A 46,635-nucleotide genomic window follows, 5' to 3' on the forward strand; every position below is an offset into this window, starting at 1 on the left:
GTCGGTCGCCGTGACGGTGAAGCTGTGCGAACCCGCACCCAGCGGCGTGGTCGGCGTGAAGCTCCAATTGCCCAAAGCGTCCGCCATCGCCGTGCCCAGCAGGGTGCTGCCGTCATAGACCGAAATAATGGCATTCGCCTCGACCCCGAGTCCCGACAGGGTAGGCGTCGCATCGTCCGTGATCCCGCCATGGGCGACAGGGCCGAGGATCGACCCGGCATCGTCGGCCACCGCCGCTATCGACGGCACCGCAGGCGGCGTGGTGTCGAGGCCGGTATTGACGGTCACTGCACCGGCAAGCGAGCTATTGCCCGCGGCATCGGTCGCAATCGCGTTGACGACCGTTCCATTCGCCAGCGGGGAAGCCAGGGTGATGCTCCAATCGCCCGAGGCGTCCGCGGTCGTGGTCTCATCGAACACGCCATCGCCATCGGTGTCGAGGTCGATGATCGCGCCGGCTTCCGCGATACCCGATAGCGTGGTTCCGTCGGAGGGGGCCAGAATCGGCGCGGCCGGAGCGCTGGTGTCGACGGTCAGCACATAGGCGGCAGACGCCGCGCTGACATTGCCTGCCGCGTCGGTCGCCGTGACGGTGAAGCTGTGCGTCCCCTCGCCCAGCGGCGCGGTGGGCGCGAAGCTCCAGTTGCCCGAACCGTCCGCGCTCGTCGTACCCAGCAAGGTGCTGCCGTCGTAGACGGAGACAATGGCATTCGCCTCCACGCCCGTTCCCGAGAGGGTCGGAACCGTGTCATCCGTGCTGCCGCCATTGGCGATGGGGCCCAGGATCGCGCCGACATCATCGGCTACGCCGCCAATTCCGGGAATGGCTGGAGGAGTCGTATCCAGACCTGTATCGACGGTCACCGTATCGGGGGTGGAACTGTTGCCTGCCGCATCGGTAGCGATGGCGGTCACCACCGTTCCATTTGCGAGCGGCGATGCCAGGGTAATGCTCCAATCGCCCGATGCGCCCACCGTCGTCGTCTCGTCGGATATGCCGTCACCGTCGGTATCCAGAGCGATGGTCGCTCCAGCCTCCGCAGTGCCCGATATTGTCGTGCCGTCGGTCGGGGCAAGCACAGGCGTTGCCGGAGCACTGGTATCGACGGTCAGGACATAGGCAGCCGATGCCGCGCTGACATTGCCCGCCGCGTCGGTTGCTGTGACGGTCAGGCTATGCGTTCCCTCACCCAGCGGCGCGGTGGGGGTGAAGTTCCAGTTGCCCGAACCGTCCACCGCGGCCGTACCCAGCAGCGTGCCGCCGTCGTAAACGGAGACGATGGCATTCGCTTCGACGCCGGTTCCGGACAGCGTTGGCGTCATGTCATCCGTGCTGCCGCCATTGGCGACAGCGCCAAGGATCGCGCCGACATCGTCGGCTACGGCGCCGATGGTCGGAATGGCGGGGGGCGTAGTGTCGAGTCCGGTATCGACAGTCACCGTATCGGGCGTGGAGCTGTTGCCAGCCGCATCCGTGGCGATGGCGCTGATCACCGTACCGTTCGCCAGCGGCGAAGCCAAGGTGATGCTCCAGTCACCCGATGCATCCGCGACCGTCGTCGCATCGGACAGGCCGTCGCCATCCGTGTCGAGATCGATGGTCGCCCCGGCCTCCGCCGAGCCCGAAACCGTCGTCCCGTCGGTAGGCGCGAGCAGCGGCGCAGCCGGGGCGCTGGTGTCGACGGTCAGGACATAGGCGGCGGACGCCGCGCTGACATTGCCCGTCCCATCCGTCGCCGTGACGGTGAAGCTGTGCGTCCCTTCCAACAGTGGCGTGGTGGGCGTGAAGTTCCAGTTGCCGGAGGTGTCTGCAACGACTGTCCCAAGCAAGGCGCCGCCGTCATAGACAGAGACGATGGCGCTCGCCTCTACCCCGCTTCCCGACAGCGTCGGCGTCGTATCATCCGTGCTGCCCCCATTGGCGACAGGGCCGGTCGTCGTGCCGGCATCGTCGACTACAGTGCCCACCACGGGGATCGCAGGCGCAGTGGCGTCGACCACGACCGTCGCAGGGGACGATGTGTTGCCGGACGGATCGGTCGCAACGACCTCCACCGTCGTGCCGTCGGCAATGGGTGTCGCCGGCACATGGCTCCAATTGCCTTGGTCATCGACAGGAACCGTCGTGTCGATAGTGCCGTCGCCATCGCTATCGATGCCGACAGTCGCGCCGGGCTCCGCCGTTCCGGTCAATTCGGTCCCGTTGCTCGGATCGACGAGCGGAGCGGCGGGGGGCACGGCGTCAATGTCGATGCTGGCAGGCGCGGAGCTGTTTCCCACCGCATCGGTCGCAACGGCCGTCACCGTCGTCCCATCTGGAATCGGCGTCGAAGGCGTATAGTTCCAGTTACCGGACGCATCGGCCGTGGTCGTCGCATCGACGTCGCCGTCGCCATCCAGATCCAGCCCGATCGTGGCCCCTGCCTCAGCCGTACCGCCGAGCGCCGTGCCGTTGCTGGGATTGATCACCGGCGCCGGCGGAGCGGCCGCGTCCACCGTCACGCTGGTCGATGGCGACGCATTGCCCGCCGCATCCACTGCCGTAACCCGCACCGTCACACCATCGCCGATGGGCGTGGCCGGCGTATAGCTCCACCGGCCGGCATTGTCAGCGGTGGCCGTCGCATCGACCGAGCCGTCGCCATTGACGTCGATGCGCACCGTCGAACCCGCTTCCGCAGAGCCCGACAGGCTACGGCCATTTGTCGGCGCCACGGTCGGCGCTGCGGGGGGCGTGCTATCCACAGCCGTCCCGCCATCCGACCCACCCCCGCCGCCGCCAGCGGCAGCCGCGACGCCGATGCCGGCTGCCACCGCCCCCAATCCCGCCAGCAGGCCGCCGCTCAGGCCCCCCGCAGCGCCTGCGGGGGCGAAGGAATAGCTCAGGGCTTCGGTGGTCGTGTCGGTGGGCAGATAGCAGGCTTCGCTGCCCAGATCGGTCAGCCACTGCTGCCCATTGCCTGGTTCGAGGAAAATAAGGTCGGCAATGTCTCCCGGCGGACAATTGAAATAACCCTCCAGCCGGACCGCCGTACCGTCGGCAAAATGCAGGATCAGATCATCCCCTTCACGCTGCATCGCCGTCACCTCGCTGCGCGCAGCCGTCACCTTGATCGCTGAGCCGCCCTGGGCCTGGATCACGGCATTTTGTTGCTGAACGACGTGGGTTTGGGTCGCACCCGTCTGACGAACGGTGATGTCGATGCGCTTGTCCATGGACTACCTCCCTTGCAGAGAAGGTCGAATTCCAAAGATAATAGAAAGTTCCACTACAGTTGAGTAAAAACTTTTATGTTACTTAATATTACTTATTGTTATTTTTTATTTACAAAATTGACCATATGTTTATTTTTCGGCATTATATTCAATATATTGCCTTACACATATTCATTTTTTATTTATATAAATCCGATATTGAAATATTATAACAATTTTTCCAATTTATTTACTATAGTTTTCGCGAGATGGTCAGGTAATCAAGATTTTCTCTTACATTTACGGCAAGTTCGGAATGTAGCCGTCGGCAATGTTGCGTTTGACACCTGCACACACGCCATCGCGAGTACCGAACAAAAATATGGCGGAGCCAGGATCGCACATCTCGCAACAGCTCTGCCAAGGCGGAATGAGTGGCGGTTTTTCCCGTAGGCGAAAGACAAAACTTGCTGTAAAACAATGCAAAATCACAAATCGGACAGACATGCCGGTTTTCCCTTCATGATGCCCAAAAGGAGTTTGGAGGGAGTTTCGCGTGAACAAGCGCTTCGACCATCGCGCGTTCACTCTAGCCAAGGATGAGGCATGCAGCACTCCATCCAGAGAAACGCTCATGACCGTGGCCAGCTTCACCCAGGATGCGACTTTGGCAGAAGTGCTCGGCGAGGAATTGGAAGCGCATTCGATCGCGCTGTCGCATCACATGACCCGCGACCGCATCTTGCCGCAGATGGCGGCGGCGTCCGTGGACGTGGCGATCGTCGACGATCATGACGGCTGGAGCCGGACGCTCTCGCTCATACAATCTCTCCGCGCCGCGACGCCGGTGGGCATCATCCTTCTTTCCGAGCGGACGGCCAGGGACGATCGTCTTCTCGCCCTGTCACTGGGAGCCGATCACGTCCTGGCCAAACCGCTCGACATGGCCGAACTGCTGGCCATCCTCCGCAACATGTCGCGTTTTGCGGCAGCCGGACGGCATTCGCCCCGTGTGGATGAGGAAAATGACAGTTGGACGCTCGACCATGTGCACTGGCGCCTCATCGCGCCCAGTGACGAAGGCATAAACCTGTCGACGTCCGAATTCGCCGTGCTCAGCCGGCTGATGCACAATCCCGGCATCGAACAGCCCCGCGAACAGCTCGCGCAACATCTTCATGCCCGCAGAAGCGCCGGAAACATGCGGGCGCTGGACGTCCTGATCTCCAAGCTGCGCGCCAAGGTCGAGCGCGAAACCGGACGGTCCCTGCCGCTGCGTTCCGCCCGCGGCATCGGATATGTCTTCGTCGGCGCCGTGACGGCATCCAGGGCAGCCCAGCTTCAGGCCCCTGCCGACAAAACAGCGAACGGCTATGTCCTCCGGACCGACGACAGGTGATCGCAATCTTGCGATCCATCGCTCTGCGCCGGCGTGATCGATGCACGACAGGGGCGGCCGTCAGAGCCGCCCCTGTTGCGGCAATGCCTTAGAGCCAATCGACATTCAGCCCTGACGGCCTGCAAATGACGCTTTTCCGTGCTTCCGGTGCTCACCTACTTGGAGTAGGCTGCGCTTCGGGTCACGAAAAACGACCATTTTCGGCTCGTCATCTTCTGAATGTCCATTGGCTCTAGGGCGCCTTGGCTGCTTCGGCCGCGGCGAGCACCCTCAGGACATTGCCGGACCAGATCTTCTGGACGTCCGCCTCGCTATAGCCCGCCTTGAGCAGGGCGGCGGTGATCCGGGGCAGGTCGACCACATCCTCCAGCCCGACGACGCCGCCGCCGCCATCCCAGTCCAGCCCGATGCCGACATGGTCCGGCCCCACCACCTTCAACGCATGGAGCATGTGCGCCATGAAATCGTCGAAGGTCGCCCGGTCCGTCTCCGGATAGAGCCGGTCGATCTCCTGCCGCTTCGCCAGCAGTTCGGCGCGCTTTTCGGGCGACAGCTTGGCATCCTCGCGCAACTGGCCGAACAGCGCCTTCAGCGCTTCCTGCCGCTGCGGGTTGGGCTTGGATGCGCGCAGATAGGCGCCATAGGCGTTCATCTGGATCACCCCGCCCTTTGCGGCCAGCGCCTTCAGATGTTCATCGTCGATGTTGCGCGGATGGTCGTAAATCGCCTTGCACCCGGAATGGGTCAGCAGCACCGGCGAGGTGGAAAGCGCCAGCAGATCGTCCAGCACCTGATCGCTGCTGTGCGACGCATCCGGGACGATGCCGAGGCGGTTCATCTCCTTCAGCAGTTCCTTGCCCAGCGGGCTGAGGCCCCCATAGCGCGGCTTCTTCGACGGATCGGTCGAACTGTCCGCGAACTGGTTATGCGCGAAATGAGCGAAGCCCGACACGCGAACGCCCATGTCGTAGAAGGTCTTGAGCAGCGACACGTCCTCGCCCAGCGGGTAGGCGTTTTCGATGGACATGAAGACGACCCGCTTGCCGGACGCCGCAATAGGCGCGGCATCCTTGGCCTCCAGCGCCAGCGTGAAATTCGCCGGGTCCGCCGCGACCATCTCGCGGATCGAGACCCCGCGCAGCAGCGCAAAGTCGCGCGATTTGCGGAACCCTTCCTCCGTCAACGGTCCCTGCGGCGTGTAGATCGCCCAGAAACCGCCGTCGAGGCCGCCCTTCTTCATGCGCGGCAGGTCGACCTGGGTATAGTCGCTATGAACCCCATGCTCCTCCTCGATCGACCAGCCCGGCAGGTCGAGCGAGGCAGGCGTATCGAGATGACTGTCGAGCGTCAGCATTTTCTGGTGAAGCTGATAGACCTTCTTCGGCACCTCCTGCGCCTGCACCGCAATGGGGAGCAGCGCCACCAGCGCCGCCCCCGCCATCATCCTTTTCCGCATCAAATCTCGCCCGAAATGGTGAACTGGAAAGTGCGTGGGGACAATGGCCGGAAGAAACCGTCGCCCGTCACGGAAGAGGAGATAAAGGACAATCTGTCTTTATCGAAGATATTATCGACGTTGAGCCGTGCCTTGATGCTCTTGAGCGGGCCGAAGCTCCAGCCGTCGCCGATGTCGACATAGGCGTTGAATACGGTGAAGCCCGGTATGCTAGATCCGGCCGCATTGGTAAATGTCGACCAGCGACGAGAGGTATATTTGCCGGATATGTTGGCGACCAACCAGCTTGCCGGCTCAACCGTCACGCCGCCGCTGACGATCCATTTTGCGCTGTCGGGGATATATTTATCAGCGATCAGGATCGGCGTGGCAGCCGGAATGTCATCCTTGAACTTGGCATTGTTGTAGGTGACGTTGAGATTCCCATAGGCAAGACCATCAAGGAAAGCGGGCTTGTAGGTGCCACTGAACTCCAGGCCATATGCACGAACGCGGCCAACATTCTGGAAGAAGGTTTCTGTGGCCGCACCGCCGCTGCCCGGCAGGATCGTGGTGATCGATTGGATGCGGTTCTTGAACTTCGTGTAGAAGCCCGCAAGCGAGGCGTAAAGCTGGCCCTGATTAGTGCGGATGCCGAATTCCATGTTGGTCGAACGTTCCGGAGCGGGCTGCGGGACCAGGGCCCCAAGCGGGCGGATGACGGAATAAATATCGTCCATTCCCTTGGGCAGGGCCATGTTTTCCGCGTAGGATGCGAAGAGCTGCGTGCGCCCATCCAGCTTATAGAGCACACCGGCCATCGGCAGGAACATATCCTTGTAATGGGCATTGTTGTAGCTGACGCCATAGCCTGGGACGAAACGCCCACTGACGGTGCGATAATAATCGTCGAAATCGCGATAGCCACGGTAGCTATAGTCAAGCATCAGCCCCTTGAAGCCCAAGTCGAGCACCAGCGCCTCATCTGCCAGCTTGAGCGTATCCTTCAGGAAGACCTGTAGCGTATCGCGCTGCGACCGATAGTCACGGCGCAGATAGACCAGTTCGTTCAGCAGAGGCGCACCGTCGGGAGCACCGTTGACCGTATTATAACGGGCTTGGGTGCGATGATATTTATCGGTCTCTGCCCAGACGCCAGCCTCGATCGTGTTGACCCCCATTTCCCAATGCAGCTTGGACGTGATGCCGTAGCGGTCGCCGCCTACGCCTGAACGGCCGAACTCGACGCCCCGCGGAGCTACCACAGGCAGGCCGACGGCGGCCTGGCCATTATAGCGGCTAAGCGAATTGGCATAGGTATCGGGCGACACGCCATAGCCGCCCTTGTCTTCCCAATAGAGCGTCGATTCCGCCCAGACGCCTTCTGCAATACCGGCATGGAAAGTAGCGCCATAAAGCTTGTCCTTACGCACATTGATGGCAAGGTTGTAAACTTGGGCATAGTTGGAGTTGGAGTAATAGACACCCGGCACTGTCGGCGCAAAGCCGGGGGTCGTATTGGGCACATTTTCGATATAGGCGAAGTCACGACCGCAGGCGCCGACCACGCTCTTCACAGTGCAATTATATTGGCCCCGCGAAATGGTAGGCGAGTCATAGTCGAAGAAGTCGTTCGACACGAATTTGAACCGCGCCCAGCTATCGCCGCCGAGGTCGGCATGGACCTGCGCCTCCCAATGTTCGCGGTCGACCGATCCGGGGCCGCGCCACAGGTCGCTGTCCAGCTTCGTGCGGCTGACATAGGCCTTGAACGGCCCCACCCGCCCAGTGCTCGCGCGGATGAAGGTGCGCTTCATGTCGAAGTCGCCGAAGCTTTGGGAAACGAACAGGCCCATCTCGTCCTGCGGCGCGATGCTGTTATATTGGACGACAGGGCCCAATGTCGAATAGCTGGGCAAGCCGACGTCGCCTGCGCCGATGGCGGCTTCCACAACGCCCAGATTCTCATTGTCGACATAGCGGAAAACCGGGCTGCCGCCGAAGGCGTCGCTGCGTCCCGTGGGAATGCCGTCCACCACGAAACCGATCTGATCGAGGTTGAAGGCACGGGTCTGGACGCTGTTGCCGAACTCGTAGAGGCCGAGAGCGCCGTCGGTCTGCACGTTGAAGCCGGGCAGTTGCTCAAGCATCTTCAAGCCCGAAATACCGGAGGGCGCCGACAGCAAGGCCTCACGCGTGACCGCCACCACATTGCTCACCTTATCCTCACCGATCGCTTCCGATGACTGGGAAATGCGGCGGCCGGTGACGGTGATTGTGCCGGCATCGTCTTCCGCATCGGGCTCCTGCGCCCAGGCATGGGATGAGACAAGACCGACACAACAGGAAAGCAGCAATGCGGCACGACGGACGGACAAGAACTTTTGCATAAATGGCTCCCTTTCGGCCCTTTTCGGGCAGTTATGGGCCGATCAGGCATGCACCGCGCACGGGGCGCAGTGCGACATCTCTCCACATGACGGACAGGCCGGACGCATCGCTGCGCCCAGCCGATTTCTCAGTTTTCTTGTGAAACGAAATGATGGTGGAAATCCGCCAGGGACAAATGAGTAATTCTCATTCCGCAACGAATTTTCATGCGCCGCTGTCCGCCGCATCCTGCCTTGCGCTGGGAAATGCGTCCTGCCCCTTCTAAAGCCTCACCCTGTTCAGGCGCAGCGCATTGCCGATGACGCTGACCGACGACAGAGCCATAGCCGCAGCCGCGATCACGGGGGACAGCAGGATGCCGAACAGAGGATAGAGCAGACCTGCGGCAATCGGCACGCCAGCGGCGTTGTAGATGAAGGCGAAGAACAGGTTCTGGCGGATGTTCGACATGGTCGCCTGACTGAGCGCCCGTGCGCGGACTATGCCGGTAAGGTCGCCCTGAAGCAGCGTCACTCCGGCGCTTTCGATCGCCACATCGGTGCCCGAACCCATGGCGATCCCGACATCGGCGGCCGCCAGTGCCGGAGCATCGTTCACGCCGTCCCCCGCCATCGCGACGACATGGCCCTCGCTCCTGAGCCGGGCGACCACGGCGCTTTTCTGGTCCGGCAGAACCTCTGCCTCCACCTGATCGATCCCCAGCCGCCGGGCGACCGCCTGCGCCGTGGTGCGATTATCGCCGGTCAGCATCACGACGGCGACGCCCTTCCCCCGCAGCGCAGCCAGCGCCTCCGCCGTCGTCCGCTTCACCGCGTCGGCAATCGCGAAGATGCCCGCGACAGTCCCGTCGACGCCGATGAAAATGGCGGTCGCGCCGTCATGGCGCAGGGCATCGGCCTGCCCGGCCAATGCTTCCGCCGAAACGCCATATTCTTCGAGGAAGCGGGCATTGCCGAGCAATATCCGCTTGCCCTCGACCATGCCGACCGCCCCCTTGCCCGTGGGGGAATCGAACTGTTCCACCTGCGGCGGCGCCAATCCCCGCGCCTCCGCGGCAATGACGATCGCCTGCGCCAGGGGGTGCTCGGACGCCCGCTCCACCCCGGCGGCGAACCGAAGCAGCGCATCCTCTTCAAAGCCTGGAGCCGCGACGATGCCGGTGAGCGACGGCTTGCCCTCCGTAAGTGTGCCGGTCTTGTCGACGACCAGCATGTCGACCTTTTCCATCCGTTCCAACGCTTCGGCATTCTTGATCAGCACGCCCAGCCCCGCGCCGCGACCGATGCCCACCATGATCGACATGGGCGTGGCCAGTCCAAGGGCGCAGGGGCAGGCGATGATCAGCACGGCCACCGCGACGATCAGGCCATGGGCGAAGCGCGGCTCCGGCCCCCAGATCGCCCAGGCGACAAAGGCGACCGCAGCGATCAACAGCACGGCAGGAACGAACCATCCTGCCACCTGGTCCGCCAGGCGCTGGATCGGCGCGCGGGATCGCTGTGCATCCGCGACCATCCGCACGATGCGGGCGAGCATGGTGTCCCGACCGACCTTCTCCGCCCGGACGACAAGCTGGCCGCTGCGGTTGAGCGTGCCGCCGATCACATGATCACCGGCAGTCTTGGTGACGGGCATGGATTCGCCGGTCACCATGGATTCATCGATGGCGGAACTGCCTTCCTCGACCAGAGCGTCGACCGGCACCTTCTCACCAGGGCGGATGCGCAGCCGGTCGCCGGGCATGACCCGATCCACCGCCATCTCCTCTTCGCTGCCGTCCGCGCGCAGACGCCTGGCCGTCTTCGGCGCCAGGTCGAGCAGCGCCCTGATCGCACCGGAAGTACGCTCCCGCGCCCGCAATTCCAGGCATTGGCCAAGCAGCACCAGCACGGTGATCACCGCTGCCGCTTCGAAATAGACCGGAACGGTCCCCTTCTCCCGGAAGGCCTCGGGAAACAGGCCCGGCGCCAGCGCCCCCACCATGCTATAGGCCCATGCCACGCCAGTGCCCATCGCGATCAGCGTGAACATGTTGAGCTTGCGCGTCCGCAGCGACCGCCATCCCTTTTCGAAAAAGGGCTGGCCGCCCCACAGCACCACCGGCGTGGCAAGCAGGAGCTGCAACCAGATGGAAAGGCGGTCGGACACCAGGTGATGGAGCGGCGGAAAGAGGTGCCCGCCCATTTCAAGCACGAACACCGGAATGGCCAGCAGCAGGCTGATGCGGAAACGGCGGGTCATGTCGGTCAGTTCGGCGCCGTCGCCCGCCTGGGCAACGGGAACCTCAGGCTCCAGCGCCATGCCGCAGAACGGGCAGGCGCCGGGATGGTCCCGCCGCACTTCCGGATGCATGGGACAGGTCCAGACGATGGCCGGCGCGTCCGTTTGCGGCACGATGTTCTTCCGATCCGGTTCGACAGCAGACATCAGATCCCGTTCCCTCGACCTTGCGCGACGATGCCGCGGCCCACGACTGTAGACGCCATGGCTGGATCGGCAGAAATCTCGACGGGCGGCGTCTGCGCGTCCATCAGGATAACTACGGACTCCTTCGGTCATGATATGATCTATGGGTGACGAAGAAGGCGCAAGGGAGGCTTTCCATGCAACAGATGGTCGCGATCCAGATCGATGCCCCAGGCCGACCGCTGCGTAAAGTCACCCGCGCCGTGCCCGAACCGGGTATTGGGGAACTGCTGGTCGAAGTCACCGCCTGCGGCGTGTGCCGGACCGACCTGCATGTGCTGGACGGTGAGATCCCGGCCCATTATCCGATCATAGCGGGACATGAGATCGTCGGCCGTGTCGCCGTCGTCGGGCCGCAGGTGGACGGCTTCGCCCCTGGCCAGCGGGTGGGCATTCCCTGGCTGGGGCATACATGCGGCCAATGCGCCTATTGCCGGACGGACCGGGAAAATCTCTGCGACGCGCCCCTGTTCACCGGGGCGACCCGGGATGGCGGCTATGCCACCCATGCGATCGCGGATGCCCGCTACTGCTTCGTCCTGCCAGACCGCTTTTCCGATGTGGAGGCCGCCCCACTGCTCTGCGCCGGCCTGATCGGCTGGCGCGCGTTGCGGCTTGCGGGCGATGCGCCGACCATCGGGCTCTATGGCTTCGGCGCGGCGGCGCATATCCTGGCACAGGTCGCGCAGGCGCAAGGACGCACCGTCCACGCCTTCACCCGGGATGACGATGAGGAAGGACAGGCTTTCGCGCGGTCGCTTGGCTGCGCCTGGGCGGGCGGCTCGTCGCAGCTTCCGCCGGCGCCCCTTGACGCCGCCCTGATCTTCGCACCCGTGGGCGATCTGGTGCCCCTCGCACTGCGGGCCGTTCGCAAGGGCGGCAGGGTCGTGTGCGCGGGCATCCATATGAGCGACATCCCCACCTTCCCCTATGCGGATCTGTGGGAAGAGAGGATGCTGCTCTCCGTCGCCAATCTGACGCGGGAGGACGGCATCTCCTTCTTCGAAATGGCAGGCCGGACCGACCTGCGCATCGTGACGGAAAGCTTTCCGCTGGACGATGCGGGCGAAGCGCTCCGCCGCCTGCGGACCGGCAGGGTGAAAGGCGCGGCGGTGATCGTTCCACCCCGGATCGCCTGACGCATGCCCGACATCGGCCAGCCCTATCTGGCGATGATCGCCTCCATCGCCATCGGATTGCTGGTGGGGCTTGAGCGCGGCTGGACCCAGCGGGAACTCGGCAAGGGCCGCCGGGTAGCGGGATTTCGGACCTTCGGCCTTATCGGCCTGCTGGGCGGGATGGGAGGATTGGCGCCCGACATCGTCGCGGCCACGCTGGGCATGGGAGTCGCGGCCATATTGACCGTCGGCTATTCGCGCAGCGCCGATCAGGAGCATCTGTCTGCCACCACAACGCTCGCCGGGCTGCTGACCTTCGGCGCAAGTTTCTGCGCCACGCGGATCGCGCCTGCGCTGGGTTTGGCCATCGGCGCGGCGACCTTCGCGATATTGAGCGCAAGGCAATCGATGCACGCCATGCTGCGGGGCATGGACGAGAGCGAGATAGAAAGCGTCTCGCGCTTCCTGCTGGTCGCGCTCATCATCCTGCCGCTGCTGCCCGATGCCGCCTATGGCCCCTATGACGCCTGGAACCCCCGGAACATCTGGATGGTCGTCGTGTTCGTGATGGGCCTGTCCTTCGCGGGCTATGCGGTGTCGCGCCGCTTCGGCCAAGACCGGGGCATATTGCTGGTGGCGCTGACGGGGGCCATCGTCTCCTCCACGGCGGTGACCGCCGACTATGCTCGCCGGCTGCGCGATGAGCCGGGCGCGCGGTCCCTGTTGTCGGCCGGCATAGCGGTAGCGTCCATCGTCATGTTCGTGCGTGTCCAACTGGTGGCACTCGTCCTCATTCCGCGCGCGCTGCCCACGCTAGCCCTGACCATGGCGCCCGCAACGCTTGTCGCCGTGGCTTTCGCGCTGGTGGCCTGGCGTCGGCATGGCGGAGCGGGAAACGGCATGGGGCTTTCCAACCCGCTCGGCTTCGGGCCGGCGCTCATGCTGGCGGCGCTGGTGGCGGGATTGTCGCTCGCCGCCCGGTGGGCGCTCGTGCGTTTCGGACAGCAGGGCATGGCGGTCGTGCTGACGCTGACCGGCATATCGGACGTCGACGCGGCGGTCATGACCATGGCCGGGCTGCCACCCGACCTGCTCGACGATCATGTCGCAGGGCTGATCCTGGGCAGTGCCGTCCTTGCCAACACCCTTGCCAAGGCAATGATGACCATGGTCATTGGCTGGGGCCATGGCGGCGTCAGGGCGGCCCTGCCACTCTTCGCCGCGCTGGTGGCGGCCGCCGTCAGCCTGACCGGGCGGGCAATCCTTTAAAAGATGCAACCTGTCCGCGGGAATGGAGGCGAGGCATGCTTCAGCACATGCCGCCAAAGGCCGGAGCCTAAAAACTCGCGGTCAGGTTGAAGGAGGTATAGCGCGTCCACTTCCCTGCCGTCGCATTGGGCGCGTCCCGCAGGAACCGCCCCTTGGCCAGCAGCAGCCCGTCGAATTCGAACCGCAGCCGCGACGGAACGATCCAGTAGCGGACCCGCCCTTCCACCTGATGGCCCGCGAAGCTGCCCGACCGACCGCTGGCGTCCCGCACCCCCGTGGAGGAAAAGGCATCCGTCCGCGACGCCAGCCACAAGGCGCGATAGGTCGCGAACCAGTCCCACCGCTTGTCGGGTGTCGCCTCCAGCCTGATGCCGGGCGTCACGATATTGGTCCGCGCCAGGGCATTGTACAGACCCGCCGGGGCAAGGTCCGCCCGGCGCATGCCGAACAGCGTGTCGAAGCGGCCCTGGCGCCCTCCCCGCCCGTCTCCGCTCGCCCGGTCGAATTCCAGCGACAGGCGGGGCTTCCAGGGTCCGCTGAAGCTGTAGCCGGCATCGACGTGCAGGAAGCTGGCGGCGACGGACTGGCGTGCCGCGCCGGGCGCGAGAGACGCGCTGACGCTGCCCGTCTGGTAAAAGGCCTCGACCTCATAGTCGAACCGTCCCGTTTCCGGTTCGCTGATGATGCGTCCACCGAATGTGTCGAGCGACCTGTCCCGCGTCGGCCGCCCCGGTTCGTCCCGTTCGCCCAGGTGGAAATAGGTGAGTTCCGCCATGGCCGGGCCGATCGCCTTGGCCTTGCTGACGATGCCGCCCCACAGCACCAGATCGAAGCCCTCATGATCGAACCTCACCCGCTTGTTGCGGACACCCTCCGCATCGTCCGGCCGCCGCTGCTGCGGCAGGGTATAGATGAAGACCGCCTTCACCCCGTGCGGCGCGGTCAGGTCGGCCCGCAGGCCGGTATAGCCATTGGTGGTGTTGCGATAATCGTCCGCAGCGACGAGCCGGCGGGAACCCAGGTTCAACATGAATCGCCCGGCCATCAGGCCAAGCTTGCTGCCCTTGCCCAGCGGTTCATCGATGTCCCCCGCGACATAGGCCTGAACGAGCTCCATCGCATTGATTTCATTGGTGGAGATCGGCGTGCCCGCGTCGGCGCCATAGGCCCTGCTGTCGAACAGCTCCGCCCCGGCCCTGAACGCGCCCGAACGGTATTCGGCCATGAGCTGTGTGCGGATGTTGAACAGGCTGTCCTTGCGGTCGAACCCTGCGCGGACCTGCCCCTCAATCTCCTCGACCCGCAGGCGCACGCTGCCGTTTAAGGCAAGACCGTCATCCTGCGCATGAGCAGGCCGCGCTCCGACGAAGGCGATTGCCGCCGCGCTTGCCATCGCCAAGGGAGAAGTCCGGATCATTGATATTCCTGTTTCTTCGAATCATCTTCATTGATACATATGCATCATGACCATGACCGACGCCACCCCATGGCTCGCATTGCTGCATCAACTTCCCGCCAAGCCGCCTTATCTGCGGGTGAAGATCTGGCGCCGCCTGCAAGCCATCGGCGCGGTGCCGCTCAAAAATGCAGTCCATGTGCTTCCTTGTTCGGGGGAAAGCGCCGCCGCCTTCAACAGCCTTATGGCGGAGATCGTCGACAATGGCGGCGAAGCGACGCTGATCGAAGCGCGATTGCTGGCCGGCCTGTCCGACGGCGACGTCCGCGCCCTGTTCGATGCAGCGCGGCGCACGGATTATGAGGAGATCGCCCAGGCTGCCCGCCGCCTGCTGGAAACAGGGCCCGCCAGCGGAACGGACATCGCCCGGCTGCAGAAGCGGCTGGAGGATGTCGGGCGGCTCGACTTCTTCGGCGCGCCGGGGCGGCAGCAGGCCGAAGCTGCGCTCGCGGAACTGGATCGGCAACGCTACCAGCATCCGGACGTCAGCCGCACCGATCCGGCCGCCGCAACCGAAGCGACCGATCTTACCAACCGGACCTGGGTGACGCGCAGCGGCGTCCATGTCGATCGCATCGCCTGCGCATGGCTGATCCGCCGCTTCATCGACCCGGAGGCTCGCTTCAAATTCGTCGACAGCCGCCGTTACGATCCGGCGGAGGGTGAATTGCGCTTCGACATGGCCGATGCCGAATTCACCCATGAAGGCGACCGGTGCAGCTTCGAAACCTTGCTGCTGCGCGCCGGCCTTCTGGACGACCCGGCCCTGGTCGCAATCGGTGAGATCATCCATGACCTCGACATCGCGGACGGCAGGTTCGCACGCCCGGAAACCCCGGGCCTGGGCGCCATATTGTCCGGCATCTGCGCCTCGACCGACGACGACCTCCAGCGCATCGCCATGGCGAGCGATGCGCTCAACCAGTTCCATGCCTTTTTCAGCAACAGAAGGACGGATCGATGACGGCAAGCGCATCCTCCACCCCCGCGGTCCCGTCTTACGACGGGCATCACGGCATTTCCTTGGGCGAAGCGACGCGCCTGTGGGCGCGGATCGCGGCGCTCAGCTTTGGCGGACCGGCGGGACAGATCGCCGTGATGCACCGGCTATTGGTCGAGGAAAAGCGCTGGATCGGGGAAGAGCGGTTCCTCCATGCGCTCAACTATTGCATGTTGCTGCCAGGGCCGGAGGCGCAGCAGCTAGCCATCTATATCGGCTGGCTCCTGCACAAGACGAAGGGCGGGATGATCGCGGGCATATTGTTCGTGCTGCCGGGTTTTCTCGCCATATTGGGCCTTAGTTACATCTATGTGTTGCTGGGCCATGTGCCGATCATCGAAGGGCTGTTCTTCGGCCTGAAGGCGGCGGTGCTGGCCATCGTGATGCAGGCGGTGGTCCGGGTCGGATCGCGGGCATTGAAGAACGATGCGATGCGCGGGATCGCCGCCGCGGCGTTCGTGGCGATCTTCTTCCTGGGCGCGCCGTTCCCGCTGATCGTACTGGCGGCGGGCCTCATCGGCTTCATCGGAGGACGCAGCGGTCTGGCGGTGTTTCAGGGTGGGGGCGGTCATGGCCCGGCGGGCGGCCATGTCATCCATGATCGCGACACGGCGCTGGGCGAGCAGTTGCCCGACCACGCCCGCCCCCATCTCGGCTGGTCGCTGCGTATCTCGGCGCTGTTTCTGCTGCTGTGGCTGGGGCCGGTGCTGGCCCTGTTCCTGACGCTGGGGCCGGATAATATATTCACCCATATCGCCAGTTTCTTCAGCCAGATGGCGGTCGTCACCTTCGGCGGCGCCTATGCCGTACTCGCCTATGTCGCGCAGGAGGCGGTGGGCACCTTCGGCTGGCTCCAACCCGGCGAAATGCTGGACGGGCTGGGCATGGCGGAAACGACGCCGGGGCCGCTGATCATGGTGACGCAGTTCGTGGGTTTCCTGGCAGCGTTTCGGGACTCCGGCATGCTGCACCCGCTGGTTGCCGCAACGCTGGGCGCGATCCTCACCACCTGGGTGACGTTCGTTCCCTGCTTCCTGTGGATCTTCGCCGGCGCGCCCTTCATCGAACGTCTGCGCGGCAACCCGGCGCTGTCGGCGGCGCTGACGGCGATCACGGCGGCCGTGGTGGGCGTAATCCTGAACCTCGCCATCTGGTTCGCCATTCATACGCTCTTCCGGCAGGTCCAGCGGATTGGCGGGATCGACCTGCCCATGCTGTCCAGCGTCAATATTCCCGCCGTGCTGCTGTCAGTGGGCGCGGTGATTGCGGTGTTCCGGTTCAAGATCGGCGTGCTGCCCGTCCTGGGCGCCTGCGCGGGCATCGGGGCCGCCTATATCCTTCTCGTCTGAGCACCGGCCATGCTGTTGCGGAGATAGCAGCATGGCCTGTTCCGCTGCGCGATTTCAACCATCCATTGAAGGAGTAAGAAATAATCTAATTCAAATTCAGCGCCTTATGAAAGTGGCATAGGCTTTGCTTCGGTCCCCCCGTCCGATCCGCGCAATGCGGACATGTTTCAACCAATGGGGGAATCTCCTTGTCCACAATCAGTCTTTCACCACGGTTCCGCCATGCCCTTGGCGCAAGTGCCCTGGCCTTGCTTGCAGCGGCATATGTGACCGGCGCCCATGCCGAAGAAACGCCCGCCGTCCCGGCCGAAGTGGCGGATGCGGACGCCGGAGCAGGCATCGTCGTCACCGCCCAGCGCCGCGAGGAACGGTTGCAGGACGTCCCGGTGGCCGTCACCGCCTTCGACAAGGATCTGTTCAGCGTCGGCGGCCTCGGCCGGTCGGCCAATGAGGTGCTGAACTATGTTCCCAACGCCTCCGCCGGCACGCAGCAGCATGGCCGCCCGCGCTGGTGGATTCGCGGCGTCGGCGCCGGCCAGCAGCAGCTCGATCTCGCCAATCCGGTCGGCTTCTATCTGGACGACGTCTATATCAGCAACAGCAGCGCCACCGGCCTGCCGCTGTTCGACCTGGAGCGGGTGGAAGTGCTGCGCGGCCCGCAGGGCACACTCTGGGGCAAGAACACCACCGGAGGCGCGGTCAACATCATCTCCAAGCGTCCCTCGCTGAACGGCCAGGACGACAATTATGTGAAGCTGGAATATGGCAGCTTCGACAACAAGATCGCGGAAGGCGGCATCGGCACGACTTTGGTCGACGACAAGCTGGCGGCGCGCGTGTCCTTTCGCTTCGACGATCGCGGCGGGCGGTTCGACAATCTCTATACCGGCAACAAGTCGAACGAGATCAAGGACAATGTGATCCGCGGCCAGTTGCTGGCCAAGCCGACCGACAATCTGCAGGCGCTGCTCAGCGTCCATTATCGCGACTACGACACCAACGGCACCTATTGGACGACGGCCAGCTACCTCCCCAGCGGCGAGGTCCGCAACCGCTATGCGCCGTCGACCGACATCAACGACATCAGCACCAACGCGCCCGAATATAGCCGCAACAAGCAGTTCGGCGGGTCGCTGCATGTCGACTGGGATCTGGGCAACGCGGCGCTGACGTGGATCGCGGGCTATGAGCGGTTCACCACGCGCGGCGCGGGCGACACCGACTATACGCCGCTGGAAATCTCGCGCAGCTATACCCAGGCGCGTTCCAGCCAGTGGACGCAGGAATTGCGGCTGGCGTCTTCCGGCGAGGACCGGCTGAGCTGGATCGTCGGCGCCTTCTATTTCAACGAGAAGATCCGGTCGAACGCCTTCTCCGCCACGCTGCCGCAGAACGCGGTGCCGGCTCAGGCGATCACGCCCACGGGCCCTGCCCTCGCCTTCAGCGACACGGCCTATCGGCACAAGGCCGAAAGCGCCGCGGTGTTCGGCAGCACGACCTTCCGCTTCACCGACGCGCTCAAGCTGACGTTGGGCGGGCGCTGGACGCGGGAGACGAAGACGCTGGACTTCGACCGCCGGGCATCCCCAGCCGCGACGACGCCGGGCGCGGTCTTCACCTGGAGCAACTATGCGCAGTGGTGGAACAGCTATACCGGCAGCATCGGCGGCGCGGGCACCTTCAGCAATGATCTCAAGCGCACATGGGACGCCTTCACCTATGATGTGACACCCTCCTGGAACATCAACCGCGACAATCTGGTCTACGCGAAATTCTCGCATGGGGTGAAATCGGGCGGCTTCAATTCCGCCGCGACCTTGGCTGTCGCGCTGACGGCCGTGCGGCCGGAAAAACTGGACGCCTATGAAATCGGCTATAAGTCGAGCTGGTTCGACGGACTGCTGACCTTCAACGCCACCGCCTTCCATTATGACTATAAGGATGTGCAGGTGAATGTCGTCGGTCCCAATCCGGGCGCTGTCGGCGGGCAGACTGTATCGTACCTCCAGAATGCGGATAAGGCCAAGGTCGACGGGGCGGAGTTCGAATTGGCGCTGGCGCCGGTAGACGGGTTGAAGTTCAACGCAGCGCTGGGCCTGCTGGATACGGAATATAAGAAGTTCCAGGTGCTGAATGGGGGCATCAATCTGGCGGGCGCGCAATTCGTCCGCTCGCCCAAGGTCACACTGAATGTCGGCGGTTCCTACACGTTCCCGCTGGCGGAGCTGGGCACGCTGGAACTGGCGGCGGATGCGCGATACCAGTCGCGGCAATATTATTATGTGACGCCGCAGGATACGGTGAACCGCTATTATCTGACGCAGAAGCCCTATACGCTGACCAATATCCGCGCCACCTACACGACGCCGAACGAGAAGCTCAGCGTCACAGGCTTCATCAATAATCTGTTCGACGTGCGCTATCTGAACCATTCGCTGCCGGCTGCCAATTCTACCGGCGATACGGTCGCCTGGGCCGATCCCCGGACGGCGGGCGTGGCGGCGCTGTTCCGCTTCTGACAGGAGGAGGGCCGGGCGATCTCCGGCCTTTGGTTGCAAGAGAAAGGGCGCCGGGAGGATTTCCCGGCGCCCTTTTCTTTGGCTCTTTGCGTTCCTCAAAGGAAACAAGTCACTCGTTAGAGCCCGGATCGGACGGTGGGACTGGGCTCCTGCCTTCGCAGGAGCGCGGTGGTTCTATCCCGTCCGCTATTCTGCGGCGGCCAGCAAGGCCGGAGCCTGACGGCCGAGCAGCGGCAGCACTTCCTCGCCCACGCGATAGGCTTCCTCCAGATGCGGCGTGCCCGCCAAGATGAAGGCGTCGGTTCCCCGCGCGATCAGCTCGTCCAGACGGGCCGCGCATTGCTCATAGCTGCCGACGATCCCCAGCGCAGGCCCGCCGCGCAGCAGGTTGAAGCCGCCCCAGAGATTGGGCGCGACGATCAGTTCGTCATAGCGCCGCGCATCGGTCGGGCGGAGCGCGGCCTGACGGGCGGCGCCCACGGAGTCCGTCGCCTGCCCGCGCCAGCGCTGGCGGGTTTCCTCGCTCACATTGTCGAAGCCCTTGGCGATGTCGGCCCAGGCTTCCTCCTCTGTCGCGCGGGCGACCAGATCGACGCGCACCGCGCATTTCTGCTCTCCGCCCAGTGCCGCCGTGCGTTCCTTGACGCGGGCGAACTTGTCGCCAAGCTGGTCGAACGGCTCCAGCCAGGAAAGATAATAGTCCGCATGGCGCGCCGCGGTCTGGAGCGCCACGTCGGACGATCCGGAGAACCAGATCTCCGGAAATTCCTCGCCCTGAAGGACCGGCGCGAGCCCGCCGTCGCGCAACTGGTAGAAACGCCCGTCATAGGAGAAGTCCGAAGACTTCCAGACGCCCTTGAAGATGTCGAGAAATTCGCTGGTGCGTCCATAACGGTCGTCATGGGCGAAGCTGTCCCCCCACCAGAGCTGGGCCGGGCCGCCGCCGCCGGTAATGATGTTGAACAGCAGCCGCCCGCCGGTCGCGCGTTGCAGGCTGGCAGCCATGCGCGCCGTATGGACCGGATTGCCGAAGCCGGGCTGGAAGGCGATCATGAAGCGGAAGCTCTTCGTCTCCCGCGCCAGCAGCGAGGAGATGACCCACGGGTCGTCGGTATTGGGGAAGGACGGGATCAGCCCGCCCTGAAAGCCGACGCTCTCCGCCGCCTGCGCAATGGCCGCCAGATGGTCGATATAGGTGAACGGGTCGACATCTCCCTCGCGGGTGAGGCCGGGGGCGATATTGCCGGGCTTGAGGGGCGACCAGTCACCGCGCTCATAGCCGCTGGTCTGGATGCTGTTGTGGCAACCATGGGTCGGCAAACGCCAGTAAAAGTCGATGGACATGGGGACGGTCTCCTCAGGCGGCCTGTTGCGCAACGCCGGTGAGGGCGCGCAGGCGAGGCAGAAGATGCTGGCCAATGCGATAGGCTTCCTCCAGCGAGGGAACTGCCTCCAGCACCAGTTGCGTGATCCCGGATGCTGCAAAGCCCGCAAGCCGCTCGGCCGCTTCGTCATAGCTGGCGATCAGCGTGCCCGGAGCGAGCGGCAGGCGTTGCGCGTCGCCCTCTGCACTTTCCCTGTCCTCGCGCACCAGGAGTGGCTGGATCAGCCCGGCCTCGACAGGGCGTCCCTTCGCCAGCGCGTTCAGCCGGGCAATATCATTGGCCAGCGCATCTGCGGTGGCGGGCTGGAACAGATGAACGTCGGCATGACGGGCGGAAAGCGCCAGCGCCGCCTCCCCCTCGCCTTGCAAGTAGATGCGCGGAAAGGGCACCCGGTTGAGCGGCGCGTCGAAACCGCCATTCTCGACCTCGAAATGCGCGCCCTTGTAGCTGAACGGGCGATGTTCGTGCACGCCGCGCGCCACGGTCAGAAATTCCTCCAGCCTTTGCGAAAGGTCGCCATCCTCGACGAAATCGGCTTCGGCCCGGCGGCTGGCCGGATCGGCATCGGGCGCGATCGCCCAGCCGAGCCGGCCATGCGTTGCACGCTGGAAGGTCGTCGCCTGCTTGGCGGCATAGACCGCCGATCCGACCGAAGCGGGAAATTCTGGCACAACATTCAGACGCGGCGCGGCGCGGGCGACGATGGCGGCGATGATGCGGCTTTCGTCGGCGGCGATGCGGTGACGCACGAACAGCCCGTCAAAGGCCGTCTGCGCGACGGCCTGCGCGACCTGAACATAATAGTCGAAGCGGTTCTGCGTACTCGTTCGGCGGTCCCGCGCCAGCGCAGGCAGGGGTTGCCATGCGCCCGGCTCGGAACGCTGCGGATCGGCGGCGGGATCGAGCCGCCAGTGGATGTTGAGCGTCATGCGACGTCCCTTTCTTTGACAAAGGCCGGCTGTTCGAGCGTTCCGGCAAAGACGGTTTCATCGAGCGGGCGGCGGCCATTGGGGGCTTCGGCGCCATGGAATTCGGCGTCCAGCCCTGCCAGATCGCCCTTGCGGCCGAGCGCGATGACGGCTTCGATGGCGAAATCCTGCGGGATGTTCAGCCCTTGCCGCGCCGCTTCCCGGTCGAAGCCGCCAATGCCATGGGTATGCCATCCCAGCAGCAGCGCCTGATGCGCGAAATTGGCCCAGGCCGCGCCCGCGTCGAAACTGTGCGAGCCATTGGCGACCCATTCGCCGCGTCGTTCCAGTTCCCGCGCCGACAGGATCAGCACCAGCGCCGACGCCTTCGCCGCCCAGAGCCGGTTGCGCGGCATCAGGAAGGCGAGATAGGCCTCCCACCATTGATCGCCCGGTCGCGCGACGAGGAAACGCCAGGGCTGTGCGTTCATTGCGGAGGGCGCCCAGCGAGCCGCTTCGAAGGCGCTGCGCAGCACGGCATCCGGCACCGCTTCTCCGGTGAAGCTGCGCGGCGACCAGCGATCGGTGAAGAGCGGATCGATGGGATGATCGGCGGCGCGGCTCATCAGCGCGCCTCCCGGCTGGGCAGATGGACGAGATTGTCCGCGCTTTCGGCGGCGTCCGCGCCTGAAGTGAGTTCGGCCAATATCTCGTCCTTCAACCGATGCAGCAGCGGGGCGCGGCGGTCGCGCGGATGGGGCAGGTCAACCTCCACGATGCGCCGGATGCGACCCGGATTGGGCGACATCACGATCACCCGGTCACCCAGATAGAGCGCCTCTTCCACATCATGCGTCACCATCACCATGGTCGAGCGCTGCGCCATCCAGATGCGCTGCAGTTCATTCTGCACATGGACGCGAGTCAGCGCGTCGAGCGCGCCCAGAGGCTCGTCGAGCAGCAGCAGCTTGGGTTCCGTCACCAGGGCGCGGGCGATCGCGGCGCGCTGCGCCATGCCGCCGGAAAGCTGGTGGGGATAGGCTTTTTCGAAACCCTTCAGGTTCACCAGCGCGATATGATCCGCCACGATCTGCGCCCGGCGCGATTTCGGCGTATCGGTGTTGAGCAGGGCCAGTTCGACATTCTGCTCCAGCGTCATCCAGGGGAACAACCGGTGATCCTGGAACACGATGCCCCGGTCCAGGCTGGTGGTGGCGATGCGGTCGCCGTCCAGCCGCAGCTCGCCGCTATAATCGGTGTCGAGGCCCGCGATCAGGCGCAGCAGCGTCGACTTGCCGCAGCCCGACGCGCCGACGATGCTGACGAACTCGCCGGGGCGGACATTCAGGTTGATGCCGTCCAGTATCTTGCGCGGCTTGCCGCCGATGTCGAAGCTCTTGTCGAGACCGCTGACGGTCAGCGCGCCCCGGCTTGCGGCCGCTTGGGCAAGGTCTTCGCGGGCATGGGGATGGGGGTTCATGCCGTTTCTCCGGATCATGATTGAGCGGGTTGCCAGCGCAGCAGGGACTGGCGCAGGCGGCGGAACAACTGGTTGATGAGGAAGCCGAGCGCGGCGGTGACGCCGATCACCACGAGCATGATGTCCAGCCGCTGCTGGACCTGGGCGGTCTGCATCGCGACGCCCAGCCCCGACCCCGCGCCCGTCAGCAATTCGGTGCCGATGGTGGAAATCCAGGCAAAGGCCAGCGCCTGGGTGATGCCGGTCAGCACCAGCGGCATGGCGGCAGGCAGCAGGATGAAGCGGATGCGCTGAAGCGTGGTGAAGCGGTAGATGCCGCCGACCTCCAGATAGCGGCGCTCGACCTGCGCGACCCCGGCATGGCTGTTGAGCATGGAGGGGAAGAAGGCCGACATGCTGACGACGATCAGCTCCGTCCCCTCACCCACCCCGAACCAGAGGCCGATCAGGGGCAGCCAACCGATCATCGGCACCTGCCGCAGCGCGTGAAGCAGCGGCCCCAGCAGCCGGTCGACCGGCTTCCATATGCCCATGGCGATGCCCGCCGCCACGCCCAGCGGCGCGCCGATGGCAAGGCCGGTGAAGGCGCGTTGCAGCGTGGCCAGCGTGTGGCGCAGCAGGTCGCCATTGCGCAGCAGTTCAGCCAGCGCGGAGGCGACGGCGGCGGGCGGCGCGAAGGTCACGGCATGGGCGCTCGCCTGCCACTGCCATAGGAGGATGAGGAGCAGCGGCGCGAACAGGCCGATAACGAGCCGGACGGGCCAGCGGGCGAGTTGATCCCTCATGCCGTCCTCCAGCGGGTGGCACGGCTTTCGACCCAGCGGGCGCCGCGATCGAGCAGGAAGCCGATGAGACCGCTGACGACCACGCCCGCCAGCACGACGTCGATCTGGAAGAGTTGCCGCCCCATCTCCATCATCTGACCGATGCCGCTGTCCGCCGCGAGCAGCTCTGCCGCCACCAGCACGACCCAGGCGCGGGTCAGGGAAATCCGCAGGCCGGTGAGCACGGCGGGCACGGTGGCGGGCAGCAGGATGCGGCGGATCAACTGGAGCAGGCTCAGGCGATAGACTTTCGCGACGTCGAACCAGTTGCGCGGCACGCCCCTGATGCCGTCGAAGGTCGCGAGCGCCATCGGGAAGAAGGCGGCGATGGCGACGACCGCGATCTTGAAGGGCTCATCGATCCCCAGGAACATGACCATCAGCGGCACGAAGGCGATGACGGGCACCTGCCAGAGCGTCAGGAAAAGCGGCGACAGGACGGCTTCGACCAGCCGCGACAGTGCCAGCGCCGCGCCGAAGACCATGCCCGCGCCCGCGCCGATGGCGAAGCCGACCAGCAGCCGATAGAGGCTGTCCCCGACATGTCGCTGCAACTCGCCGGATGCAGCCATGTCGGCCAGCGCCTGGGCGACGACGCTGGGCGGCACCAGCACTTGCGGCGGGAACAGGCCGCTGAGGCAGGCGACCTGCCAGAGCGCCAGCAGCGCGACCGGCGCGGCCCAGGCCGCGGCGACGGCCTTGCCTTGGCGAAAAGCCATCAGCCCTGCCCCCCGCCATCATGCGCCCAGAACTGCTCCAGCTTCAAATCCTTGAGCGCCTTGTCGACGAAACGTTCATCGATCAGCGCATCGGCATCCACTTTCTTGCGGATCAGGCCGCGTTCCAGCGCATAATCCGCGACCGAACGGTAATGCGCCAGCACCGCCGGATTGAAGACCGGCGAGAAACGCTCCCGCCAGGGGATGCCGCTATTGGCATAATCCTTCGCCACAATGTCTTCCGGCAGGGCGCCGCGCGCGGCCTTGCGGATGACTTCGGCCTTGTTCGCTTCGTCGGAGGACCATGCGGCGGCGCGGACGAAGGCGTCCACCACCAATTGGGTCAGCTCCGGATGCGCGTCGACAAAGTCCGCCCGGCCGAACAGTTCGGCGCGCATCTTCCAGTCGGCGGGCGCATCCCTGGTCGACCAGATCACATGGCCAATGCCCTTCTGCTCGACCAGCAGCCCGTCGGACAGCAGCACGGCGGCGTCGACGCTGCCGGATTCCAGCGCGGCGGGCGTAGCCGACGGGTTGATGTTGACGATCTTGAAGTCATCCAGCTTCAGGCCGCTGCTGTCGACCAGCTTGGAAAAGGGCAGTTCCCAGGGCCGTCCGCGATGGAGCGCGATCCGCTTGCCCTTGAGGTCGGCCAGGCTTTTCGCGGCCAGCCCCTTGCGCGCGACGATATAGACGTCCTGCCCCTGCCCCACCGGCGCCACGATCTTCAGCGGCACGCCGCCCGCGACGGCGATGGCGGCTGGGAAATCGCCATAGGAGGCGAAGTCGATCCGCTTGCCGGAAAAGCCTTCGTTGATGAGCGGCCCGCCCACGGCGGTAGAGACCGGGGTGAAGACCAGCTCGATCCCCTTCTTCGCCAGTTGCTCCTTCAGCCAGCCCTGCTGGATGACGACGCCGTTCAGGCCGTTGAACACCTGCTTGCCCTGATAGGGATAGGCGATGGACGCGATGGTCAGGGTCTTGACCACCTCGCCGTCTCCGCCGCCGGACCCGCCGCAGCCTGCAAGCAGGGCAGAGCCCAGCAGCGCCATGGCGGCGGTCAGCCATTGACGAAGGCGGGAAAGAAAAGACGCGCTATTCTGATTGGCCACTATGCAGGCTCCGTTGAAGGCTCTGCCCCCATCCGATGCACGTCATGTGCCAACCGGATAATCCGGCGGTCCCGTGCGGGCCGGCCAAGGCAGCAGCGATTGCGTGCTGGTGATTTTGCCGCAGCGGCGACCGCGCGATTGCGCGAAATGAAGCGGCGATGAGCCCCGGAACCGTTCCGCATCCGCATCGCGGCTTTTGGCACGAGCCTTGCGACGGATATATTCCTATGTCGGTGTCGGGAAGGCCGGCCTACAGGTGGAGAAACAGGAATGGCAAATAAGGTCGCGCCTCTGGACAGCGTCTGGGTGACGCGCTGCCCGGTACCGGCTGCGTCCGGCGTGGCCTGCGCCAAAGGCTGGATGGCCGAGGCGTTCGCACAGGACGGCATCAGCGTCAGACGGGTTCAGGAACTCGGCCTCAATCTGGTCGCGAGCGATCCGGAAAACCAGGCGCGCCATCTGTTTCGCGAGGGGGGCAATATACAGGCGCTGGCGGCGCGGGCGTTGGGTGCGCCGACGCGAGTGATCGGGCTGACCTGGATCGACGAGCGGCAGGCGATCATGGTCAGGCCCGATGTCGGCGTCATGGACCCTGCCGATCTTGAAGGGCTCCGATTCGCCCTGCCCGGCTATGGTCGTACCCATGGCGAGAGCATCGCCCGCGGCATGGCGCTGCACGGCATCAAGAGCGCTCTCGCTTTGGGCGGCCTTGCGCTGGAAGACGTGCAGTTGATCGAAATCCCCGCCCCGCCCGTCGAACAGGCCAGCGTGGAAGGGATGCGCCGCCTCTGGCTGGGCCTGGAGTGGCTGGCGGCGGGCCGGGTCGACGCCGTCTATGTGAAGGGCGCGGCCGGCGCCGAAGCCGCGCAGCGCCTGGGGCTCGAGATAGGCATCGATCTCGACGCCTATCCCAGCCGCCTCGCCCGGGTGAACAACGGGACGCCGCGCCCCATCGTCGTCCATCAACATATGATCGATCATCATCCGGCGCTGGTCGAACGCTTCCTGGAACAGAGCTTGCGTGCCGCCGATTGGGCGGCTGCCCATCCATCCGATCTCAACGCCATCCTTGCCCAGGAAACCTTGTCCGGCATGGAGGGCGTAGAGGCGGCCTATCGCAACAATTTCCATCGCGCCCTGCATCCCGACCTGTCGGATGAACGCGTGGAGATGTTGAAGATCCAGGCGCATTTCCTGTGGCTGCATGGATTTCTGGAAGCGCCCGTGGATGTCGATGGTTGGATCTGCGCGGAACCCTTGCGCAGCGTCATGAAGCGGCGCGCGGAACTGGCCACCCCTCTCCGGCCGTCTCACTGAAAGCTCAGCTAGGCTCCAAACTTTATTTTCTACTAATTCAGAAGACAATTACCTGCTATCCTGATGTCTGCCAGGGATGGAGACGCTATGAGGAACAGTTCGCACAGCCGCGCGGCAGACCGGGCCGAAGTGGGTCTGGTATCGGCCAAGAACGACGATGGCCGTCCGCTGCTGGCTTATGATTGCGCTCGGCATCATGCCGTGGGACCTCGCGCCCGGGCGCTGATCTTCAACGATCCACGATCCCGCGCCCTGCTGCCGCTGATCGAACGGGTCGCCCCAAGCGACGCCAATGTCCTCATCATGGGGGAGACTGGCACCGGCAAGGAGCTGGTCGCGCGCTATGTGCACAGCCTCAGCGACCGGGCGCATACGCCTTTCGTCGCGGTCAATTGCGGCGCCTTTTCCGAATCGCTGATCGAAGGCGAATTGTTCGGTTATGAAAAGGGCGCGTTCACAGGCGCCAATGTCGCGCGGGCGGGATGGTTCGAGGCGGCCAATGGCGGGACGTTGTTCCTGGACGAACTGGGCGACCTTTCCCTGCCCTTGCAGGTGAAGCTCTTGCGGGTATTGCAGGAACGGGAAGTCGTTCGGCTGGGCTCGCGCAAGGCCGTGCCGCTCAATGTCCGCGTCATCGCAGCGACCAATGTCGAATTGCAGCAGGCGGTCAGCGAGGGTCGTTTCCGTTCAGATCTTTTCTATCGCCTGCAGGTCGTATCCATCCCCCTTCTGCCACTGCGGGAGCGCAGAGCCGATATTCTTCCCCTGGCGCGCCATTTCCTTGAAATCTATGGCACAAAGGCAGGCGTGAACCGGCTGGAACTGAGCGCGGCGGCCGAGGAGGCGTTGTTCCGCCATGGTTGGCCCGGCAATATTCGCGAGTTGGAAAATGCGATCCATCGTGCCGCTCTGATCTGCGAGGGCGGGCGCATCCAGCCCGCCGACCTCGGTCTTGGCAACCTCAGCGAATTGACCGATCCGACCGCCGACCCCGCGGCGCTGGAAGAGGCGGCAAGGCCCTTCGTCGCTCGGCTGCTGAATGGCGGGCACGATCATCTGCTCGACCGGCTGGTGGCCTTCACGATAACGGAGGCCTTTCATCAATGCCATGGAAATCAGATCAAGACCGCCGAAGCATTGGGCATCACTCGCAATGTGGTGCGCACATATCTGAAGAATCTGAATTTAATCTAAGGCAAGCGCCAGGCAAATAGGGCCGGACGCCCCCCCCCGCTTAAGCGAGGAACCTGACGATCGAAGACAGGAAAAGGCCGGTGGATCGCTCCATCGGCCTTTTCCGTTTTTTCCGGATTTGGACTCCCAACATCGCGGGCGAGCCAAGGACCCGCCCGCAACGCGGTCTTAGAAGTCCATGCCGCCCATGCCGCCCATGCCGCCGCCGGGCATGCCCATCGGCGCCTTGTCGTCGGAGGGCAGTTCGGCAATGGTCGCCTCGGTCGTGATCAGCAGGCCGGCAACCGAAGCGGCGTCCTGCAGCGCGGCGCGGACGACCTTGGTCGGGTCGATCACGCCAGCGGCGACGAGGTTCTCATAGGTGTCGGTCGCGGCGTTGAAGCCCTTGGTCTCGTCATTTTCGCGCAGCAGGTTGCCGGCGACGACGGCGCCGTCGACGCCCGCATTGCTGGCGATCTGGCGCAGCGGCGCTTCGATGGCCTTGCGGATGATGTCGATGCCGCGGGTCTGGTCGTCATTGGCGCCCTTGAGGTCCTTGAGGGCCTTGGTCGCGTACAGCAGGGCCGTGCCGCCGCCGGGGACGATGCCTTCTTCAACGGCTGCGCGGGTCGCGTGCAGCGCGTCGTCGACGCGGTCCTTGCGCTCCTTCACCTCGACTTCCGTCGCGCCGCCGACCTTGATGACGGCCACGCCGCCAGCCAGCTTCGCCAGACGCTCCTGCAGCTTTTCGCGGTCATAGTCGGACGTGGTGGTCTCGATCTGAGCGCGGATCTGCTCGGTGCGGCCCTTGATCGCTTCGCCGTCGCCGGCGCCATCGACGATTGTGGTGTTGTCCTTGTCGATGGTGACGCGCTTGGCGGTGCCGAGCATGCCGAGGGTCACGTTCTCAAGCTTGATGCCGAGGTCTTCGGAGATGACTTCGCCCTTGGTCAGGACGGCGATGTCTTCCAGCATGGCCTTGCGGCGGTCGCCGAAGCCCGGCGCCTTGACCGCAGCGACCTTCAGGCCGCCGCGCAGCTTGTTGACGACCAGGGTCGCCAGCGCTTCGCCTTCGATGTCTTCCGCGATGATGAGGAGCGGACGGCCCGACTGAACCACGGCTTCGAGGATCGGCAGGATCGACTGCAGGTTCGACAGCTTCTTTTCGTGGATCAGGATGTAGGGGTCGGCGAGTTCGACCTGCATCTTTTCCGGGTTGGTGATGAAGTAGGGCGACAGGTAGCCGCGGTCGAACTGCATGCCTTCGACGACGTCCAGTTCGAAATCGAGGCCCTTGGCTTCCTCGACGGTGATCACGCCTTCCTTGCCGACGCGGTCCATGGCTTCGGCGATCTTCTCGCCGACTTCACGGTCGCCATTGGCCGAGATGATGCCAACCTGGGCGACTTCGTTCGAACCGGCAACCGGCTTCGAGCGGGCCTTGATGTCCTCGACCACCTTGGCGACGGCGAGGTCGATGCCGCGCTTCAGGTCCATCGGGTTCATGCCGGCGGCCACCGACTTCATGCCTTCGCGAACGATCGCCTGGGCGAGAACGGTCGCGGTGGTGGTGCCGTCACCGGCGATGTCGTTGGTCTTCGAAGCGACTTCGCGGACCATCTGGGCGCCCATATTCTCGAACTTGTCCTTCAGTTCGATTTCCTTGGCGACCGAAACACCGTCCTTGGTGATGCGGGGCGCGCCGAAGCTCTTGTCGATGACGACGTTGCGGCCCTTGGGGCCCAGGGTCACCTTGACCGCGTCGGCCAGGATGTCGACGCCGCGCAGGATGCGCTCACGAGCGTCACGCGAAAACTTTACGTCCTTCGCTGCCATGATCTTCTACCTCTCTTTGAGAATTGCAAATCTTGCGAAGTTCACACCGTTACAGGCACGAAAATCCGCCAAAAATAGGAATGACCGTCAGCTTCGCCGCTTTACGCGACGACGCCGAGAATGTCCGATTCCTTCATGATCAGCAGGTCTTCACCGTCGACCTTGACCTCGGTGCCCGACCACTTGCCGAACAGGATGCGGTCGCCGGCCTTGACGTCCAGCGGAGTGACCTTGCCGTCTTCCGACTTGCTGCCGGTGCCGACGGCGACGATTTCGCCTTCCTGCGGCTTTTCCTTGGCGGTGTCGGGGATGATGATGCCGCCGGCAGTCTTCTCTTCCGCCTCTACGCGGCGAACGAGAACGCGGTCATGCAACGGACGAAATGCCATGTTGATTGCCTTTCCCTCTTTACGACGTTGAATGGGAGGGGGGTGGAATCGCCACGCGACTCCGGCTCCTTCTCCCCGATGAACCCGTATCTGTTAGCACTCCCTGTCGGAGAGTGCCAGCGCCGTTTCATATGGACGGGAAGGCCGGACGATCAAGAGCCCCGTGCAAATTTTTTTCGTCTCGCCGCCCGCGACCGCAACGCGAAAGACATGATGACGCGGGCGGCTATAGGCCTTTCCTGCCGGCAGAGACAGCCGGGGCAGCGACGAAATGCCTTCCACGTGCAAAAAATGCGACCAATGCAGCCGGGGCCGCCGCGCCGCCTTTTTTGATCATGCGGGGTTTGCACCGGACAGGGTCGATCCTTACCTAGCCCGGAGCGGCGGGCCCCTGCCCGCCCCATCCCCCGTTCCCGCCTTCGAAGGAGACGCCTGCATGACCGACACAGCCTATATTCCGCCGCGCGTCTGGACCTGGGACAAGGAAAGCGGCGGCGCCTTCGCCAATATCAACCGGCCGGTCGCCGGGCCGACCCATGAGAAGGAATTGCCGGTCGGCAAGCACCCGCTCCAGCTCTATTCGCTCGCCACGCCCAATGGGCAGAAGGTGACGATCATGCTGGAGGAGCTGTTGGCGGCGGGCAAGGACGCCGAATATGACGCCTGGCTGATCCGGATCAACGAGGGCGACCAGTTCGGCAGCGGCTTCGTATCGGTCAATCCCAACAGCAAGATCCCGGCGCTGATGGACCATGGCGTCTCTCCGCCCCGGCGGGTGTTCGAATCCGGATCGATCCTGATCTATCTGGCCGAGAAATTCGGTGCTTTCCTGCCGACCGATCCGGCCAGGCGGACCGAGACGCTCAACTGGCTGTTCTGGCAGATGGGCAGCGCGCCGCTGCTGGGCGGAGGTTTCGGCCATTTCTTCGCCTATGCGCCGGAGAAGTTCGAATATGCGATCAACCGCTATACGATGGAGGCGAAGCGGCAGTTGGACGTGCTGGACCGGCAACTGGCGGAGCATGAATATATTGCCGGGGATGAGTATACGATCGCGGACATGGCGATCTGGCCCTGGTATGGCGGGGTCGCGCTGGGCCGGGCCTATGATGCGGCGGAGTTCCTCGATGTGCAGAGCTATGGGAATGTGCTGCGCTGGGCGAAGCAGATCGACGCGCGGCCTGCGGTGAAGCGCGGGCGGATGGTCAACAAGGCGAACGGGCCGCTGGAGGAGCAGCTTCGGGAGCGGCATGACGCCAGCGATTTCGATACGCGGACGCAGGACAAGCTGGAGGGGGCGGGTTGAGGATGGGAACCGGTCTTCCGATTGGGACGATGCGGTGACCGAAGCCCGGAGCGCGCGACGTGCTCCCGATCAACGCAGCGCGCTCTGAAGATTTACGGTCATTGGCCGCTCCCCTTTTCAGGTTCGAACCGCGCCTCATTTGAAGGATCGGGGTGCGGGAGCGTCCAGCAGGCGAAGTTGCGCGTGGGGCATGCCCCCACCCCTCGGTCCCCTCCCCTGAAGGGGAGGGGAAGCGGTCAATGTCCCTGTTGCCCGGTCGTCCGCCTGACCTATCCGGCGGCCTTGACGATTTCGGCCCATGCGGCTTCGTCGATCACATCGATACCCAGCGCGGCGGCCTGTTTGAGCTTCGAGCCCGCGCCGGGACCGGCTACCACCAGGTCGGTCCTGGCGCTGACCGAACCGGCGGCCTTGGCGCCCAGTCGTTCGGCCTGCGCCTTGGCCTCGTCGCGGCTCATGGTTTCGAGCTTGCCGGTGAACACCACCGTCTTGCCCGTGACCGCGCTGGCGGTGGTTTCGACCAGATAGTCGGGCGGGGAGACTTCCCGCAGCAGGTCGTTCCAGACGTCCACATTATGCGGCTCGTGGAAGAAATCGGCCAAGGCGTGGCCGACCGCCGATCCCACATTCTCGACCCCGATATATTCGGCTATCGCCTTGTCGAGGCGGTTGCGGAAGCGGGATTCCTCCTCCCCCTCCGCAGGGGCGGCGGCGTCGCGCAGCGCGATGATGCCGGCAGCGAGCGCGCTGATCCCCTCCAGCGTCGTATAGCGCCTGAGCAGGTCGCGGGCGGTCACCGCGCCGATATGACGGATGCCCAGGCCGAAGAGCAGGCGGGCGGCATCCGGCTGGCGCTTGGCCTCTATGGCGGCGAGGAGATTGTCGACGGACTTTTCCTTCCACCCCTCCCGGCCGAGCAGGTCGGCGCGGTGCGATTTCAGGCGGAAGATGTCGGCCGGCTCCGCGATCCAGCCCAGGTCGAGAAATTCCTGGATGCTCTTTTCGCCCAGCCCTTCGATGTCGAGCGCGGCGCGGCTGACGAAATGACGCAGCCGTTCGAAACGCTGGGCGGGGCAGATGAGGCCGCCGGTGCAGCGAATATCGACCTCCCCCTCTTCGCGCACGGCTTCCGAATGGCAGACGGGGCAATGATCGGGGAAAGCGAAGGGGGTGCGCGGTTCGTCGCGGGTGAGGTTGTCGACCACCTGCGGGATGACGTCGCCGGCGCGCTGCACGACGATGCGGTCGCCGGGGCGGACGCCCAGCCGCTCGATCTCATCGGCATTGTGGAGGGTGACGTTGGAGACGACGACGCCGCCGACGGTGACGGGCGTCAGGCGGCCGACCGGGGTCAGCTTGCCGGTGCGGCCGACCTGGATGTCGATGGCTTCGAGCGTGGTCTGGGCACGTTCGGCGGGGAATTTATGGGCGATGGCCCAGCGCGGAGCCTTGGCGACGAAGCCGAGGCGTTGCTGCCAGTCGAGCCGGTCGACCTTGTAGACGACGCCATCGATGTCGAACGGCAGGTCGGCGCGGGCGGCTTCGATGGCGCGATAATGGGCGATGAGGGCTTCGAGCGTGTCGACGCAGGTGAGGCGGTCGGAGACGGGCAGGCCCCAGCCTGCGATAGCCTGCATGACGCCGAGCTGGGTTTCGGCGGGGACGGCGCTGACCTCCCCCCAGCCATGGGCGAGGAAACGCAGCGGGCGGCTGGCGGTGACGGCGGCGTCCTTCTGGCGCAGCGAACCGGCGGCGGCGTTGCGGGGGTTGGCGAACTGGCGGGCCTTTTCCGGGTCGTCGGCTTCGGCGGCGAGGCGCGCGTTGAGGGCGACGAAATCGGCCTTGGCCATATAGACTTCGCCCCGCACCTCGAACAGGTCGGGGACGGCTTGCCCGGTCAGGCGCTGCGGGATGTCGGGGATGGTGCGGACATTGGCGGTGACGTCTTCCCCCGTCGTGCCGTCGCCGCGCGTGGCGGCGAGGACCAGTTCGCCCTTCTCATAGCGGAGCGAGCAGGACAGGCCGTCGATCTTGGGTTCGGCGGTGAGGGCGACGGGGGCGTCTTCGGGGAGCGCGAGGAAGCGGCGGACGCGGGCGATGAATTCGGCGATGTCCTCGTCCGCGAAGCCGTTGTCGAGGCTCATCATGCGGACGGCGTGCTGGACCTTCCTGAGCGCGGAGGTGGGCGCGGCGCCGACCTGGGCATTGGGGGAATCGCTGCGGATGAGGTGCGGGAAGGCGGCCTCCAGCGCGTTATTCTCGCGGACCAGCGCGTCATAGTCCGCGTCCGCGATCTCCGGCTCGTCCTGATCGTGATAGAGCCGGTTATGGCGCGCAATTTCGCGTGCGAGGCGCATCAGGCGGTTGGCGGCTTCGGCTTCGGTCATTTGCGTGGGGTCGGTCATGCGCCTCTCTTTAGCGCCAGCATCACGATGCGGGTAGCGGTTATGGGCGGCTCGACAGCCGTCAACTCTCTATCGTCATCCCCGCGCAGGCGGCGATCCATCTCCCCACCGCTGTAGTTGAGGCGAGGTCAGGAGATGGGTTCCCGCCTTCGCGGGAATGACGGAGTTGGGTGGGAAGCGGACATTCCCCCTCCCGCAGGCGGGAGGGGGCTAGGGGGTGGGCTGGCGCGGCATCTGCGCTGTTTTGCAACGGCTAAGTCAGAAGCTCGCTACGCTCGCGCCCACCCCTAACCCCTCCCGTTTACGGGAGGGGAAGGTCTTGGATTGGTCGAAAGCCGGCTTATAGCTTTTCCAACAAGCGTTCGGCCTGGGCCCTTGCCTCCGCCGTGATTTCGGCGCCGGAGAGCATGCGGGCGATTTCTTCGCGGCGTTCGCCGTCGCTCAGCGCGTGCACGCCGGTGCGGGTGACGGTGCCGTCGCTCGACTTCGCGATCAGCATATGGCCTGCACCGCGCGCCGCGACCTGCGGGCTATGGGTGACGACCAATATCTGGTTGGTTTGCGACAGGCGGGACAGGCGTTCCCCGATGGCCGAGGCGACGGCGCCCCCTACCCCGCGGTCGATCTCGTCGAAGATCAGCGTGTCCGCGCCGCCCTGCTCCGCCAGCGCGACCTTGAGCGCGAGGATGAAGCGGGAGAGTTCGCCGCCCGATGCGATCTTGACCAGCGGCGCGAAGGGCGCGCCGGGGTTGGTGGAGATTTCGAATTCCACCCGGTCCATGCCGTGCGGTCCCCATTGCCCCTCCTCCTGCGGCGCGACGACGGTGCGGAAGCGGGCGGCATCCAGCTTCAGCGGGGCGAGTTCGGCGGCGACGGCGGCGTCGAGCTTTCCGGCCGCCATTTGGCGTTCGGCGGAGAGGGCCTGGGCGGCGGTGCGATAGGCGGCGGCCCTGCCCTTCACCTCGGCTTCGAGGGCGGCGAGATGGTCTTCCCCGCCCTCGATTGCGGCCAGTTTCGCGGCCATGTCGTCGCGCAGGGCGGCGAGATCGTCGGGCTGGACCTGATGTTTGCGGGCGAGGCCGCGCAGGTCGAACAGGCGGGTCTCTATGGCGTCGAGACGGGCGGGGTCGAAGCTGAGCGCTTCGGCGGCTTCGTTGAGGCGGTCCTCCGCTTCGCTGGCCTCGATGACGGCGCGGTCGAGGGCGGCGAGGACTTCGGCCAGCGGTTCATATTCGCTGACGATGCGGTCGAGGCGGCGGGCGGCCTGCCGCAACTGGGCAAGCCCGCCGTCGGAGCCGGTGAAGCATTCGGTGACGGCGGAAAGGTCGTCGGAGAGGCGCGCGCCCTTCTGCATGGTGGCGCGCTCTTCGGCCAGCGTGGCTTCCTCGCCGGGTTCGGGGGCGAAGCGGGTGAGTTCCTCCACCGCATGGGTCAGGTAATCGCGGTCGCGGGCGGCGCTTTCGACGCTGGCGCGGCTTTCCGCGAGGCGGTCGGCGGCGGCGCGCCAGGCATGATAGGCGTGGGCGACCGCGCCCGTGTCACAGCGGCCATAGGCGTCGAGCAAGGCGCGGTGGCCGCGCGGGTTGAGCAGGCCGCGATCGTCATGCTGGCCGTGAATTTCGACCAGAGCGCTGCCAAGATCGCGCAGCAGCGCCGCCGAGCAGGCCTGGTCGTTGACGAAGGCGCGGCTGCCGCCGTCGGCCTTGACCGTGCGGCGGACGATGAGCGGTTCGCCCGGTTCGATGTCGATGCCGTTTTCGGCCAGCAGGTTCGTCGCGCGGTGATCGGTGTGGGGCGCCTCGAACGTCGCGGTGACGCTGGCCTGCGCCTCTCCCGTCCGGACGAGGCCGCTGTCGGCGCGGGCGCCCAGCGCGAGGCCCAGCGAATCGAGCAGGATCGACTTGCCCGCGCCGGTCTCGCCGGTCAGCACGCCCAGGCCCGACCCGAAATCCAGGTCCAGCGCCTCTATCAGCACGACGTTGCGGATGGACAGGGCAGTCAGCAAAGGCGAGCGACTCCCCCCTCCCGCAGGCGGGAGGGGCCGGGGTGGGTGCACCGCGCCAGCGGCGCTTCTTTCAACGCTGGGGCGGAACGCTCGCTTCGCTCGCGGCCCACCCCTAACCGCTCCCGCTTGCGGGAGGGGGACCAGATCATGCTTTATTGGGGTGTTCGCGCATCAGCTTGTAGCTGCGCTCATACCATTTCGAACCCGGATAATTCTTGCCCAGCACGGCGGCGGCCTTCTGCGCTTCGGCGGGGATGCCGAGCGAGAGATAGCTTTCCACCAGACGCTCCAGCGCCTCCGGAGTGTGGGTGGTCGTCTGATATTTGTCGATCACCGTGCGGAAGCGCAGCGTGGCGGCAAGCCATTGGCCACGGCGCTGGTAGAAGCGGCCGATCTCCATCTCCTTGCCGGCGAGGTGATCGTTGACGAGGTCGATCTTCAGCCGGGCGTCGGCGGCATAGCGGGTGTCGGGATAGCGGCGGATCAGCTCGCCCAGCGCATCCAGCGCCTGTTGCGTGATCTTCTGGTCGCGGGTGACGTCGGCAATCTGTTCATAATAGCAGAGCGCGATCAGATAATAAGCGTAGGGCGCGTCCTTGTTGCCGGTGTGGATCGACAGGAAGCGTTGGGCCGCGCCGATCGATTCCGGATAATCCTGATTCATGTAATAGCTGAACGCGGACATGAGCTGCGCCCGGCGCGCCCAGGGCGAATAGGGATGCTGGCGCTCCACCTCGTCGAACAGGGCGGCCGCGAGCTTGTACTGGCCGCGGTCCAGGCGGTATTTGCCCGCATTGTAGAGCGTCGACACGTCGCGGGCGACATATTGGGTGTCGGCCTTGTTCTTCGACGTCGCGCAGCCCGAGAGCAGGGCGGCAAGCAGAAGCGGTGCGGTAGCCGCGCCGATGCGCGTCATGGTTTTCGTCAGCATGGCCGGGTCATAGCGGAGCGAATGCGCCTCGCCAAGCGGCAGAATGTGCGTGCCGGTCGCTATGCGCGAACAGGCAGGTCGAGCCGTGCGGTCGCGCCGCCCGTCGCCGAGGGCATGAGCGAGAAGCGGCCGTTCAACTGGCCGGCAAGGGCATTGGAAATCCGGAGGCCCAGGCTCTGGCTGAAACCGGGATCGAAATCGGGCGACAATCCCTTTCCGTCGTCCGTGACGTTGAGGCTGATCGTGCCGTCGCTGACGTCCAGGCCGACATGGATGCTGCCGCCGCGATGCGGCAGGCCATGTTCGATAGCGTTGTTGACCGCTTCGGTCACGATCAGCGCCATCGACACGGCGATGTCGGGCTCCAGCGTCAGGGCGTCGGGCGCGTCGACGGTCAGGGCGATGTCGTCGCGGCCGCTGGCCTCCAGCACGTCGGCGGTCAATGTCGTCAGGAAGGCGCGGATATTCTGCCCCTCCCCCGACGGATTGTAGAGGGCGCGGCTGATGCGGCCGACCAGCGCCAGCCGGGCGGAGGCATCGTCCAGCGCGCGGCGGGCCAGGTCATGATCGACATGGCGCCGGTGGAGCGAAAGCATGGCGGCGACGACCTGAAGATTGTTGGAGACGCGGTGCTGGAGTTCGTGGAACAGCAATTCGCGGTTTTCCGCCAGCACGCGGCTGCGTTCGCGCTCGATCGCCAGGTTGAAATTCGCCTTCTGCATCAGATGGATCAGCGCGATGTCCACGATCACCACCGCGCTGTAGAAGGCGAGCGCCAGCAGCACGCCCGGATGCAGTGCGAAGCCCATGCGCGGCGGGATGAAGAAATACCAGGACAACAGCCCGCAAAGCACGCCCGCATAGATGCCCGGCCGCACCCCGAAGAGGAAGGAGGACAGGATGACGGCGGGGAAGAAGGATACGAAGGGGTAGCCGATGGGCATGGCGCTTTCCGCCATGGTGCGAATGGCCAAGGCGGTGAGGCAGAAGATGGTGGCCAGCAAATAGGCATGCCAGGGCCGTCGCAGGACAAGCGGCAGACGCTCCACGAATCTTTCGTTCCTGCGCTGCATAGATCCCCCTGCGCCCTGGTCGTTACCGTAACATAACTTCCACGCCCGCCAATTGATGGAGATCAGGAAACATTCAAATCCTGTCAAAAAAGGGCGCCCGGCAAGCCGGACGCCCTTTCTTTTTCCCGAGTCCGACGAACCGGATCAGTCCTGGGTCAGGAAGTCGGGCAGACCGGCGTTGGAGCCGTCGTCATCGCCGCCCCTGCCTTCGCCGCGCGGACCGCGGTCGCGGCGCGGACCGCGATCGCCGCCGCGGCCGCCACGGTCGCCCCGGTCACCGCCACGATCACGGCGATTGCGGTCGCCACGGCCGCCTTCACGGTCGCCGCCCCGATCCCCCCTGGGTTCGCGGGGCGGACGGGTGTCTTCCAGTTCCTCTCCGGTTTCCTGATCGACGACGCGCATGGACAGGCGAACCTTGCCGCGCGGGTCGATTTCGAGAACCTTGACCTTCACTTCCTGCCCTTCCGACACGACGTCGGTCGGCTTTTCGACGCGCTCATTCTTCATTTCGGAGACGTGGACGAGACCGTCCTTGCCGCCCATGAAGTTCACGAAGGCGCCGAAGTCGACGATGTTGACGACCTTGCCGGTGTAGATCTTGCCGACTTCCGCTTCCTCGACAATGCCGAGAATCCACTTCTTGGCGGCTTCGATCTGGGCGATGTCGGACGAGCTGATCTTGATGATGCCCTCGTCGTCGATGTCGACCTTGGCGCCGGTTTCCGCGACGATCTCGCGGATGACCTTGCCGCCGGTGCCGATGACGTCGCGGATCTTCGCCTTGTCGATCTGGATCGTTTCGATGCGCGGGGCATGAGCCGACAGTTCGGTGCGGGTCGAGGACAGGGCCTTGCTCATTTCACCCAGGATATGGGCGCGGCCTTCCTTCGCCTGACGCAGCGCGACCTCGAAGATTTCCTGCGTGATGCCGGCGACCTTGATGTCCATCTGCATGGTGGTGATGCCCGCTTCCGTGCCCGCCACCTTGAAGTCCATGTCGCCCAGGTGATCCTCGTCGCCCAGAATGTCGCTGAGGACAGCGAATTTGGAGCCTTCCAGGATCAGGCCCATGGCGATGCCCGACACCGGACGCTTCAGCGGAACGCCCGCGTCCATCATGGACAGCGAACCGCCGCAGACCGTCGCCATCGAGGACGAGCCGTTGGACTCGGTGATGTCGCTCAGCACGCGGATGGTGTAGGGGAATTCCTCCTTGCTGGGCAGGACCGGGTGCAGGGCCCGCCATGCCAGCTTGCCATGGCCGACTTCGCGACGGCCCGGCGCGCCGAAGCGGCCGACTTCACCGACCGAATAGGGCGGGAAGTTATAGTGCAGCATGAAGCTTTCATAATGAACGCCGGTCAGGCCGTCGATCATCTGCTCCGCGTCCTTGGTGCCCAGCGTGGTGGTGCAGATGGACTGCGTTTCGCCACGGGTGAACAGCGCCGAACCATGGGTGCGCGGCAGGAAGCCCACCATCGCCTCGATCGGGCGGATCTGCGTGGTGGTGCGGCCGTCGATGCGCTTGCCGTCCTTCAGGATGGCGCCGCGGACGATTTCGGCTTCCAGCTTCTTGGTCAGCTTGATGCCGGCCATGACGGTCTGGGCGTCGAGGCCTTCCTCCGTGAAATAAGCCTTCGCCTTGGCGCGGGCTTCATTGAGCGCGTTGGAGCGGGCCGACTTGTCGGTCAGCTTGTAGGCGGCCGTGATGTCCTTGCCGATCAGCTTCTTGAGCTTCTTCTTGAGGTCATCCAGGTCTTCGCCCTTGGCGACGTCCCACGGGTCCTTCGCGGCCTTTTCGGCGAGGTCGATGATGGCGTTGACGACCTTCTTCGACGCTTCATGCGCGAAGAGGACGGCGCCGAGCATGACGTCTTCCGACAGTTCCTTGGCTTCCGATTCGACCATCATCACCGCATTGCCGGTGGCGGCGACGACCAGGTCGAGTTCGCCGGTCTTCACTTCGTCCAGCGACGGGTTCAGCTGATATTCGCCATCCTTGTAGCCGACGCGGGCGGCGCCGATCGGGCCCAGGAAGGGAACGCCCGACAGGGTCAGCGCAGCCGAAGCGGCGATCATCGCCACAATGTCGGGCTCGCTTTCGCCGTCGAAGCTCAGAACCTGAGCGATGACGTTGATTTCATTGTAGAAACCTTCGGGGAAGAGCGGGCGGACCGGACGGTCGATCAGGCGGGAAACCAGCGTTTCCTTTTCCGTGGCGCCGCGTTCACGCTTGAAGAAGCCGCCCGGAATGCGACCGGCGGCCGAATATTTTTCCTGATAATGGACGGTCAGCGGGAAGAAGTCCTGTCCTTCCTTCACCGACTTGGCGGCGGTCACGGCGCACAGCACCACGGTTTCGCCATAGGTCGCCAGCACGGCGGCGTCGGCCTGACGCGCAATGCGGCCGGTTTCGAGCGTGAGGGTCTTGCCGCCCAGCTCGATTGATACCTTCTTTACATCGAACATAGATTTTTCCTTCGCCCGCGCGGCCCTATTGCCGGGCGGGGCCTGTTTCGGACCGGATGGTCCATGGATGGAGAGCCTATCTCTCCTCCGTTCGGGCGGAGCTTGTCGAAGCCCAATCCTTCCCTTCAAAAGAAGGAGTGCCCTTCGACAAGCTCAGGGCGAACGGTGTGGGGGATGTCCCCCGGATCATGACGCCATGCCGGATTGCCCAGCGCCATGTTGTCAGAATCGGAAACGGCCCCGACATGGGGGCCGTTCCTTCTTTAGCAGACTTACTTGCGCAGGCCCAGCTTGGCGATGAGGTCGGTGTACCGGGCCCCATCCTTCTTCTTGAGGTAATCCAGCAGCGAACGGCGCTTGTTGACCAGCATCAGCAGGCCGCGACGGCTGTGGTTATCCTTGTGATGACCCTTGAAATGCTCGGTCAGGTTGGCGATACGCTCCGAGAGGATCGCAACCTGGACTTCCGGCGAACCGGTGTCGCCCTCGGCGCGGGCATGTTCCTTGATCAGCGCTTCCTTGCGCTCTGCAGTGATCGACATCGGCTTCCTTTCTGAGATTAGAGATTAAAGCCGCGCACCACCCGGACCTCCGGGCCACTGGCTTCGACCAGCGCGACGGGCGTTTCGCCCTCCATCGCCAGCATCAGGCCGGTATGCGGTTTCCCCACGAGCACCTTCCCCTGTCGGAGAGCGAGCGCATCGTCGGGAGAGACTGCGAGAGCCGGGATGTCGTCCAGCCCCGCCGTCAACGGCAGCATGAGCTGCGCGATGTCGCCGCCCCTAGCAGCTTCGTCCAATTTGTCCAGCGAAATCGCGGATTGCAGGGTGAAGGGGCCGGCCTTGATGCGGCGCAGCATGGTGACATGACCGACAGTGCCGAGCGCGCGCGCGATGTCGCGGGCGAGGGAACGGATATAGGTGCCCTTCGAAACATGGGCGCGCAGGGTGATTTCGCCGATCTCCGCGCCGCCCTCCCCTTCTCCAGGCTTCGCTGGCCCCTGGGGCGGGGATATGGCGAGGTTGTGGATGGTGATGGCGCGGGTCTTCATCTCGACCTCCTCCCCCTTGCGGGCAAGGTCGTAGGCGCGCCGGCCGTCGATCAGGATCGCGCTGTAGGCAGGCGGCGCCTGCTCGATCGGGCCGGTGAAGCGGGGCAGGACCGCCTGCACCTCCGCCAGCGTGGGACGATGCAGGCTGGTGGCGATTTCCCGGCCCTCAAGGTCCAGCGTGTCGGTCTGGAGGCCGAAACCTATGGTGAAATCGTAGATCTTGTCGCTGTCCAGCATCCGTCCGGCGAGCTTGGTCGCTTCCCCCACCGCTATCGGCAGCACGCCGGTCGCCAGCGGGTCGAGCGTGCCGCCATGGCCCACCTTCCACTTGCCCGCGCCACTCTGGCGCAGGGCGCGCTTCACCGCGCTCACCGCCTGGGTGGAGCCTAGTCCCAAGGGTTTGTCGAGGATGATCCAGCCGTGCATGGCGGCGCGCTCTAGCCCTCCTCTCGCCTGTTGTCAGCCCTTTCCGGGCCGTCGCGGCATGTGCGGCGGTCAGCAGCCGGAGCGGCGTTCCACGAAATGGCGGCGGCAAAGCGCGACATAGCGGTCATTGCCGCCGATTTCCGTCTGCTCGCCCTCGCGGATGGGGCGCCCCTCAGCATCGACGCGCAGGTTCATGGTCGCCTTCCGCCCGCATTCGCAGATCGTCTTGATCTCCGTCAGCGTGTCGGCCAGGCCGAGCAGCGCGGCGCTGCCCTCGAACAACTTGCCCTGGAAGTCGGTGCGGATGCCGTAGCACAGCACGGGAATGTTCAGCCGGTCGCAGACGGCGGCGACCTGCCAGACCTGTTCCTCGTTCAGAAATTGCGCCTCGTCGATCAGCACGCAGGAGAGCGGCGTCCGTGCCTGTCGGGCGGCGATGGCGGCGAAGAGATCGGTGGCGGGGTCGAACAGATCGGCCTGCGCGTCCAGCCCGATGCGGGAGACGATGCGTCCCTTTCCGTGGTGCCCCTTCCCGTAGCGGTCATCCACCGCGGCGGTCCACAACATGGTTTCCATGCCGCGTTCGCGATAGTTGAAGCTGGATTGGAGCAGGGTCGTCGATTTGCCTGCGTTCATCGAGCTATAGTAGAAATAGAGCTTGGCCATCGGTCAGCGCGCCATGGGGGCGATCTGCTTGAGGAAGCGGACGAGCGCGTCGGCCAGGGCGATGCGCCTGTCGGAAAAGCTGTGGTCGGTCGGCCAGACCGCCAGGCGCGTGTCGGGATTGGCCGATTGCGCGTCTGCCGTCACCTTGCGCGCCATGGCGCCGATGCCGCGTTCCGCGCCGATGATGGTGAGCGGGCGGCGGCCATAGCCCACCAGCTTGCGGCCAAGGTCGAAATTATCGCTGTTGGTGCGGATTTCGGCGGTGAGGCTGTCATAGGTGGCGCCTTGCAGGGGTGGCAGGTCGCTGGCGACTTCGGCCCTCCAGGCGGCCTCACCCTGGGGGGTGGAGAGGGTCGTGACGGTTTCGGCCGGGTCCCAGGGGTCGATCAGGAACAGGCCGGCGACATGGGGTTCGGCGGCGGCGACATCGGCGGCCATGAAACCGCCCATGCTGTGGCCCGCGACGACGAGGGCGCTGGTGTCGATGCGATATTTGGCGACGGTCGCGGATTGCTGGAGATATTGCAGGGCGTTCCAGGCGTCTTCCGAGGCGTGGGTGAAGGAGAAGCTGCCGGGGCTGCCCCAGGAGCCGCGATAGTGGAGCGTGAGGACATGCCACCCGGCGCGGCGGGCGGCCTGGCCTAGGTCGAGATTTTGCTCATTGCCGGGGAAGCCGTGGAGGAGGAGCAGCGTCGGGTGAAGCCCCGGACCGGCGGCGGTGTAAAGGACGGCGTTGAGCAGGCCGTCCTCCGAGGGGATGGTGAAGGCGCTCATGCCGGCGGGGTAGGCCGCGTCGGGCGCGGGGTCGCTGACGACGGCGGGGTGGACCGGCGCTTCCCTGGCTGCGGCGGGTATGGCCAGGGCCAAAAGCGCGATCGCGACTATGCCGGTTCTTTTCATCTGCCCTGCCCCTTGCCTTGCCTGCGGGAGAGACGCTGTTAGCCGGGCTGCGCCGTCGCGTCGATGGGGGACGATGCCTGGCCGAGTACAGCGTGCTCCTGCCAAGGCCGGAGCATATTGCCTATTCGTCCTCGCCTTCGGGCTGCTCCAGATCGCGGGCGACCTTGGGATCGCGGAGCAGCCTGTCGATATGGGTGCCCTCATCGAAGCTCTCGTCCGCGAGGAATTTGAGCTTCGCCGCATATTTGAGGCGGATACGGGTCGCGACCTCCCGCTGGAGATAGGCGGTGTTGGTGCGCAGCGCCTTCAGCACGGCTTCCTCATCCTGGCCGAGCAGCGACTTGATGAAGACGGTCGCATGGCGCAGGTCGGGGGACATGCGGACTTCGGTGACGCTCACCACATGGCTGGCGAGGACGTCGTCATGCACGTCGCCGCGCTGGAGAATGTCGGACAGGACATGGCGCACCTGTTCGCCCACGCGGAGGAGGCGGACAGAGGAGCCTTCATTAGGAGCGGGCATTATATCCTCCCCTCCCGCAAGCGGGAGGGGCCGGGGGTGGGCTCTCCCCATCGGCCATTGCAGTTCAGGAGAGGGCGAGCCCACCCCCTAGCCCCCTCCCGCCTGCGGGAGGGGGGACATGGATCACAGCGTGCGGGCGCGTTCCTCGACCTCGAACAGTTCCAGCGTGTCGCCGGGCTTGATGTCGTTGGTGTCCTGGAGCACCGCGCCGCATTCCATGCCTGCGCGGACTTCGGAGACGTCGTCCTTGAAGCGGCGGAGCGAGGCAATGTGGGTGCGCGACACGATGACATCGTCGCGGGTGAGGCGCGCGGCCAGACCCTTGCGGATGATGCCGTCGAGGACGAGCAGACCGGCCGCCTTGTCCTTCTTGCCCGCCGGGAAGACCTGAAGCACCTCGGCCCGGCCGACGATGGTTTCGATGCGTTCCGGCGCGAGCTGGCCGGCCATTTCGCCGCGAACTTCCTCCAGCAGGTCGTAGATCACGTCATAATAGCGCAGCGAGATCTTCTCGCGCTCCGCCAACTGGCGCGCCTTGGCATTGGGGCGGACGTTGAAGCCGATCAGCGGCGCGCGGCTGGCGGCGGCCAGCGTGACGTCGCTTTCGGTGATTGCGCCGACGCCCGAATGCAGGATGCGGACCTTGATCTCGTCGGTCGAAATGCGGTTCAGCGACGAGACGATCGCTTCCACCGAACCCTGCACGTCGCCCTTCACCACCACCGGATATTCGATGACCTTGGTGTTGAGCGCCGAGAACATATGTTCGAAGCTGGTGGGCGCGGCGGTGGTGCGCTTCTTGGTCGCCTGTTCCTGACGATAGGCGGCGACTTCGCGGGCGCGGGCCTCATTCTCGACGACGGTGAGCTGGTCGCCCGCCATCGGCACGCCGGACAGGCCCAGCACCTCGACCGGGGTCGAGGGGCCGGCGGTCTTCACCTGCTGGCCCTTGTCGTTGATCATCGCGCGGACCTTGCCGCTTTCCGAACCGATGACGAAGGTGTCGCCGATCTTCAGCGTGCCCTTGCGCACCAGCACGGTGGCGACCGCGCCACGGCCCTTGTCGAGCTGCGCCTCGATCACATTGCCTTCGGCGGCGCGATCGGGATTGGCGGTGAGTTCGAGCAGTTCGGCCTGAAGCATGATCTTGTCGAGCAGTTCGTCGAGGCCCGTCTTCTTGAGCGCGGAGACTTCGACATCCTGGGTTTCGCCGCCCATGTCCTCGACGATCACCTCATGCTCCAGCAGGCGCTCTCGCACGCGCTGGGGATTGGCTTCGGGCTTGTCGACCTTGTTGATCGCGACGATCATCGGCACGCCGGCGGCCTTGGTATGGTTGATGGCCTCGATGGTCTGCGGCATCAGGCCGTCGTCCGCCGCCACCACCAGAATGACGATGTCGGTGACATTGGCGCCGCGCGCGCGCATTTCCGAGAAGGCCTCGTGACCCGGCGTGTCAAGGAAGGTGACGAGGTCGCCGCCCTTGGTCCTGATCTGATAGGCGCCGATATGCTGGGTGATGCCGCCGCTTTCGCCCGATACGACATTGGTGCCGCGCAGCGCGTCGAGCAGCGAGGTCTTGCCGTGATCGACATGGCCCATGATGGTCACGACCGGCGGACGGGCCTTGAGCGTTTCGGGCGCGTCGACCTCGCCTTCCATGCCGATCTCGACGTCGGCGTCGGACACGCGCTGGATGCGGTGGCCGAATTCCTCGACCAGCAGTTCGGCCGTATCCTGGTCGATCGCCTGGTTGAGCGTGACGGCGGTGCCCATCTTGAACAGGGCCTTCACCAGGTCCGCGCCCTTTTCGGCCATGCGGTTGGCAAGTTCCTGAACGGTGATGCTTTCGGGCACCACCACGTCGCGCGACTGCTTTTCCCGCTGCTGGGCGCCGCCCGAATAATGGGCGCGCCGTTCCTTCTCGCGGGCGCGCTTGAGCGCGGCGAGGCTGCGGGCGCGGGCGCTGTCGTCATCCGACAAGGCGCGGGTGACGGTAAGCTTGCCGGCCTGGCGGCGATTGTCGTCGCCGCGCTTGGCGCGGTCGGGCTTGGCCGGCTCCGGACGCTTGACGGGCGCGACCGGCGTGAAGCGGCGCGGCGGCGGCACGGTGGCGGAGGTGGCGGGCTTCGGCTCG

The 46,635-nt window shown here is 65.0% G+C and carries 33 protein-coding genes and 1 pseudogene; 9 read left to right on the forward strand and 25 right to left on the reverse strand.

What is annotated here, in order from left to right; translation table 11 throughout:
* Positions 1-3,216, reverse strand: a 3,216-nt coding sequence (locus A8G00_RS24860) for an Ig-like domain-containing protein (protein WP_146032612.1), incomplete at its 3' end; no start/stop codon positions are given.
* 613 nt (positions 3,217-3,829) lie between these two features.
* On the opposite strand from A8G00_RS24860, the gene A8G00_RS16770 reads away from it, so the two are divergent.
* Complete coding sequence (locus A8G00_RS16770; RefSeq protein WP_103001206.1) at positions 3,830-4,594, forward strand: response regulator transcription factor; 765 nt, start codon at positions 3,830-3,832, stop codon at positions 4,592-4,594.
* A gap of 232 nt (positions 4,595-4,826) precedes the next feature.
* Here A8G00_RS16770 and A8G00_RS16775 read toward each other — a convergent pair whose 3' ends face one another.
* The 3 genes and pseudogenes from A8G00_RS16775 to A8G00_RS16785 form a co-directional block, all read right to left on the reverse strand.
* Positions 4,827-6,050 (reverse strand): dipeptidase, encoded by a 1,224-nt coding sequence (locus A8G00_RS16775; RefSeq protein WP_044661932.1) that lies wholly within the window; start codon positions 6,048-6,050, stop codon positions 4,827-4,829.
* Positions 6,050-8,419, reverse strand: a complete 2,370-nt coding sequence (locus A8G00_RS16780) for a TonB-dependent receptor (RefSeq protein WP_099185860.1) — start codon at positions 8,417-8,419, stop codon at positions 6,050-6,052. Before A8G00_RS16780 ends, A8G00_RS16775 begins: the two co-directional genes overlap by 1 nt.
* A gap of 262 nt (positions 8,420-8,681) precedes the next feature.
* A pseudogene (locus A8G00_RS16785) lies at positions 8,682-10,787 on the reverse strand (copper-translocating P-type ATPase); the annotation flags it as partial.
* A gap of 236 nt (positions 10,788-11,023) precedes the next feature.
* On the opposite strand from A8G00_RS16785, the gene A8G00_RS16790 reads away from it, so the two are divergent.
* Positions 11,024-12,025: a zinc-dependent alcohol dehydrogenase family protein gene (locus A8G00_RS16790; protein WP_367379460.1), complete on the forward strand. Its 1,002-nt coding sequence runs from the start codon at positions 11,024-11,026 to the stop codon at positions 12,023-12,025.
* A 3-nt stretch (positions 12,026-12,028) separates the two neighbouring features.
* Positions 12,029-13,273, forward strand: a complete 1,245-nt coding sequence (locus tag A8G00_RS16795; protein WP_099185863.1) for a DUF4010 domain-containing protein — start codon at positions 12,029-12,031, stop codon at positions 13,271-13,273.
* Between the two features lie 67 nt (positions 13,274-13,340).
* Here A8G00_RS16795 and A8G00_RS16800 read toward each other — a convergent pair whose 3' ends face one another.
* Positions 13,341-14,690, reverse strand: coding sequence for an alginate export family protein (locus A8G00_RS16800; RefSeq protein WP_172451893.1), 1,350 nt, complete (start codon positions 14,688-14,690; stop codon positions 13,341-13,343).
* 46 nt (positions 14,691-14,736) lie between these two features.
* On the opposite strand from A8G00_RS16800, the gene A8G00_RS16805 reads away from it, so the two are divergent.
* From A8G00_RS16805 to A8G00_RS16815, 3 genes are all read left to right on the forward strand, one after another.
* The gene (locus A8G00_RS16805) at positions 14,737-15,693 is read left to right on the forward strand and encodes a chromate resistance protein ChrB domain-containing protein (RefSeq protein WP_099185864.1); all 957 of its coding nucleotides are present in this window, start codon (positions 14,737-14,739) and stop codon (positions 15,691-15,693) included.
* Positions 15,690-17,078 carry a chromate efflux transporter gene (chrA, locus tag A8G00_RS16810; protein WP_099185865.1) on the forward strand — a complete coding sequence of 463 codons (1,389 nt, stop codon included), beginning with the start codon at positions 15,690-15,692 and terminating at the stop codon, positions 17,076-17,078. The genes A8G00_RS16805 and chrA overlap by 4 nt, the downstream gene beginning before the upstream one ends.
* 248 nt (positions 17,079-17,326) lie before the next feature.
* Positions 17,327-19,597, forward strand: a complete 2,271-nt coding sequence (locus A8G00_RS16815) for a TonB-dependent receptor (protein WP_253258023.1) — start codon at positions 17,327-17,329, stop codon at positions 19,595-19,597.
* A gap of 186 nt (positions 19,598-19,783) precedes the next feature.
* Here A8G00_RS16815 and A8G00_RS16820 read toward each other — a convergent pair whose 3' ends face one another.
* From A8G00_RS16820 to A8G00_RS16850, 7 genes are read right to left on the reverse strand one after another with little or no spacing between them, the layout of a single operon-like run.
* The gene (locus A8G00_RS16820) at positions 19,784-20,941 is read right to left on the reverse strand and encodes an LLM class flavin-dependent oxidoreductase (RefSeq protein WP_099185999.1); all 1,158 of its coding nucleotides are present in this window, start codon (positions 20,939-20,941) and stop codon (positions 19,784-19,786) included.
* Positions 20,942-20,954: 13 nt separating this feature from the next.
* Positions 20,955-21,911, reverse strand: coding sequence for an LLM class flavin-dependent oxidoreductase (locus A8G00_RS16825; protein ID WP_099185867.1), 957 nt, complete (start codon positions 21,909-21,911; stop codon positions 20,955-20,957).
* A complete protein-coding gene (locus tag A8G00_RS16830) occupies positions 21,908-22,516 on the reverse strand; it encodes a nitroreductase family protein (RefSeq protein WP_099185868.1) in 609 nt (202 codons plus the stop codon). The genes A8G00_RS16825 and A8G00_RS16830 overlap by 4 nt, the downstream gene beginning before the upstream one ends.
* A complete protein-coding gene (locus tag A8G00_RS16835) occupies positions 22,516-23,370 on the reverse strand; it encodes an ABC transporter ATP-binding protein (RefSeq protein ID WP_044661922.1) in 855 nt (284 codons plus the stop codon). Before A8G00_RS16835 ends, A8G00_RS16830 begins: the two co-directional genes overlap by 1 nt.
* Positions 23,371-23,384: 14 nt before the next feature.
* A complete protein-coding gene (locus A8G00_RS16840) occupies positions 23,385-24,155 on the reverse strand; it encodes an ABC transporter permease (protein ID WP_253258024.1) in 771 nt (256 codons plus the stop codon).
* Positions 24,152-24,913, reverse strand: coding sequence for an ABC transporter permease (locus tag A8G00_RS16845; protein WP_103001208.1), 762 nt, complete (start codon positions 24,911-24,913; stop codon positions 24,152-24,154). The genes A8G00_RS16840 and A8G00_RS16845 overlap by 4 nt, the downstream gene beginning before the upstream one ends.
* On the reverse strand, positions 24,913-26,025 hold the full coding sequence (locus A8G00_RS16850) for an ABC transporter substrate-binding protein (RefSeq protein WP_253258025.1): 1,113 nt from the start codon (positions 26,023-26,025) through the stop codon (positions 24,913-24,915). The genes A8G00_RS16845 and A8G00_RS16850 overlap by 1 nt, the downstream gene beginning before the upstream one ends.
* A gap of 270 nt (positions 26,026-26,295) precedes the next feature.
* On the opposite strand from A8G00_RS16850, the gene A8G00_RS16855 reads away from it, so the two are divergent.
* Both A8G00_RS16855 and A8G00_RS16860 read left to right on the forward strand, forming a co-directional pair.
* Positions 26,296-27,342, forward strand: a complete 1,047-nt coding sequence (locus A8G00_RS16855; RefSeq protein WP_044661918.1) for an ABC transporter substrate-binding protein — start codon at positions 26,296-26,298, stop codon at positions 27,340-27,342.
* 87 nt (positions 27,343-27,429) lie between these two features.
* Entirely contained in the window at positions 27,430-28,536 is a 1,107-nt protein-coding gene (locus A8G00_RS16860) for a sigma-54-dependent Fis family transcriptional regulator (protein WP_099185873.1), read from the forward strand.
* Positions 28,537-28,704: 168 nt separating this feature from the next.
* Here the strand turns inward: A8G00_RS16860 and groL are convergent, their stop codons facing one another.
* Both groL and groES read right to left on the reverse strand, forming a co-directional pair.
* Positions 28,705-30,351: a chaperonin GroEL gene (gene groL / locus A8G00_RS16865; RefSeq protein ID WP_025549258.1), complete on the reverse strand. Its 1,647-nt coding sequence runs from the start codon at positions 30,349-30,351 to the stop codon at positions 28,705-28,707.
* A 101-nt stretch (positions 30,352-30,452) separates the two neighbouring features.
* Positions 30,453-30,740, reverse strand: coding sequence for a co-chaperone GroES (gene groES, locus A8G00_RS16870; RefSeq protein WP_025549259.1), 288 nt, complete (start codon positions 30,738-30,740; stop codon positions 30,453-30,455).
* A gap of 436 nt (positions 30,741-31,176) precedes the next feature.
* Here groES and yghU point away from each other — a divergent pair, with 436 nt between their 5' ends.
* Positions 31,177-32,046, forward strand: coding sequence for a glutathione-dependent disulfide-bond oxidoreductase (gene yghU, locus A8G00_RS16875; protein WP_099185874.1), 870 nt, complete (start codon positions 31,177-31,179; stop codon positions 32,044-32,046).
* Between the two features lie 269 nt (positions 32,047-32,315).
* Here the strand turns inward: yghU and ligA are convergent, their stop codons facing one another.
* The 11 genes from ligA to infB all read right to left on the reverse strand — a co-directional run.
* Positions 32,316-34,451, reverse strand: coding sequence for an NAD-dependent DNA ligase LigA (ligA, locus tag A8G00_RS16880; protein WP_099185875.1), 2,136 nt, complete (start codon positions 34,449-34,451; stop codon positions 32,316-32,318).
* Positions 34,452-34,791: 340 nt separating this feature from the next.
* Positions 34,792-36,456, reverse strand: a complete 1,665-nt coding sequence (gene recN / locus A8G00_RS16890; RefSeq protein WP_099185876.1) for a DNA repair protein RecN — start codon at positions 36,454-36,456, stop codon at positions 34,792-34,794.
* A gap of 145 nt (positions 36,457-36,601) precedes the next feature.
* Entirely contained in the window at positions 36,602-37,387 is a 786-nt protein-coding gene (locus A8G00_RS16895; protein ID WP_044661915.1) for an outer membrane protein assembly factor BamD, read from the reverse strand.
* 59 nt (positions 37,388-37,446) lie between these two features.
* Positions 37,447-38,460, reverse strand: a complete 1,014-nt coding sequence (locus tag A8G00_RS16900) for a sensor histidine kinase (protein WP_099185877.1) — start codon at positions 38,458-38,460, stop codon at positions 37,447-37,449.
* A 144-nt stretch (positions 38,461-38,604) separates the two neighbouring features.
* Positions 38,605-40,932 carry a polyribonucleotide nucleotidyltransferase gene (gene pnp, locus A8G00_RS16905; protein WP_044661913.1) on the reverse strand — a complete coding sequence of 776 codons (2,328 nt, stop codon included), beginning with the start codon at positions 40,930-40,932 and terminating at the stop codon, positions 38,605-38,607.
* 272 nt (positions 40,933-41,204) lie between these two features.
* Positions 41,205-41,474 (reverse strand): 30S ribosomal protein S15, encoded by a 270-nt coding sequence (gene rpsO / locus A8G00_RS16910; protein ID WP_007689051.1) that lies wholly within the window; start codon positions 41,472-41,474, stop codon positions 41,205-41,207.
* A gap of 17 nt (positions 41,475-41,491) precedes the next feature.
* Positions 41,492-42,409: a tRNA pseudouridine(55) synthase TruB gene (truB, locus tag A8G00_RS16915; RefSeq protein ID WP_044661912.1), complete on the reverse strand. Its 918-nt coding sequence runs from the start codon at positions 42,407-42,409 to the stop codon at positions 41,492-41,494.
* Between the two features lie 69 nt (positions 42,410-42,478).
* The gene (locus A8G00_RS16920; protein ID WP_099185878.1) at positions 42,479-43,075 is read right to left on the reverse strand and encodes a thymidine kinase; all 597 of its coding nucleotides are present in this window, start codon (positions 43,073-43,075) and stop codon (positions 42,479-42,481) included.
* Positions 43,076-43,078: 3 nt separating this feature from the next.
* The gene (locus A8G00_RS16925) at positions 43,079-43,975 is read right to left on the reverse strand and encodes a S9 family peptidase (protein ID WP_103001210.1); all 897 of its coding nucleotides are present in this window, start codon (positions 43,973-43,975) and stop codon (positions 43,079-43,081) included.
* Positions 43,976-44,096: 121 nt separating this feature from the next.
* Positions 44,097-44,498 carry a 30S ribosome-binding factor RbfA gene (rbfA, locus tag A8G00_RS16930; RefSeq protein ID WP_061936344.1) on the reverse strand — a complete coding sequence of 134 codons (402 nt, stop codon included), beginning with the start codon at positions 44,496-44,498 and terminating at the stop codon, positions 44,097-44,099.
* Between the two features lie 123 nt (positions 44,499-44,621).
* Positions 44,622-46,635, reverse strand: a 2,014-nt coding sequence (gene infB, locus A8G00_RS16935; protein WP_103001211.1) for a translation initiation factor IF-2, incomplete at its 5' end; no start/stop codon positions are given.

It is taken from the genome of Sphingobium sp. SA916 (assembly GCF_002894065.1).
GTDB lineage: Bacteria > Pseudomonadota > Alphaproteobacteria > Sphingomonadales > Sphingomonadaceae > Sphingobium > Sphingobium fuliginis.

What these genes read in the sequence shown, in the direction of transcription:
- A8G00_RS16770 (WP_103001206.1), top strand. Translation starts at nt 3,830, where the DNA reads ATGACCGTGGCCAGCTTCACCCAGGATGCGACTTTGGCAGAAGTGCTC.
- A8G00_RS16775 (WP_044661932.1), bottom strand. Translation starts at nt 6,050, where the DNA reads ATGCGGAAAAGGATGATGGCGGGGGCGGCGCTGGTGGCGCTGCTCCCC.
- A8G00_RS16780 (WP_099185860.1), bottom strand. Translation starts at nt 8,419, where the DNA reads ATGCAAAAGTTCTTGTCCGTCCGTCGTGCCGCATTGCTGCTTTCCTGT.
- A8G00_RS16790 (WP_367379460.1), top strand. Translation starts at nt 11,024, where the DNA reads ATGCAACAGATGGTCGCGATCCAGATCGATGCCCCAGGCCGACCGCTG.
- A8G00_RS16795 (WP_099185863.1), top strand. Translation starts at nt 12,029, where the DNA reads ATGCCCGACATCGGCCAGCCCTATCTGGCGATGATCGCCTCCATCGCC.
- A8G00_RS16800 (WP_172451893.1), bottom strand. Translation starts at nt 14,690, where the DNA reads ATGATCCGGACTTCTCCCTTGGCGATGGCAAGCGCGGCGGCAATCGCC.
- A8G00_RS16805 (WP_099185864.1), top strand. Translation starts at nt 14,737, where the DNA reads ATGACCATGACCGACGCCACCCCATGGCTCGCATTGCTGCATCAACTT.
- chrA (WP_099185865.1), top strand. Translation starts at nt 15,690, where the DNA reads ATGACGGCAAGCGCATCCTCCACCCCCGCGGTCCCGTCTTACGACGGG.
- A8G00_RS16820 (WP_099185999.1), bottom strand. Translation starts at nt 20,941, where the DNA reads ATGTCCATCGACTTTTACTGGCGTTTGCCGACCCATGGTTGCCACAAC.
- A8G00_RS16825 (WP_099185867.1), bottom strand. Translation starts at nt 21,911, where the DNA reads ATGACGCTCAACATCCACTGGCGGCTCGATCCCGCCGCCGATCCGCAG.
- A8G00_RS16830 (WP_099185868.1), bottom strand. Translation starts at nt 22,516, where the DNA reads ATGAGCCGCGCCGCCGATCATCCCATCGATCCGCTCTTCACCGATCGC.
- A8G00_RS16835 (WP_044661922.1), bottom strand. Translation starts at nt 23,370, where the DNA reads ATGAACCCCCATCCCCATGCCCGCGAAGACCTTGCCCAAGCGGCCGCA.
- A8G00_RS16840 (WP_253258024.1), bottom strand. Translation starts at nt 24,155, where the DNA reads ATGAGGGATCAACTCGCCCGCTGGCCCGTCCGGCTCGTTATCGGCCTG.
- A8G00_RS16845 (WP_103001208.1), bottom strand. Translation starts at nt 24,913, where the DNA reads ATGGCTTTTCGCCAAGGCAAGGCCGTCGCCGCGGCCTGGGCCGCGCCG.
- A8G00_RS16855 (WP_044661918.1), top strand. Translation starts at nt 26,296, where the DNA reads ATGGCAAATAAGGTCGCGCCTCTGGACAGCGTCTGGGTGACGCGCTGC.
- A8G00_RS16860 (WP_099185873.1), top strand. Translation starts at nt 27,430, where the DNA reads ATGAGGAACAGTTCGCACAGCCGCGCGGCAGACCGGGCCGAAGTGGGT.
- groL (WP_025549258.1), bottom strand. Translation starts at nt 30,351, where the DNA reads ATGGCAGCGAAGGACGTAAAGTTTTCGCGTGACGCTCGTGAGCGCATC.
- groES (WP_025549259.1), bottom strand. Translation starts at nt 30,740, where the DNA reads ATGGCATTTCGTCCGTTGCATGACCGCGTTCTCGTTCGCCGCGTAGAG.
- yghU (WP_099185874.1), top strand. Translation starts at nt 31,177, where the DNA reads ATGACCGACACAGCCTATATTCCGCCGCGCGTCTGGACCTGGGACAAG.
- ligA (WP_099185875.1), bottom strand. Translation starts at nt 34,451, where the DNA reads ATGACCGACCCCACGCAAATGACCGAAGCCGAAGCCGCCAACCGCCTG.
- A8G00_RS16895 (WP_044661915.1), bottom strand. Translation starts at nt 37,387, where the DNA reads ATGCTGACGAAAACCATGACGCGCATCGGCGCGGCTACCGCACCGCTT.
- A8G00_RS16900 (WP_099185877.1), bottom strand. Translation starts at nt 38,460, where the DNA reads ATGCAGCGCAGGAACGAAAGATTCGTGGAGCGTCTGCCGCTTGTCCTG.
- pnp (WP_044661913.1), bottom strand. Translation starts at nt 40,932, where the DNA reads ATGTTCGATGTAAAGAAGGTATCAATCGAGCTGGGCGGCAAGACCCTC.
- rpsO (WP_007689051.1), bottom strand. Translation starts at nt 41,474, where the DNA reads ATGTCGATCACTGCAGAGCGCAAGGAAGCGCTGATCAAGGAACATGCC.
- truB (WP_044661912.1), bottom strand. Translation starts at nt 42,409, where the DNA reads ATGCACGGCTGGATCATCCTCGACAAACCCTTGGGACTAGGCTCCACC.
- A8G00_RS16920 (WP_099185878.1), bottom strand. Translation starts at nt 43,075, where the DNA reads ATGGCCAAGCTCTATTTCTACTATAGCTCGATGAACGCAGGCAAATCG.
- A8G00_RS16925 (WP_103001210.1), bottom strand. Translation starts at nt 43,975, where the DNA reads ATGAAAAGAACCGGCATAGTCGCGATCGCGCTTTTGGCCCTGGCCATA.
- rbfA (WP_061936344.1), bottom strand. Translation starts at nt 44,498, where the DNA reads ATGCCCGCTCCTAATGAAGGCTCCTCTGTCCGCCTCCTCCGCGTGGGC.